We start from the raw sequence: 56,727 nt of genomic DNA, 5'->3' as shown, positions 1-56,727 counted from the left end.
TCCCTCGCTGAAATGGCGAACCGTATTGTTGACGGACTCGCCAAGGCTGTCCTCGAGCAGGGCATCACCGCGCCGTTGTACGTCAGCCAGAACGACGGCACGCTCATGGACATCGAATACACACGCCGTTACCCGGTGGCCACGTTCGCTTCAGGTCCCACCAACTCCATGCGCGGCGCAGCAGCCCTCTCCGGATTCTCCGACTGCCTGATCGTGGACATCGGCGGCACCACCACGGACGTTGGTGTCCTGGTCAACGGCTTCCCCCGAGAGTCCAGCACCCACGTCAGGCTCGCAGGACTCCGGACCAACTTCCGGATGCCGGATGTACTCTCGGCAGGTCTCGGCGGCGGGTCCCGGGTCCGGACCGATCAAGGAACTGTGGGCCCGGACTCGGTGGGCTACCGCTTGACCGACGAGTCGCTCGTCTTCGGCGGGTCCGCCCTGACGGCGACTGACATCGCGGTCCGCAGTGGACGGGCCGACGTCGGAGACGCATCTTTGGTGAGCCACATCAGTGACGCTGTGGTCCGGTCAGCCTTGGAACAGATCGACGGGACCATTGCGGACATTGCCGACCGGATCCGCACGTCGTCGGCACCCTTGCCGGTTGTCGCCGTCGGCGGTGGATCCATCCTGCTGGCAGACAAACTGCAGGGTCTGGGCACAATTCACAGGCCCGGGAACTTCGACGTCGCCAACGCGTACGGCGCCGCCATCGCCCAGATCAGCGGTGAGGTGGACCGGGTGTCCTACATCGCGGACAGTGATCAAAAGCGCGCCATGGAATCCGCGCGGCAGGAAGCCGTGGACCGTGCCGTTGCTGCCGGCGCCAGCCCGGACACGGTGTCGATCGTTGAGCAGGAAGCCATCCCGATCCCCTACCTTCCCGGAAACGCCATGCGCGTTCGGATCAAGGCAGCCGGCAACCTCACGTTAGGAAAGTGAAATGACCCTGGAAGTGACACACGTCCGAAAGCTGACGCGCATCACGGTAGACGACATTGACTCGCTGGCCCGCGGCGCCGCCATCCTCGGCACGGGCGGCGGCGGCGATCCCTACGTTGGCGGGCTCTTGGCCCGCAAAGCGATCGAGGAGTACGGGCCGGTTGAACTCGTCTCCGTCGAAGACTTGGCCGACGACGCGTTCATTGTTCCGATCGCGGCGATCGGTGCGCCCACGGTATCCGTCGAGAAGCTGGATACCGTGGAGAACCTGTCCCTGACCATCAAGAAGCTCGCGGCAACACTGAACAGGGTGGCAACCCACACGGCGTGCCTGGAGATCGGCGGTTCAAACTCCATGCTGCCCATCGTCGCGGCCGCGCAGCTGGGGATTCCGCTGATCGATGGCGACCTGATCGGACGGGCATTCCCGGAAATCCAGATGGGCATGGCGCCGTTGTACGGAATTCAGGCGTCGCCCATGGCCTTGGCCGACGAGAAGGGCAACTCGCTGGTCATCGAAGCCATCGACTCGTTCTGGGGCGAACGCTTTGCCCGGCAGGCTTCCATCGAAATGGGATGCAATGCCTTCAACAGCACGTACGCCATGACCGGCGCGCAGGCCCGCGAGAGCTTCGTGGCCGGTTCGATGTCCTTCGCCATCACCATTGGAGACGCAGTTGCGAACGCGCAGCACAACAACCTCAACCCCTGTGACGTGTTGGCGGAAACGCTCCGTGGCCGCATTGTCCACCTCGGAAAGGTAACCGACCTCCAGCGTCAGACAACGGGCGGTTTCGCCAAGGGACAGGCCACGATCGAAGGCATGGGCGCCGACGCAGGCTCGATACTGTCGCTGCACTTTCAGAACGAACACCTCCTCGCCACCAAGGACGGCACCGTAGTCACCACCACTCCGGACCTCATCATCGTGGTGGACGCGGAGTCCGCCGAGCCAATCACCACGGAGAACCTGCGGTACGGGCAGCGCGTCTGCGTCCTGACTGGGCCCAGCGACCCCCGATGGCACACCACTGAAGGCCTGGAACTGGCCGGTCCCGGGTACTTCGGCTACGGCGTCCCTTCGCACCGATGGGACGGGACGCCGGAAGAGCACACCGAGTCCATCGAGCGCTACCGCGTCTGACCGCCATCGACCATCTGCCCATCCGCCGCGCCTCCGACGAAATGTGGGCGGCGCGGCGGTGGCATCATGGGACAGTAGCCAGACCTTCCTCGCGTAGAGGCGGGCATCGAGGAGAACCGGAGTAGCAGAATGATTCCCCCGATCCCGCTGTTGTCCGTCACGAATCACGTCCCGGCGGGAGTGATCGAGAGCGTCGTGGAGTCCGGTGACAGGACGGTATCTTCGCTGGTGGCCTTGACCGGCTCTCTCGCCGAGGTCAATCGCCAAGTCCGCGAACAGCGGAACCTCGAGGGCGATTCGCTGAACCTTCGGGACTGCGTTCTGCTCCCCTTGGAACCCCTTCCGTCCGGCGTGTCGTGGGACGTTGAGGCGCTGTTGGCGCTGGCGTCTTATGCCGGCGTCGTGGCCCTTGCAGTAAAACTGCCGAACGACGACGGCGCGATGCCGCCCAACGTTAAACGGCTCGCCGAACGCTTGGGGCTCGTCGTGCTGGCAGTCCACAACACCTGGCAATTCGGCACGGCCGCCCAAGAATTGCTGTCCGGCGCCGCCCACCTTCAGGGTCTGCTGATCTCCCGTGTAGCATCCGAATGCCGAATCCCGTACGGATCCCTCACCCACCTGCTGTCCCGTCTGGGTGTCGCGATCGGACACCAGGTCACGCTGGTGGATCCTTCCGGAGAGCTGATTTCCGCTGAGCCGCCGGGCCATGAGCCCGCACCACAGCCGGAGGTCGAGCTGGCTGCGTTGACGGAAATCCTGGCACCAGTCCATAGTGAACAGGAGAACAGCCCGCGGCTCAGGGTGGTCCTCGCTCCGACATGGGACAAGGAACAGGCAGCAATCCGCGCGGCCCTGGAAGTGGCGGCCATCGCGGTTTCAGAGCTGCTTTCCCGGCAGCGGTTGGAGAGGGAACGCGATGCCCGGCACCGGATTGCCTTGTTGGGACAGCTGATCGATAACGCTGGCGACGTCAGTCCTTCGTTCAGGGCCAGGGCGTTGGAGCTGGGCTGGACCTTGGACGGCTATCACATGGCCTTCCGTGTGATCATCCGCCAACCCGTGGATTTGGTGGCCCGGAAACCGGATCTGGACCGCGCTCTGATGCGCGAAAAGATCGAGGCTACCACGGTTGAGCAGTCTGACGGCTGGGCAGGGTGGATCTCCTTCCCGTCCAAGCCGGACCCGGCCGAGGTCAGCCGCGCAAGCAGTGCGCTGCGCAGGGCCCAGCGGGTGCTCGCCGCAACCATCTCCACCCAATTCGGCGTGGGCCGCATGCAAGCGCAGCCGGAAGGGATCGTCAGCTCTCTCGAGGAAGCCAACGACGCCGCCCGCATCGCTGGGGCAAGGGAAAACTCCGGCTACTTCGTCCACGTGGACCGCTTGGATATGGCCCAGTTGCTGCTGATCTGGACCCGCACGGATACGTTCCGGCCTGCCGCCCGAGAACTCCTGGCCCCACTCCTCAAAGCTGGCCCTGAACTCCTGCAGACCCTCACCACTTTCCTGGACTGCGAATCGTCGCTGACTGAGACGGCGGCGATCCTCAACGTCCACCGCAACACTGTCAGCGACCGCATCAGGCGGATCCAGTCGCTCATCGCCATCAATTTAGAGGATCCGGAGGCACGGCTGGCGCTGCAACTGGCGTGCCGGAGTCTGCTGATGGACAAATACGAATAGGACAATGACACCTTCGCAGAGGCTCATAGGGCAAGGGCGGATTCGTGGCTAAGTAGACGACCTCCATTCGCCCGATGATGGTAAGCCGGCTGGTGGACCCCACCCAAGGACGCATGACCGGAGAAACGGCGACCGGACGTCAATGGAGCATTGGCCAGCTCGCTACGGTGTCCGGAGTCACGGCCCTGGAGCGCCACAGGCACAGCACACCAGCGGCGTGCCCCGCCGTCCACGACAGGGCCCGGAATTGGAACGAACTCGGCTCTGTGCTCCACCGCTGGGAACACACCGAACTCAACGCCAACCTCCCCCAAACCACCGCCGGCCGGGGCGCTGGTGGGGCCCGATCAACCCGTACGCGAAGCGCAGGTTGACGTAATATCCGCTACCGGTGCTGCACGGCGGACTCACAGACTGCGGTAGTGACAGACTTCCCGCCTGACGACAGGACCGCCCATTTTCTGCCCCCGCAGCACTTCGCGGCCAGTAGCGTAGCGCTCCGCCGAAACAGCGGTTTGCAACTCTTGTAGGTGCCGGTACGCCGGTCGCCATCTGGGCTGCTGCATTAGGAGATGCGCTCTAGCTCCTTCTCGCGATGCGTGAGGGATAATACTCTCCATGACCAGCAGGGAGCTCGGTAAGGGGGAAGCCGAAAAGCCGGCCACGCGTACAGCGGCACATGCCGACGCAGCCATCACGCTGCCGGAAGCCATGACCGGCAGGGCAAGCCCAGCGAAAGCGGCGGTCGGCGACAAGCCGGTCTTCGCATATATCGCCAGCCTGCCACAGCCGCAGCGGGTCATCGCCGAAACGGTCGACGCGCTGGCGGCAAAAACACTACCCAACCTCCAGCGCTCCGTGAAGTGGGGCATGTCGTACTACGGCGTCGGCGACGGGTGGTGCTTCAGCTGCGGCGGCTTTGCCGGCCACGTCAAGCTCATGTTCATCAATGGTGTGGCGCTCGATCCCGTACCACCAGTGACGCCGGTGGGGATGGGCAAGTCGACGCGGGGTGTGGAGCTCGAATCCATAGAGGACATCGACGAACATCAGATCGCGGCGTGGATGAAACAAGTCGCGTCCGTGCCGGGTGTTGGGGGCAAGAAGCGTTGAACCCGAGGCTTGCTGCAGAGGCAAACGGTCGCCGGGAACGCATGACACGTGAGGCGATGCCAGGCACAGCCCTTTCGCAGCCACTTCCCCCACCCAATATCGAAGGCCGATAACGGATCATACGTCGAGTGGGGACATTGAAGAAAATGCTCCTGGTGCTGCGGGACCAGGAGCTGACCGCTTCCGGTGACGTGATTGTCCGCATGGTCGCGGTGCTTGAAAGGCATGTCCGTTTCCATGTGGTCGGCTCCCCCGAAGTCGTCATTGGAAACTCTGAACTACGGGGCTTGCCGCCTGAGCTTCGTGCGCAAAATATCGGCCACGCGACGACAGTACAAAGGCCTATGCTTTTCTTATGGCACAAAGAGTCGTAACCCTTTTGGAGGATGACTTCGACGGATCCAAGGCAAGTGAGACAATTTCGTTTGCTCTTGACGGCGTCGAATATGCAATCGATCTCAATGATGCTCATGCAAGCGAACTGCGTGAAGTATTCAGCCGTTTTGCCAAAGCAGCCCGGAAGACCGGCGGGCGTGCCCGGCGGGCCCGTCCCGGTTCCTCCAATGCCCGCGACGTCCGGCTGTGGGCGGCCGACCAAGGCCTGCAGGTCAACACCCGCGGCCGTATCCAGGCTGACATCATGGAAAAGTACGAAGCCGCGCATTAGAGGCAGTACCAAACCAGATGGATTCGGAGTTCAACCGGCTGATATCGGCTGGATCAAGCGCATAAATCCATCTGAGCGCCGCTCAAAATACAACAGGGTCAGAACTTGCCCGGGTTCTGGCCCCGATTTGTTTGATCCGGGTCCGGCTACTTCGTCTGCGCAGTCCACTGGTAGATGGTTTCGCGTCTGATGCCGAATTCCCGGGTAACGCCGGTCTTATGTGCCCCCGTGCCGGCCCGGTTCCGAAGCTCGCCCGCTTGGTCGGGCGAGAGCGAATTCGTGCGTCCGCGGTAGGCGCCGCGGGCCTTGGCCAGAATGATCCCTCATGCTGGCATACACCAACCAGGGCCCACTGTCACACATCCCGGCGGCTTCCCGCAACGCGGAGCCGGCGTCAGCCAGTGCGTCCCCGCTGGCGTGAAGCCCGCGGATGGGGATAGGGCCTCGGGCAAGAAGGACGACCGGCCCGCCTGGCCGCCGGACTCAAGGCCCTGCGTGGCGGCGAAGAGTCGCGACGCGAGGTCTCCGGAAACTCATCAGGCTGAGCTCCGGGTCGGTCGAATCCTCGCGGGTTCAGGAATCGTCGTCCTTTTCCGCAGTCGCGTCCCTCCGGTTCCATGCGCCGAAAGGTGCCGGGCGGGAGGGCCCTCCAGGTGGCCGCACCCGACGGACGGCAACCATGGCCCATGCCCCGATCAGCACGCCGATAACCACGACGAAAACACCGACGGTGAACCAGCCGTCCCGACCGAAGATCATCAGCGCAACACCCGCCAGACACAGGCCCTTCGCCACGATGTCCAGATATAAAGGACCTCTCAGGTGCCCCATGGATCTAAGGTAACCCTGGCGACAGTCCGCTGGTGCCCTGACTGATTCCGATCGTGGTGGTTGCCGCCCGGCCAAGACGCGCAAGAAATAGACGTAAGAACCAGGCGGAAAGTCATATCACCCAGACCCCGTGGCTGCATGAACTCGTGTCCGCAGAAATAGGCACGAAGGGACGTCGCCGATGAGCCACGGCATCACCTGGACACCGGTGTGGACACTGTACACACCCCGTTTGGCCGGACAAACAGCCACCAACGGCTCCCCCACGCCCCAGGAAACAGCCAAGAGCGGCCAAAAACCTGGAAGAAGTTTCCCGCAGGTCATGTCATCACCACAACCCCAACGCATGAACAGGTACAAGGCCAACCACGCCCACTCGAATAAGCGAGAAAGGAGACCCGAATGACTCCACATCCGAGCAGGCGGAGGGCCCACCAGCCAGGACCCTGAACCCGCCACCCACACAACCTAACAGGCCACCGCGGCGGCCAGGCACCAGCCGCAACAAGCGTCAGAGGGACCCAACCCGGGTGAATGTACACATGTTAAAGCAAAAACCCCCTCTGACGAAGGGGAATGCTGTGCCCGAGGTGGGACTCGAACTGCATTCCCTCCCCCGCCAATACTGGCCTCCCCCCGGAAACATGCGGAATCCGGCCCGATCCGACCCACATACGACGCAGTCCGAAGCCCAAAGTGTGTACTTTGTACACACTTTCTTTTTGCCACATTCCAGGCAACCCAAAGCGCTGAGTAGGAACCAGCGAAACGGCCAGCCAACAATGCTGAACTAAAGTTCGCGACTTCCATGAACCAACCGGCTGGTGTAGGCGCCGAAGCCGTCCACGAGACGATGGCTGTCCCGCCTCAAATATCGTGAAGCAGGCCGCACCGAAATCTTGGCGTTGCCACAATCTGGACGAGACCGGATGAGGCCTGTTCGCTCTTCCACAAGCCAAAGTCAGGAATCCGGCCACGCCTCTGCGGATCAGGTGCCGGCGACGGATTCTCCCTAGCCCTCGACAGCTGCCACGACCGGTTTCGACGCCTTCGTCGATGAGGACGTTCCCATCCCGCAGGAACGCGACCCGTTCCGCCTCAATTACGAATAGGTCCGGGAAGGATGATTCGTTGCACCGCCCCGCCGCGTTTATAGACTGAACGGGGATTCACCTACTTCGGCTGGCAGGGGATGGGAATGAAAACGGCCACTTTCCGGGAACTCCACCACACTGTGGTGCCACTCCTGCTGCCCAATGCGTGGGACCTCGGATCCGCCTTGGCATTTGCGACAGCAGGATTCCCGGCCGTCGGCACCACCAGCTTTGGAATTGCGGCAAGTGCCGGCCTGCCCGACGGAGGCCGGTCCAGCAAGGCGGTCACCGCCGCACTGGCGGCGCAGCTGTGCCGCCTGCCTGTCCACGTCACGGCTGACATCGAGGACGGCTACTCCGATGACCCCGCCGAGGTTGCGGAACTTGTGGCCCAACTGGCTGCCCTGGGCGTGGCCGGGGTCAACCTGGAGGACAGCACCGCCGGGCACCTGGTCGATCCAGCAGCCTTTGCCGACAAAGTTGCCGCCGTCAACCGACGCAGCCCTACTATGTTCATCAACGCCCGCGTGGACAACATATGGTTCGGCGAACAACCCACTGTCGATGCCGTCCTGCTCCGTGCCTGTGCCTACGCCGACGCCGGAGCGGACGGCATCTTTGTCCCCGGACTTGTGGATCCGGAGGACATCCGGATCGTCACCGCTGGCATGGGGCTGCCGGTCAACGTGCTGGCACATCCCTCCCTGACCGTTGCCGAGCTGGGTGAGCTGGGGGTCCGGCGGGTGAGTTCCGGCTCCCTGCCGTACCGCGCAGCAATTGACGCGGCGGTGAACGTGGCCAACGCCCTACGTGACGGCAAACCAGTGCCGGCCGCCACTCCGTACTGGGAAATGCAATCGCGTCTCGTGTCATTCAGCCAGCCCCACACGGACTAACCGCCGTCAGTGCCACCCCGTCTACTCCCTACGACCGCAGATGCCACGGAGCTCAGTAACCCCACGGTCAGGTCCGGGATCGTGGCAGCAACAGATGAAATCCTGCGCCGCAATTACCCGTTCGTGGCCAGCCACCATACGCTGACCCGGGAGGGCGAATGGTGCCTGCGGGTTCGCGCGCGAGCCCGATGTGAAGGACAAAGACCCGGAAGATGACCTGGTTCACGGTGCGGGCCCGCACATCAGCAGACGTGCTGCGCCCCTGTGCACTTACAGGTCGCCGCGTCCTCCCCGGAGCACCTGCGCTGCCATGTAGCGGGCACGCTGCCGACGCGAATCCGAGCACAGCACAAGCGGTCTCAGCCGGTGCTGGTGCGGGATGGCCACAGAGCCCGCACCGTGGGGATCCGGCGTGACTCAGAAAGGAATAGGCAGCCGCCGCCCCTCCGGCGGGCGCTGCACTCAGGCGGCTAGGCCCCTGAGGCCGTGCCACAGCCCCATCTGCCGTGGACCGGTATTCGGGCCGGATTGTCCCGTCGCCGCCCATCACGCTGCCTTCAGCCAGGTCGCGACCTCTGATGCCCAGTAGGTAAGCACCATGTCCGCCCCAGCACGCTTAGTTCCAAGCAGCGACTCCAGGACCGCTCCGCGGCGGTCGATCCAGCCGTTCGCGGCCGCAGCTTCGATCATCGCGTACTCACCCGAGATCTGATAAGCCGCGACCGGCACGGGGCTGGTCTGGGCTACGTCGGCCAGGATGTCCAGATAACTCATCGCGGGTTTGACGATCACGATGTCGGCGCCTTCTTCGACGTCGAGTTTGACCTCGGTCAGCGCTTCACGGCGGTTCCCCGCGTCCATCTGGTAGGTTCTCCTGTCCCCCGTAAGCCGGGAATCGACAGCCTCCCTGAAGGGACCATAAAACGCTGACGCGTACTTCGCTGCGTACGCCATCACCGCAGTGTTCGTGTGGCCCGCGCTCTCCAGCGCCCGGCGGATGGCTCCGGTGCCGCCGTCCATCATCCCTGACGGCGCCACGATGTGGGCGCCGGCGTCGGCCTGGGCGATGGCCATCTGGCCATAGATTTCCAGGGTCTTGTCATTGTCCACGTATCCGTTGGCGTCGAGGACGCCGCAGTGCCCGTGATCGGTGAACTCGTCCAGACACAGGTCGCTCATCACGACAAGGTCGTCGCCCACTTCTGCCCGGACGTCGCGTATGGCTGCGTTCAGGACACCTTCAGGGTCCAGGGCGGCGGAGCCGGCATGGTCGCGGTGAGCGGGGATTCCGAAGAGCATAATGCCGCCCAGTTCCTGTTCGGCAGCCTGCGCGGCAGCCCGCTTCAGGGAGTCTGCGGTGTGTTGCACGACGCCGGGCATGGATCCGATCGGTGCCGGCTCGGTGAGGGCTTCGCGGATGAAGACCGGAAGGATGAGATCCGAGGTGGCCAGCCGATGCTCCGTTACGAGACGTCTGATGGCCACTGTGGTGCGGAGGCGACGGGGTCGTGTCTGGGGAAAGGTCATGTCTGTCCTTTTTCTCGTGGTGGGGGTCGTCCCCGTGAATCGCGGAAAACACCGGGCATAGACAAGCTGTCCCCACTGCTGTGGGGCGCGGTGAGGACAGCTTGGGGCAAGGCGGTGAAGGCCGACGGTGGCGGCTATGACTGTCCGATTGCTTCGACGAACCCGATAATTTGTGGGATGACAATCTCCGGAGCCTCCAGGATGTTGCTGTGGCCGATCCGGTCGAGCCGCACGAGTTTGGCATTGGGGAGCCCGTCGGCCATTTCGTCGCACCACACCGGGGGGCCGGTGCTGATCTTCCTCGCCCGAGACGATGAGCACAGGGATGCCTAATTCCGGGAGAAGGGGCAGCGAGTTGCGCCTTTCAATCACGCCTTTCATGGCCGGCAACAGGCTCTTGGGGAGCGAGGCAATCCGCTTACGCCACAGGTCAAGCATGTCAGCTTGTGGGGATCTGACTGTGTCGTTTTCCCCGACCATCGAGGAAGAGCGAGCGGAGGCACAGGATCGTCGGCAGGCTGGACTCGCCGGTATCTTCGACGTGCAGAGTCGTACCGTTTACGGCAATGCGTGAAGCTGTCACGTTATGGCCTCTCAAAAGTGATTCCTGTGATCGGCGAGTCCGATGGAGTCACGCGAACGGCGTTGATGCCGTCGGACTTCAGGAAGAGTGCCCGCCCGAAGAACGTGCCCTGGACCAGCCAAAGGGCAGAACCATCCGGCATCACGCCGTCGACGCTTCCGGCGGCTATCAGTTCACCCTTCCGGTACAGGCGCACCGTATTACTGGATTCGAGGTCGGCCCAGTTCTCGATGAATTCATTCATCCGGCGTCCTTTCCAGGCAGATGGACTGCCGAGTCAAGCGGCCGTTTTCACGGGCATGAGTGAGGCCGCTCCCAAGCGCAGCCGGGACGGCTTTTGCGGCTTCCGGCGAATGCAGAAACGTGGGCCTGCGGGCGAGTCTCACCTCGCCCGCAGGCCCGGCGCATGTGCCTATTTGTAGTCGTTCCTGTGCAGGAAGGAGCGAACGGCTTCGTTGTACTCGTAGGGATTCTCGATCATCGGGTAGTGCCCGGTGCCGGCGAGTACCGCGATTTCGCTGCCTTCGATGTGCGATTGTGTCGAGTTGACTTGATCGGGATAGACCAGCCAGTCAGCGTCCCCCGCCAGCAAGAGGACCGGAGCCGTGACCTTGTGCATCTGGTCCCGGACATCGAATCCCGCGTAACCTGTGAGGTCTGCAGCGGCGACTTTGGCGGTGTTGCGCTGGATCTGCCACACGACTTCCTCTGCCCGGTCTTCGGGGGTCCGGTCGCCGGTGAGGGACTGGGACCAGCATTCGAGGATCTGCTGCCCGTCGACCTTGAGCATGTCCAGGAAGAACTCGGACACTGTCGGAGTGTAGTCGGCGCCCTCGGACGAGATGATCGCGGAGTAGGCGTCAGGCCGGCGGGCGCCCAGTTCCAGAACCATATTTCCGGCCATGGAACAGCCGACGATAGCCGGCTTCTCCAGGCCCAAGGCGTCGATCAGCGCCTCGTTGAATTCCGCGTGGCGGGTCAGGCTTTCGAACGGGCCGTCTTCAGGAACGAGGGTTTTGCAGTGGCCGGGTGCGTCCACTGCAATGACGCGGTATTCGTCCGAGAGGCCCTCCAGCACATGGCGGTACATCAGGCTGTCCTGGCTTGCGGCATGGAAGCAGATGAGGGCGGGACCTTCGCCAGCCTCCTCATAGTAGGTGCGGATGCCGTTGACATCGATGTATCGTCCGATAATTTCCTTGCCGGACGGCCGTGGGGCCGGGGACGGTTCCGGGCGGGGGCTTGCTTCCTTGCCCACTCGCTTCATGGCCTCCAGCAGCAGCCACATGACCTTGATGTTCCTCATCGCGAGGACGGCGTCACCACCGAGAGTAATCTCGCCCAGCCCGGGCGATGTCCCGCGGTACCAGTCCGTTTCTCCACTGACTACTCGTCCCCATTCGGCACGTGGAGCGCTGATGATAATGTCGGCACCCCTGGCCGAGGACCCGTCTGTAACGCCGGCAACCTTGCCCCCGCGAATGTCCAACGAGGCAGAGCCCTCCTCGTAATGAAATTGGATCCGAGCCTCGAACCACTTGGCGGCTTCGGACCAGCGCACGTCGGCGTTCAACTCCTCGCCCAGCAGCTCCCACCATTTTCCAGAAAGTGTTTCAGTCATCATTTCTCCTTGATTCGGATAGGACTGGCCCGTTAGGGCCACCATCGGCCCGTCCCGAGTGTCAGTCCTGCTTTGTGTTGAGGCCCCAGGTCTCCGAACCTCGTCGCTGGGGTATCGAAGTGTCCTCAATGGCCCTCAGGCCTAAGCTGAGTGGTTCACATCACAAATTTTAGACTTTGGATACGATTCACGCAAGTCTTGGGGACTGGTTCGCCATTTGACCGGATATCGCCTGCTGAATGTATCCAATCGCTGCTTAAGCCCTTAGTCGGCGGACCTACATAACCCCCGCCTCGATCCAGTGGCCAACGAAGCCTTGGTGCCGGCGTGGAGTCGCGGCATCCGCAATACCTTCCGGTGGCGAGGCTTGACCCGCGGATCGCGATGGCTGCACCCGAATGGGACTCCAGAAATGGGGGTCTCCTCTCTGGAGTAATCGCAATGGCTGCGCACTCTACTCACGGCCAGATGCGAGGATGCCCCCCACTGCCGGGCACGCCGTGGAGGACTCACGTCCACGCCCTGGCCCCCGTGGCGCCCCCGGTCCACCAGCCCGCCGCGGTGAACGTGCACCCCCCAGCCGCCTACAGCAAACCCTACTTTTCCGAAAGTTGGATACATGCAACCCCAAAGAACGCATTTTTTACCACTTTAGCGACAACTATTGCCTTGATCGTATCCAAACGCCTAGGGTTGTGGTGCGGAACACTACATCATTGCTTAGGGCTGCGACTATCCCTCTCATCGAGGAGACGGCGATTGGGCACCCCGGCTCGGCAGAGAGTAGGACTCGCATCGTGCGCGGCCAAAGAAGGCCGCGCACCGCTATTAATGTGCGCGGGTTTCCCGCCCCAAAACGGGCCTCAGTTTCACCTGACGGTTTCGTACTCCCCTAACACCAGCTTGATTTCTTGAAAGAGGCCGACCGATGTCTAGTTCTTCGCCACCTCGCGTTGCTCAGCAGCGGACGTATGGAGGAATTCCCAGCTACTCGCTGTACGCACTCGTATTTCTCTGGCTCATCTATGCACTCAACGCCAGCACCCGCCAGCTTCTATTCTTCGTTCTTCCCTCAATAGTCACGGAGTATCAGCTCACGCCTGAAATGACGGGTATCGTGTCGGCGATCGTGACCGTGTCCGCGTCCCTGTTGGCACTCCCGCTCGGCCCCTGGTTCGACAAAGGCGGACATGGGTGGGCCCGCAAGTACCGAAATGCCGTCATGGCGGTCGGATACTTTATCTTTACGATCTTGGGCGGAATCGCCGCGTTGACGTCTTCGATCTGGTCCTTCGTCACCTTGCAGAGCGTCAAGAATGCCTTCGGAGGAGCGGGAGAGGCCATCGAAGTCTCCACCATGGCAGAATCTGCCCCCGTCGAAAAGCGCGGCCTGTTCCTTGGGCTGCAGCACACCGCATACCCGTGGGGAACGCTCATCACCTCACTCCTCGTAGGTGGCATCCTCACTTTGGCAGGCACCGAGAACTGGCGCGATACGTTCTTGATAGTTCCGCTCTCTATGGTCCCGATCTGGATCAGCTACTGGCTGTTTGCCACGAAGAAGCGATACACCCGGTTCGAGGAACAAACTATAGCGGCCGGTTACACCGCTCCCCTGCGCGATGGCGACGAACCGCACGAGCCCGCGGCACCGGGCGCCTTGGGACGTGCGCTGCGCAATCCAAACATCGTTGTCCCTTCGATTGCGGCCCTTCTCGGCATCGCCGTCTACACCGGCATCAGCTTCTGGCTGCCGCAGTACATTGCGTTCGTCGGCAACTACAGCTTCGCTGAGGCGGCTGCTTATGCCGCAGTGTTCACGATCACCGGGGGTGTGGGACAGATTCTGTGGGGACATGTCTCGGACACTCTGGGGCGCAAGTTCACCTCGATCATAACGTTCGTGTGGCTCGGGATCGGCATCTTCATGCTGCAGCTCTCGTCCCAAGGCCTCATCTGGCTTGTCGGGCTCCAACTGTTCCTCGGAATGGCCACCAACGGGATCTTTCCGGTGCTCTACAGCTTCGTCGCGGATGCCGCTGAGAGGGGTGGCCTGGGTACTGCCAACTCTGTTCTGCTGACGACCATGTACCTTGGAGGAGCTTCTCCACTTGCCTTGGGCTTCCTGATCTCAGCGGGCGGCGGATACACGGCCGCCGCCGGCTACAACTGGAGCCTTTACATCATGGGCGGAGCCTGTATCCTCGCCGCCTTGCTTCTGGTCCTTTTCACACGTGAGACCGTCGGCAAATTCAAGTCCAGAGACCGCGCCCTCGTCTCCCCCCAAAGCTGCGGCCAGGCCCCGGTAGACACTTTCGCCTAATCGCCCACCTTCCGTAGTTGGCGGCAGATTCGCCCTCGCTGCGCCAAGCTCATCCTCCCGTCTCACTCGAAACAACATAGGAGTTGTATAGACATGCCCAGGACCCAAGAAGTTGTGAAGGTGCGCGACACGCACCTCTTCGTTGATGACACCGGCGAAGCGGATTTGCCCGTCATCCTCTGCCTGCACTCGCTGTTCCTCGATTCCCGCATGTTCGACGGTCTGGTCGAGGCTGCCGCAGGGAAATTCCGCGTCATTCGTCCCGAGTTCCGAGGTCAAGGAAGAAGCGACCTTCAGGATGTGGACGTCATCACTATGGATGAGAACGCCGAGGACATTCTGGCCCTGATCGACTCAATGGTTCTGAAAGATATCAATCTCCTCGTCCAGTCAATGGGCGGTGATGTTGGCGTGCGAGTGGCCGCGCGCAGACCCGAGCTGTTCCACAAGATGGTGATGGCCGGCTCCTCTGCCCGCGGTGAAACGCATAAGGAATACGTCGACTGGACCGAGCGCGCCAGTGTCCACGGGTTTGTGGGCGATGTGTTGGAAGAGACGATGGAAATCATGTTCGGGGCGACCTGCCTTGCAGACCCGGAGCGCGCAGACATGGTGTCGCTTTGGCGGGACCGAATCAATGCGGTGCCCCGGCGCCTCCGCCCGGCGATGATGGGCGTGATGACCAGGGAGAGTGCATTGGACCTTCTTCCGAAGATCGACTTCCCGGTTCTGATATTTTCAGGGACCGAGGATAGTGCGCGACCGCCGGCCTGGGCTCAAGAAGTGGCTGACGGACTTCCCAACAGCGAACTAGTCATCTTCGACGGCGTCGGGCACAGCCCAACCCTCGAAATTCCTGAAGTTGTCTACCCGCGGCTTTTGGGCTTCTTCCACTCCTAGATAGCTCATTTCCTCTTGGCTCTGGCTGGGTTCGGTCCTTCTTCTGGCGCCGAACCCAGTGGGAGCCAACGAACGTCACGCCACATGGCTGCCGGTGAACCATGGCGACTCTCCGCCGCTAACAATCCAGACATCATCCCAACGGAAAAGGGGAACCTGTGGAAACCACCCGCATGGCCGGGAGGACAGGCCGGAACATAGCCGAACAGCTACGCGCCGACATTCTCCAAGGCCTCCTCACCCCAGGGGAGCGAATCGGGCAGGAGGTGCTGGCCGAACGCTTCGACGCCAGCAGGATCCCGGTCAGGGAGGGTCTTAAGATCCTCGAAGCCGAAGGGCTGGTTACCATTGTCCCCAACAGCGGCGCGTGGGTTTCCAGTCTGGACGCCTTCGAGTTCGACCAGATTTACAAGCTGCGTGAACAGGTTGAAAGTCTGGTGCTCCGCGAAAGTATTGACAGGCTGACACCATCGCAAACTGACCGGCTCCAAAGGCTCGCCGACAAAATCACCGAAGCGTCCGATGCCGAGACATTCATGCGCCTCGATCAGGAATTCCACCTGTCGACATATGCGGGAGCCTCTTTTCCCCTCCTGCACGACATCGTCCATCGGTGCTGGAATTCCACAGTGCATTATCGCCGCGTTTTCGCGCAGGAACTCCAGCTCGAGCAGCAGTGGGCGACAGATGCAGAACACCACCTCATCGTGGACAGCATTGTCAGAAAAGACCACGAAACGGCGGGAAATCTCATCCGCGCCCACATCCGGAGAACACGTCTGACGCTGGCAGCGCGGCCAGACATCTTTCAAAAAAGCTCAGCGCCCGCAAACTGACCAAACCCCGGGGAAGGCGTTGTTCACTCATCCGGACAACATCCCGTCACGGTTGCCCTCGGCGAACCAGCAGTCCAATACAGAAGGAAGAAACAATGAAGTTACCGGCCACCATTCCTCCAACACGGCCCGGTGCGCCCCAATCCAGCCCACGGCCTGCAGCAGCGGCCGCGATCAAGTCGGCAGGGCATGTCATCGTTGACTCACTTGTGGCCCACGGTGTCCAGCGCGCCCACGTAGTCCCCGGGGAAAGCTTCCTCGACGTCCTGGACGGGCTGCACGACTCCACTATTGAAACCATTGTGTGCCGCCACGAGGGCGGGGCCGCCTACATGGCCGAAGCCGACGGGAAGATGAACCAGCTTCCCGGCGTCGCAATGGTGACGAGAGGCCCAGGGGCAGCCAACGCCCATGTCGGCCTGCATACCGCTTGGCAGGACTCCACGCCGATGGTGCTATTCGTCGGTCTCATCCCCTTCGCTCACCGGGACCGCGAGGCATTCCAGGAATTCGACATCAAAGCCTGGTTCGACACCGGGGCCAAGCGGGTGATGGTTCTGGATCACGCGGAGCGCGCCTCCGAAATTGTGGCCGAAGCTTTTTTTGCGGCAATGAGCGGCCGGCCCGGCCCCGTGGTCGTCGGCCTTCCCGAGGACGTCATTCGCCAGGACATTGACTCAACACTGCACCCGCCCATCCCCGTTGCAACCGGAGGAATGACCACCGCGGATTCCGGTGCCCTCGCCACCGCCTTGGCAGCATCCACTAAACCGCTGTTTGTAACCGGCGGGAACGACTGGACGCAGGAAGGCGCGGACCTGCTGACTCGATGGTTGGAGAAGCACCATATTCCTGCGGCAGCCGAGTGGCGCACTGAGGGCACCGTCCCGTTCCACTCCCCGTCGTATGTCGGACCGATCGGCTATGGGCGCCCGCGGCCCACCTACGACCTGCTGGAGGAGACCGACCTGCTTGTCTTTGTTGGCACGGTCCCCGGTGATGTCATCACCGACGGGTTCCTCTGCAGGCAGGACTGGAACAAGAAGAACTTCCTGGTCACCATCGACCCCTCCCTCCGCGGCCGCTCCGGCCCGGTGTCATATCAGATCGTCGCCAAACCCGACGTGTTCATCCGGGATCTCGTCAAAATCGACCTACCGGTCAAGAGCGAGTGGAAGGCCTGGACCTCGCGGATGCGTACCGAGCAGGAATCTTTCGCCGCCCTCCCTCCGGCCTCGCCGGTCGACGGCCAGGCCCGGATGGACACGCTAATGGCCAACCTCGTTCCGACGCTGCCCGCTGATGCGATGGTCACCCTCGGTGCCGGCGAGCACACGAACTGGGCGCACCGGTATTTCCCCACCCAGCGCTACGCGTCCATGATCAGCGCCCGCAACGGTTCCATGGGCTACTCCGTCCCCTCCGCCATCGCCGCCTCCCTGGCCTACCCCGGCAGGCGTATCGTCACCATCGCCGGCGACGGCGAATTCCTCATGAACGGCCAGGAACTCGCAACCGCCGCTCAGTACGGCGCCACTCCCCTGGTGATCGTGATGGACAACCAGGAATACGGCACCATCCGCACCCATCAGGAACGCCACTACCCTCAGAGGGTTTCAGGCACCCAGCTCAAAAACCCGGAATTCGCGCTCATGGCCCAAGCTTTCGGCGGCTTCGGCATCAAAGTCGAACACGACCGGGACATCCCCAGCGCCGTTGAGGCGGCACTGGCGGCCATCCATGAGGACCGCGTGTTCGCGCTCATCCACTTGGTCGTCGAGCAACGGGTCAAAGCCTACTAAGGCCTCTATGCAAACACGGCGCGACGGCAGCCGCTGCCTGACCCCGACGGCCGGTGTCCCCCCGCACTGCCGCTGAATACTTAACGCCTCATTGAATGGAAGAAAAGAATGTCTGTTCCCGCCATTAAAGAACTCGAACTACTGGACTCGGTCCCGACGGGCCTGCTGATCAACGGTGAGTGGCGTCCGGCCGCGTCCGGGAAGACGTTCGAAGTCGAGGACCCGGCGACGGGCAAGGTGCTGTTGAGCATCGCCGATGCCGGTCCTGAGGACGGCATGGCGGCCCTGGACGCGGCTGCCGCGGCGCAGGAGTCCTGGGCGAAGGTCCCGGCCCGGGAGCGCGGGGAGATCCTGCGCCGCGCCTTCGAGCTGGTCACGGCCCGTGCCGAGGACTTCGCGTTGCTGATGACCCTGGAGATGGGCAAGCCTTTGGCCGAGGCCCGCGGAGAGGTCACCTACGGCGCCGAGTTCCTGCGCTGGTTCTCCGAGGAGGCCGTCCGTGCGTTCGGCCGCTACTCGGTCTCCCCGGACGGGAAGTCCCGGCTGCTGGTGACCAAGAAGCCGGTGGGTGCCTGTCTTTTGATCACGCCGTGGAACTTCCCGCTGGCGATGGCCACCCGGAAGATCGCCCCGGCCGTCGCGGCCGGCTGCACGATGGTGCTCAAGTCCGCGAACCTGACCCCGCTGACCTCCCAGCTGTTCGCGGCCGTGATGGTGGAGGCCGGGCTGCCCGCCGGTGTCCTGAACGTCATCCCGACCTCCACCGCCGGGGCCACGACCGGCCCGCTGGTCAAGGACCAGCGCCTGCGCAAGCTCTCCTTCACCGGCTCCACCGAGGTTGGCCGCCGGCTGCTGGCCGACGCCTCCGAAACGGTGCTGCGGACCTCGATGGAGCTGGGCGGGAACGCCCCGTTCGTGGTGTTCGGGGACGCCGACGTCGACGCCGCCGTCGCCGGGGCGATGCTGGCGAAGCTGCGGAACATGGGCGAGGCCTGCACCGCGGCGAACCGGTTCATCGTGCACGAGTCCGTCGCGGACGAGTTCGCGGCGAAGTTCGCCGCGAAGATGAAGGAGATGACCACGGCCCGGGGCACCGAGGCCGAATCCAAGGTCGGCCCGCTGATCGATGCGAAGAGCCGGGACAAGGTCCACGAGCTCGTCACCGACGCCGTCGCCGCCGGCGCGGTCGCGGTGACCGGCGGCGCGGCCGTGGAGGGCCCGGGCTACTTCTACCAGCCCACCATCCTCACCGGCGTGACCGAGGGCACCCGGATCCTGTCCGAGGAAATCTTTGGCCCCGTCGCCCCGATCATCACCTTCGACACCGAGGACGAGGCCATCCGGCTCGCGAACAACACCGAATACGGCCTCGTCGCGTACGTCTTCACCCGGGACCTGAACCGGGGCATCCGGATGGGCGAACGCCTCGAGACCGGCATGCTGGGCCTGAACGCCGGCGTCGTGTCCAACGCCGCCGCCCCGTTCGGCGGCGTCAAGCAGTCCGGCCTGGGCCGCGAAGGCGGCCTGGAAGGCATCGAGGAATACCTCTACACCCAGTACATCGGCATCGCCGACCCCTACGCCAGCCAGCGGAAGGTGGCTAGCGCCCTCCACAGCCCGTGAAACGTTCGGCGCGCTACAGCACCGGACTTCGCCCCAAAGCAGCCAGGGCCCCACAACTCCTCGCAACGTGGGGCCGTGGCCACACAAGACCTGACGATCCTCCCCGCACTGCGACATCCCAACGTCCATACTGGGTTGACAAGCTACAGATTCAAATGTGGAAGAGGGCGTATGAAGGACGAGAAGACTGCCGGGGCAACCGGCAGGCGGATAGCACAGGAACTCCGCCAGGACGTCCTCGAAGGGAAACTGCGGCCAGGGGAACGAATCGGGCAGGAGGAACTCGCCGAACGTTTTGACGCAAGCCGCATCCCTGTCAGAGAAGGGTTGAAGCTTCTTGAGGCTGAGGGTCTGGTCACGATTGTTCCGAATGCCGGGGCATGGGTAGCCAAATTGGATGCCTTCGAGTTCGACCAGACCTACAAGCTCCGCGAGCAGGTTGAATCCCTGGCCGTCAGGGAAAGCATCGACAACCTAACCGAAAGCCAAATCCAAAGACTGCGTGAGCTGGCAGAGGAGATCGCGGCAGCCACCGACGTCGAGACGTTTCTGCGCGTCGACCGCGAATTCCATCTGCTGACCTACGCCGGCGCCGAGTTCGGCCTCCTGCACGATCTGGTGCAGCGGTTCTGGAACACGACGCAGCACTACCGGCGGGCCTTTGCACAGGGTCTGGACTTGGAGCAGCAGTGGGCCACGGATGCGGAGCACCGGCTCATTGTCGACAGCATCGCCAGGAGGGACCACGATGCAGCAGCCGGCTTGGTCCGCGGGCACATCCGCCGCACCCGGCTCAATCTCGCCTCGCGGCCAGAGATCTTCAATTAGGCTGATTGTATCCAAAAAAGACTTGTCGAACCTAGGCGCGAGCGTTCCGGCGGCGGGGGCGCCAAGGATCGGCGCTAGGTAGTTGTCGGATCGGCCGCCCATAAACCCCCCTATTTCCATGGGATACCAACGCGTTTCCCGCGAGTCCCGCCCCAGCACTCCTTGACGCCGAGCGGTTGTGTCGGTTAACTTTATTTTGGAAATTGTATCCAATCAGGAAAGTGTGACGACGATGTCAAAACGATGGGTTCCCGATCTTGCTCTGCCGACAGAGTTCTTGGCACCAGCCGCCGTTCTCGGAGGACGCGGCTCCACCAAGCAGATCGTAAAGGTGCTCCGCGACCAGTTCGGCCTTGCGGGAGGAACGGTCCTCGTTGCAGCCGACGACGCTGTTGTAAATTTCGGACTGGCGGAAAATCTGCTCCTTGCCCTTGAGGACGGGGGCTTCCGCGTAGTGCTTCGGACAGGCTTCGGAAGCGAGCCCACGGCGGAGATTGTCGACGCGGCCGCCGAAGAGGCGCGTGCGGCCAGGGCTGGTGCCATCATCGGAATCGGCGGAGGTTCCGTTCTGGACTCTTCAAAGATCATCTCTTTGTTGATGCTCAACGACGGCACTTCAGCTGACTGGCTGGGGGTTGTGGATCCGCCGCACGGCGTAGCGCCGCTGGTGCTGATCCCGACAACCTGCGGGACCGGCGCGGAGGCCACACGCATTGCCATGGTCACCGTTGATGGTGCAAAGCGCGTCTCCTCCTGTACGCGATACGTTCCACAGGCGGCCATCATTGACCCCGACCTGGTTGCCTCCCTGCCCCGGGGTGTCGTGGCGTCCACGGGAATGGATGCACTGGCACATGCCATTGAATCGCTCATGGCCACCAGCGCGTCGCCCCTGTCCGCCCACCATGCAATCGGCGCCATAGAGATGCTGATGCCTAGCCTGGACAAGGCCGCCGAGGGGGACCAGGACGCCCTCGCGCGCTGCCTCTGGGGTTCGCACCTGGCCGGCCAGGCCCTGAACGCAGGCGTAGTGATGGGCCATTCGCTGGCGTACTGCCTGTCCTATGAAAACCCCATGCCGCACGGCACTTCCTGCGCCCTCGCGCTGCCCTACTGCATCGCCTACAACCAGAACCTTGATCCCATGCTGGCGTCAGCGCTGGCGCGCGCCATCACCGGAGGAACGAGCGAAGACCTGCACACCGCCGCCCAGGAAATCCTTGATCTGTCCAGGCGGCTGGGACTGCCGACCACTCTGGACGAAGCGAACATCCCGGAGCACGCCGAAGCATCCATAGCCCAGCGCTGCGTCCGGGAATACCCCAGGCCGACCAACCCCGAACCACTGGAAGAAGAATCCCTGGAGCGCCTCGTATCCGCAATGCGCACAGGCGACCTGGCCGCCGCCTTCGAAGCTACGGCCCAAGCAGCCACGGTGAACCGATGACCACGGCCACACACTACAACAGCACAAAGCGCACAGGAGCAGACAAGATGACGATCGGACTAGTTAAGAACCTGGTCAACGGCGAATTCGTCCACGCCAGCCTGGGAACAACCCTGGATGTCACGGACCCGGCCACGAACGGCGACATCATCGGCCAGGTCCCAGCCATGGGCCCGAACGATCTGGACGAGGTCTTCAACGCCGCTGCCGAGGGCGCGAAGACATGGAAGAAGACCGGCCACCTGGAGCGAGGGCGGATTCTCCTGAACACAGCCTCCCTGATCCGGGAGCACTCGGAGGACCTGGTTGCCACCATCGTCACCGAGATGGGCAAGACCCGGGCAGAAGCCACGGGCGAAGTCGGGAAGTCGGCCGAATTCTTTGAATACTACGGCGGCCTCGCCCGGCTTCCGTTCGGAGAGTACCTGCCCGACGCCCGCCCGGGCACATTCGCCAGCCAGATCCGCGAACCAATCGGCGTCGTCCTCCTCATCACACCGTGGAACGACCCCCTGCTGACACCGGCGAGGAAGCTCGCCCCCGCGCTGCTAGCCGGCAACGCCGTAGTACTCAAGCCGGCCAGCGAAACACCGATCATCGCGCTCAAGCTCGCCGAACTTCTTCACAAGGCGGGCCTTCCTGCCGGCGTGCTCGGCACCGTCACAGGCCGCGGAGCGGACATTGGGCAGAAGCTCACATCACATCAAGGGCTGCGTGCAGTCTCGTTTACAGGATCGACTGAGATCGGAGTACAGCTGCAGAAGGAACTCGCCGGGACAGGCATTCGGGTGCAAACCGAAATGGGCGGAAAAAACGCGGCAGTCGTCCTCGAAGACGCCGACCTGGACGCAGCCGTCCCCACAATAATCGCCGGCGCCTTCGCCCAGGCCGGGCAGCGGTGCACCGCCACCAGCCGCCTCATCGTGCAGCGGAGCATCGAAACCCAGATCCGCAGCAAACTGGTGGCCGCCGTAGCGGAACTCAAAGTTGCCAGCGGGAACACCCCGGACGCAAGCCTCGGTCCCGTCGTCAGCAAAAAAGCGCAGCAGCAGATCCAAGCCCACATCTCAACGGCGATCCGCCAGGGCGCCGAAGTCATTGCCACCGCTCCCCTCGGAGAGGAACAACGCCAGACCGGCGCCTTTGTGGAACCAACACTTTTAGGTATCTCAACCGACCTGGATATCTGGAGGGACGAGGTCTTCGGGCCGGTGCTGGCTATGACCGTCGTGGACACTGTAGAAGAAGCCATCGACGCGGTGAACGACTCGGCCTACGGACTCTCCAGCGCCGTCTTCACCAAAGACCTTGGCCACGCATTTGCCTTCATCAACAGCGTCGACACCGGACAGGTCTCGGTAAACCAGCCCACCACCGGCTGGGACATCCACCACCCCTTTGGCGGTTTCAAGGACTCCGGTTCCCCCTTCAAGGAGCAGGGCCTTGAAGCGCTGAGCTTCTACACCCGCATCAAAACTGCCGCGATCCGGACGCAGTAATGAGCGAAGGAAACCAATTCTCCCTTGAAGGGAAGCGCGCACTTGTCACAGGCGCCGGCCGCGGCCTGGGATATGCCATCGCCAACGGACTCGCACAAGCCGGCGCTCAAGTGGCGCTGGTGTCCCGCAGCGAAGACGAACTCCACAGCGCGGCAAGAGCAATCGGACCAGCAGCCACTGCGTTCCCTACAGACGTATCGGTCCGGGGTGCCGCAGCGCCGCTACTCGACCAAGTCGAAAATGGGCTGGGCGGCGGAATCGACGTCGTCGTCCATGCCGCCGGGGTGCAGCACCGCGAACCGGCAGAGTCTTTTGACCCTGATGAGTGGGACCGCGTCATCAGCATCAACCTGACCGCCCCGTTCCTGCTCAGCCAGGAACTCGGAAGACGCCAACTTGAAAAAGGCCGCCGCGGGAGCCACATCTTCATAGGGTCGCTCTCAAGCCAGCTCTCCCTGCCCTCCGTTGTCGCCTACACGGCCAGTAAGTCCGGGATATACGGAGTTCTCCGAAACCTCAGCCTCGAGTGGGCCGGACGGGGCATCCGGGTCAACGGTCTGGGGCCCGGCTACATCCGGACCAAGCTCACAGAAGCCGTGTTCAACGACACTGAGCGGAAAGAGCGAATGCTCCAGCGGATACCGATGAACAGATTCGGCGAACCGGAAGAACTCGCCGGCGCCGCGGTGTTCCTGGCTTCCGACGCATCCAGCTACATTACCGGCCAGCTACTGATGGTCGACGGCGGCTGGACGGCCAGCTGACCTGTGCATTAACACACAAATTTAAACGCATCCCCGCAGGGGAGCCAGACAAGAAACAGAGACAACGATGACCGAACAGATTGGCATCATCGGCGGAGGCATCGTGGGCATCGCAATCGCCCGCGCCCTCACCCAGCGAGGAATGGGCGAGGTAACGGTAGTGGAAAAAGAGCACCGCGTCGCCATGCACCAGACAGGACACAACTCCGGCGTGGTCCATGCCGGGCTATACTACGCCCCGGGGTCGCTCAAAGCGACCCTGTGCGCCCGCGGCAGGCACCTCACCCGCGACTACTGCCTGGAAAAGAACCTCCCCTACCGGGAAGTCGGCAAACTCGTCGTAGCTTTGACAGCAGAAGAGCTGCCCGCACTGGAGAATATCGAAAAACGGTCGGTCGCCAACAACGTGCCCGGCCTGCGCCGCCTCAACGCCGAACAAATCAAGGAAATTGAGCCACACGCTGCCGGCGTCGCCGCCCTGCACTCCCCGCACACCGCCGTCGTCGACTACGCCGCAATTACTGAAGCCATGGCCGAGGACATCCGCCAAGCCGGCGGCCGGATACTCCTCGGACACGAAGTCACCCGGATCGCGCATGCCAACGGCAAGGTCCAGGTAACCACCAGCGCAGCAGAACTAGTTTTCGACCGCCTCATTGTCTGCGCCGGACTGCAATCCGATCTGGTTGCCCAGTTCGTAGGCGCCTCCCCCTCACCCAAAATCCTGCCCTTCCGTGGTGAATACTGGGCTCTGTCAGCGGCGAAGCAGCACCTCGTCAAAGGCATGATCTACCCCGTACCTGATCCCAGCTTCCCCTTCCTCGGCGTTCACTTCACCCGGGGCGTCTATGACGACATCCACGTTGGTCCCAACGCTGTCCCAGCCTTGGCCCGCGAAGGCTACGGTTGGCGGACCATCTCACTCAAGGACACCTGGGCGTCGGCGACCTGGCCAGGGGCGCCCACCTTGGCGAAGCAGCACTGGCGGATGGGAGCCAAGGAAATCGCCGCGTCCCTCATCAAACCGCTTTACTTCAAGGAAGCGAGCCGGTTTATTCCTGAGCTCGAGATGGCCGACCTGACCGCTAAAACCGCCGCTGGTGTCCGGGCCCAGGCATGGGCCAGTGATGGCTCGCTCCTGGATGATTTCGCCATCGACCAGGTCGGACCCGTCACGCTACTGCGCAATGCTCCGTCACCGGCGGCAACCTCGGCCATGTCGATCGCCGACCATCTCATTGACCACCATGTACTCGCCCGCCCCTGAAGCTGAGGCGGGCCGGGCTTCAGCGTCCCGAGGGATGCTGGCCGAAGACCAGAGCATTTGCGCCGGCGTGGGGACGCTGACTGCTTTTACTGCTCCGGACCCGAGACGGACCGATGGGAGTGCGGCCCGCGGCCACGGACTATCTTCGACCGTCGGTTCCTGGGCGAACGGTCGTCCCGCCGCGTTCAGGACCGGACGCGGAGCCGGGCCGCGTGCCGCGCTCAACGAGGAAGCCCCTCACCACAATGCAGGCTTTTGCGTACCGCGTGGCATCAACCGCGTGCAAGGGCTTCCTCTCATTGCAGAACCAGTGAGGACTGCTCTCGGCTTCCGGTGAGAGCCCTAGGGACGAGAACCGCGTCTTGGCTGTAACCCGGCACATGCAGGTATGTATTGGTGACTCTGCCAACCGATCACATGCGCACTCGGTGGTCTTGATGCCAGTGGGCGGTAAGGAAATGCTGACGGCACCGACTCTTTTGGCGTTGTCGCCGTCAGGCCTATGCGGATTCGGTCAGCGGTCCCCGGGCAGGCCTGCTTCGGCAACCCTTGCGGTGTCGACGAATTGTTCGAAGCGTACGATAAGTCCGCCGCGGACGATGAAGTGGTGGGCCACCCGGACGGTCAAGGGTTTCCCGGTTGCCCGGTGCCTGGCGGTGTACCGGGCGAGGACCACTACGTTTTCACCTTCGACGATGTAGGTGTCGTCGTGGGCCGCCCGCCCCTCCCAGTCTCTACCGAGAATTTCCATGACGTTGGAGGTCACTTCGTTGGGCGTGCGGTAGGTCCCTGCAAGGGGAAGCCGGCCATCTCCGTCCATTCGACATCAGGGACCATCGTGGCGCGGAGCGCTTCGAGGTCACCTGCTGCTGAGGCCAGATACTGACGGCGGATGACGTCCCGAGGCGAGCTTGAGCGGGCAGGTTCAGCGGCGTCATTCAGCCCCATGTCATTTCCCCCTTGGCGACCTTGGTTCCGATTTGCGGTGCGATGAGCATTCCGGAGTTTGGGTAGCTTTCGATCAGGGCGGCCGTGCCGGCGGCGGCATCGGCTGAGCGGGCAAGTATCCCTTCGAATTCCCGGAGGTAGGACCGCGTGTAATCGATGGCCGTGGCATCGTTGGCGGTTCCGGGCAGCCGGTGGCCCGCTATGACGAGTTGTGGGTTCAGGGCCTGCATCTGGTCAAGGAGTTCGATCCATGCCGAGCGCTGTTCGGGGGTGGGGGTGTCTGCGGTCCAGACGTGTTCTTCCTGGAAGACCAGGACCCCGCCGACCACTGCTTTCTGATCAGCGTTGAAGAGGTAGTGCCTGTCAGGAGCAGGTCAGAGCCGCCGCGAAGGTCAAAGCGGTACCCGTCGAGTTCAATTGCGCCTGCATTCAGGGGCGCGATCACGGCCAGGCGGGTCGGGAGGTTGGCGCCCAGTGCTGCCCAGGCCTTGAGTTTGCCCTCGAATGTCGCCTGGATGTGCTCGATGACTATCGGGGTCGCCAGGATTGTGGCATCCGGGAACGCATCGGCGAAGACTTCCAGGCCGAAGTAGAAGTCCGGGTCGGCGTGGCTGATGAAGACGGTTTCCAGCTCTTTGCCGGAGTCCAAGATGGCCGCAACGAGACGGTGGCCGTCGGCCCGGGTGAAGCCTGCGTCCACAAGCATTGCCTTGGACGGGCCGATAACCAACGTTGCCGACTTGTTTGGTGAACCTGCGGGGAAGTCGAGATCGAAGACCTCAAAATTCAGTGACATTACTGGTTAACCTCTCTCGGATGCCCTCGAGAACGCCCCGAAGCGAGTCACGCAATGCACGCTCACTCAGATCCAACAATAGCTGACTAGTCAGCTATTGTTGGGAGTTATGCCCAATCGTTCACGGCATGATCGGCAATTCCTGCGCAGCATTCTTGCTGATCCTTTTGACGGCCTCCGAGAACACCTCGGCCTCTGCGGGTGAGAGTAGGTCGAGCAGGTACCGTTCGATATTCTGCACGTGGCGGCTACCGGCTCTGAGGAGCAAGTCTTCGCCGTGCGCCGAGAGGCGGATCAACTGGACACGGGCGTCGGAAACGGAGCTCTCCCGTTCAATAAGGCCCAGCGCTGAGGCGCGCTGCACCAACCGCGTGGCTCCGCCTGACGTCAACACCCTCGCTTGGGCGATGTCACGCACCGGGATTCCCTGGTCGCCCGCCCGTCCTGCGAGGAGAAGCAGTTCAAAAAGGGAATGGCTGATGCCGAACTCCTGCTCCAGGTCGCGGCCAAGAAGAAACTCCAGCCGGTTCGCCGCACCCAGAAGGCGCCCGAAGACCAGGACGCGATGATCGTTGGCAGCCTCTTGGCCGGAGCCGAATTCCTTCATACTGTTCACCGTCCAACATTATGCTTATCTCCCCGCAACAATCTCCTTCCCTGCCCGGGACCCGGGTTGCCCGCCGGCCCCTTACACCCAGCGGTGATTCCTCCACCAGAGCGACCCGCAACAGCAGACGGCCATACAAAACAATCGCCGCCGCAACTCCACAGGAAATCAGTCGCAAGCCATGGCGGGCGTCCTCCGACGCTGATCCGGACTCCACCCTCCGGAACGCAACAGAAGACCCTACGAAAGGCCGAGTTCTACGAAGCCTGGACCGTCGAGGACCGCACGGGTTTCGACTAAATGGTGCCACCCGGAGAAGGTTCGACGACGGCTAGGCCCTGGTCGGTTCCACGTTCATGTGCGAGTTCGTTCAGGTGGCGGCGCAAGCTCTTTGCAACCTTTCCAACGGCTTCGAGGTCTTCAGGCGTGAGGGCTTCGATGAAGAACCGGCGGACGAGCCGAAGATGCGGCGCTGAGGAAGCGCGGAAAGTCCGTGCTCCGTCGTCGGTAAGTTCCACCTCTGCGCCACGGCTGTCGTTACCCGACTTACGCCGTCGAATGAGCCCCCGGGATTCCATGCGACCCAGGTGGTGCGAAAGTCGGCTGCGCTCCCATCCGACACCCGCGGCGAGCGTGGAGGATCGCAAACGGTGTCCTTCGGACTCGCTCAGGGCCAGGAGCACCGCGTAGTCGCCCGGGGAAACGCCGGAGGTGGCCTGCAGTCCCGTCGCCAAAGCCTGTCTTATCGCCTCTGCCGTCTCGACATACTCGCGCCATACGGCCAGTTCATCCGGAGTAAGACTCCGCCGGGCACTCTTACCGCTTTGTTCCATAACCACCTCGTCTTCGTTTGACATGTCAACCATACGGGGTGATGATTGACGCGTCAATTAAGTAATTGACATATCAACTAGAGGAGACCCATGAGCGAAGTGATCTTTGGCCTGGACACCTTCGGCGACGTCCCTGTTGACGACCAGGGCGCACCAGTCAGCCATGCCCGTGCGATCCGGCAGTTGGTCGACGAGGCCGTGCTGGCCGACCAGTTGGGTGTGGATGCCTTTACTGTCGGTGAGCACCACCGCCCGGAATATTCAGTCTCGGCCCCCGAGACTGTCCTGGCCGGCATGGCCACGCGCACCTCACGCATCCGCCTTGGATCCGGCGTGACGGTGCTCAGCTCCGATGACCCCGTGCGCGTCTTCCAGCGATTTGCGACAGTGGATGCGCTGTCCAACGGCCGCGCCGAGGTCATTCTGGGGCGGGGTTCCTTCACCGAGTCGTTCCCCCTCTTCGGCTACGACCTCAAAGACTACGACGTGCTCTTTGAGGAGAAGATTGAACTGTTCGCACGACTCCTTGACGAGAAACCCGTGACCTGGAAAGGCACCATGCGTGCACCGCTGGTTGATGCCGATGTCTACCCCAAGACTGAGGGCGGTCTGCGGACGTGGGTAGGCGTCGGCGGCACGCCCCAGTCAGTGGTCCGCACGGCGAAATACGGGTTCCCCATGATGCTCGCCATTATCGGCGGACAGCCCGAACGGTTCACGCCCTTCATCGACCTCTACAAACGGGCTGCCGCGGACTTCAACACGACGGCGTGGCCGGTAGGAATGCACTCCCCCGGGTTCATTGCGGATTCCGACGACGAAGCCAAAGAGATCTTCTGGCCCCACTACAAGGTGGTCAGGGACCGCATCGGAGCCCTCCGCGGCTGGCCGCCCGTCCGCCGCGAAGATTTCGAGGCCGAAACCCGGAACGGCTCGATGTACATCGGCTCACCGGAGACCGTCGCCAGGAGAATCGCCCGTGCCGTGGCCTCACTGGACGTTGGCCGCTTCGACCTCATCTTCACTTCCGGAGCCCAGCCAATCAGCGCACGCCTCAAAGCCGTCGAACTCTACGGGAGCAAAGTCGTGCCGATGGTCCGCGAAATACTCGCCGACCACCGGAACGCGATGGAAGTCGCATGACGGCCCCAGCCACGAACAACCCTGTGACTCACGAAAGAAGAACATCATGAACGTCGCCCTCTGGATCATCACCGCCGTACTCGCCCTTCTCTTCCTTGCCGCAGGAACCATGAAAATTGCCCAACCCAAGGCGAAGCTCGCGGCCGCCGGCCAAGGCTGGGTGGAAGACTTCTCCGACGGCGCCGTCAAGCGCATCGGCGCACTCGAAATCCTCGCCGCCCTCGGCCTCATCCTGCCGGCACTACTGGGAATAGCCACGGTGCTGGTGCCCACAGCCGCGGCCGGGCTCTTCTTCCTCATGGCAGGCGCTGCCATCACTCACGGCCGCCGCCACGAAACGCCCAACGTCATCATCAACCTCGTCTTGGGCATCCTTGCCGCTGGTGTCGCAGTTGCCCGTTTTGGCCCGTACGGCCTCTGAGCGGAGGGAGTGATTCCTCAATAAGGTTTGCGGCAGCCGACACCGGAGTGCTGGTGAAAGTCACCGACCAGCCGAGCACGATGACCTTCAGCAACACCGAGGCGGCAGCACCCCAGGTCATCTCCGGACCGCTCGCCGCTATCACCCAACCCGGTGGGCCCCCGGCCGCGGCGGCAACGGCGGCGTCACCGGAACAGAACGGCGCAGTCATCGGCCAGGCACCGGAAGCAACCAACTGGATCTGAATCCGGCAGTGGCCAACCTGAGCGTCAGACCACCCCGAAAAGACCCCGGCGACTTATCAATGCCGGGACAACTTAGAAGATCAAGCGATGATCACACAGACCCCTCAGCTTCCGAAAAAAGGGACGTCCCCGCTGAGCCTGCTAGCCCCTTATTGCTCCCGAGCCGCCAGCGTGTTCGGCGTCCGCGCCAGGAACCAAGTGACGCCTCCATGCCCCGCCGGGTCGGATCCTCTCCCCCGAACTTAACGTTGCTTACCACCGGTCCCCGCTCTACGCTCCTAGCAGACGGACATGCCAGCGAGCGAGGTCATCGTCCGGGTGCCCACATCGACGTGGCTCCAAGACCCCTACCTACGGCACGGCATACCGCCAAGCAAGCGGCTGCTGCTGCCGAAAACGCCCTGACGGCCTTGCCCATTCATTGCGGCAATCAAAAGTCAGGAACCGGGTCATGCCCGGCTATACAAAGGAGTTCGAATGCCCACTGAAATTACCAAAGTTGCTGTCGTCGGCGGCGGATACATGGGTGGAGGGATTGCGCAGACCCTGGCCCTGGCAGGCCTGCCATGCGCCCTGGCGGATGTCACGGCCGAGGCCGCCCAAAACTCAGTGCGCCGCCTGGTTGAAGAGGGCAAGGACTATGAGTCGAGGGGACTGTTCCCTGAGGGCGCCCATGACCTGCTGGTGGCCAATCTGCGAGCCGCCGAGAGCATCGAAAGCGCCGTCGAAGGAGCCGACTACGTCAGCGAGGCAGTTCCGGAGATCCTTGACCTCAAGCAAGCCACCTTGGCACGCATCAGCAACGCAGCCGGCCCGCACACCGTTATTGGCAGCAACACTTCGGCCATTCCCATTGGCACCCTGGCAGAGTCCGTCACCCGGCCCCAAAACTTCCTCGGCGTGCACTGGATGAACCCGTCATTCTTCGTTCCTTCCGTGGAAATCATCCCCACGGAAAACACGTCACCGGAAGCAATCGGCGCCGTGGAGGAGCTGCTGAAGAAGGCTGGCAAAGTCGCCACGCGCGTCGCCGACTCGGCCGGATTCGTCGCCAACCGGCTCCAGTACGCTCTGTTCAAGGAAGCCTCATCCATGGTCGAAGAGGGCCTGGCCACGCCGGAGGTAGTCGACGAGGTCGTCAGCAATGCCTTCGGCTTCCGTCTGGCCTTCTTCGGACCCTTTGCAATTGCTGACATCGCCGGCCTGGACGTCTATGAAAACTCCTTCCGCAGCATTGAAAGTGCTTACGGCAGCCGCCTCGCAGCGCCCGAAGTCCTCAAGGGCAAAGTCGCCGAAGGGCATCTTGGCCTCAAGACCGGGCAGGGGTTCCTCACCATGGATCCGGCCGCAGCGCAAGAGATCGCCAATTACAGGGACCGGGCCTACTCTGAACTCAAGGCCCTCAAGGAACGGCTCGGCCCGCCGCCGTTCCTCTCCAAAAACGCATAGATCTCTTGTCCAGGTCCATACCCTGACCAAGAATTCATCCAGGCCCCGGCACGACAAATGCGCCTTTGTGCGCTTGCCAGACGGCGGTAGCGGTCGCTGCAACAGCGCCGGCGAACCCCGTCCCATCGTTCAGGCTGCCACCGGGCCACGGAGACGCCTTAGACATTCCTTAACGTTTCGGAGGTTCAGGGCCAATGGCTCCCATCTACCCCTTCGCCGGCACCAAGCCGGATATCCACCAATCCGCCTTCGTGGCACCGACTGCCGCCATCATCGGCAGGGCCACACTCGGTAAGGAAGCGAGTGCCTTTTACGGGGTCTCCGTCCGGGCGGACACTGCAGCGATCGCCGTGGGCGTGGGCACAAACCTGCAGGACAACGTGGTGCTCCACGCCGACCCCGGCTATCCCTGCACGCTGGGCGACCGCATCAGCGTCGGGCACTCCGCAGTCCTCCACGGTTGCACCGTAGAGGACGACTGCCTCATCGGAATGAACGCCACAATCCTCAACGGAGCCGTCATCGGCACAGGTTCACTGGTAGCCGCAGGCGCCGTGGTACTGGAAGGCGCCGTAGTTCCGCCGCGTTCACTCGTCGCCGGGATCCCGGCCAAAGTACGACGTGAACTGACCGACGAGGAATACGCGGGGTCCAAGCCAACGCCACCCGCTACGTGGAACTGGCCCAGGCCCACCGGCAGCTCCACGAACCAACTCCGACCTAAGCCACAACGAGGCCACGGCCGCCTCAGGTCCGCTCCCCCGTTACACGCCCATGAAGCGCGCCCTAAGACAACGCCGTCGGGCAACACATCTCCGGCCCGACCGCATGACAGTGCGAAACCCTTCGGCCCGCTGGATAAGCGCCGCCGGAGCCCCGTCTGCCGTCACCGCGAGTCCAGCGCGCCACCTCCTCAGACCGGTTTCATGCCGTAGAACTAACGAAGCTTCATTACATTTTACTTAACGTTGCTTAACACCATCTCGCCCGGCTGTAATGGACATCACAAAGACTTCCAGCTGGGAATCCCCTTACGACGTTGAAAGGAAACACGATGGTCGGTGCTACAGCAGCCGTGACGCCCGTGCAGAATTCACAGCGTCCCGCGAAGATCTCTGCTGCTGCTGTTGCCCGTGCAGCAGGCGTTTCACCGGCCACGGTCAGCTATGTGATGAATGGCCGCCAAGGCGTATCGGCTGATACACGCCGGCAGATTCTGAAGATCGCCAACGAACTCGGCTACCGGCCATCCGGCCACGGCCGCCTGCCCGACCCGTTGCTCACGCGCGTCGTCGGTTTCATCCTTCCCAACATCACCAACCCGATGCACACAGGATGGGCGCAGCACATCATCACCGCTTCGGCGGCCGAGGGGTTCGACGTCTTCGTCGCCACAACATTCGATGACCCTGAATCCCTCGCCCAGATCGCCTCAACGCTGGCGGCACGAAACGTCGACGGGGTCATCATCGCCGGCGCTCTCCGGGAAGACTCCCGTGCACTACGCACGCTGAGGCAACGGCGCATTCCCTATGTCTACCTCTCCCGGCGTGCGGACCACGTCCCTGGCGACTTCGTGGGAATCGACGATGACACGGCGGCGTCCCAGCTCATGCAGCACATCCTGGACCATGGCTACACCGAGATCGCGACCGTGATCGGTCCGCGATTCTCAACAGCCTCCATGGCCCGTGAAATCGCCTTCGTCCGTACAGCGGCGGCGGCCGGCGCCGACATCAGTGGCCCGCGCAAAATCAGCACGCGCCTGAGCGCCGACGGAGGGCTGGTCGCCGCGCAGCAGCTGCTGGACTCATCTGCCCCACCTCGGGCGATTGTCTGCGGATCGGATGAAATCGCCATGGGGGTCATGGAACACGCCTTGGCCCGTGGGCTTCGAATCCCGGAAGACGTAGCTGTCGTTGGCAGCGACGGACTGACGCACAGCCGCTCACGACTGATCGGCATGACCACCATCGTCCAACCCGTCAAGCAGATGGCGGACCGGGCATTCGAGCTGCTGCTGGACCAGATCGCGTCCCCCCGAACCACGTACACCCAGACGATATGCGCGCACCGGCTGCATATCGGCACGTCCTGCGGATGCCCAGCAGGAGCAGCTCCAGCATCCCCTTGAAGCCTCCGGCATCCGCGTAACAGCAGCACACTCCCCGGCCATTTCCGGGCAACCCATTAACAAGAGAAGGCACACCTATGTCCACTGACACCGTCGGGACGGCAATGAGGCCGCCCAAAACCATTAACAAGGTCATATACCGGCGCCTGATGCCCCTGCTGATCGCCGCCTACGTCATGGCTTTCCTCGACCGTACCAACATCGGTATGGCCAAGGACCGCCTGGAAATTGACCTCGGCATTTCCGCAACCGCCTATGGCATCGGCGCCGGCATATTCTTCCTGACCTACGCGCTGTCCGAGATCCCCTCCAACCTCATCATGCACAAGGTCGGAGCCCGCTTCTGGATCACGCGCATCATGATCACCTGGGGCCTGCTCTCAGCGGGCATGATGTTTGTTCAGGGCGAAACGTCCTTCTACATCATGCGCATGCTGCTAGGCATTGCCGAGGCCGGCCTGTTCCCCGGAGTCCTGTACCTGATCACCCAGTGGTTCACGCTCGAGCACCGGGCCAAGGCCAACGGCATGTTCCTGCTCGGCGGATCCATTGCCAACATCATCGGCGCCCCGCTCGGCGGTTTGCTGCTGACCCTGGACGGCCTCGTAGGGTTGCATGGATGGCAGTGGATGTTCCTCCTCGAAGGCCTTCCCGCGTGTGCCCTGGCTGTCATCATCTGGAAGACGCTGCCGAACAAGCCCACCGACGCCAAGTTCCTCACCCGGGATGAGGCCGAAGACCTTGAGGCGCGGATCGCCGCCGAAGAGCAGGCCGGCGCGAAGGCCGCCGGTAACTCAAAACTGCGCCACATCGTGAAGGACAAGCAGATCCTGCTCGTGGTTGCGATCTACTTCACTCACCAGATTGCCTTCTACACCCTTGCCTTCTTCCTGCCCTCCGTCATCGGCACCTACGGAAAGCTCAGTCCCATCCAGATTGGCCTGCTGACCGCCATCCCGTGGGTCTTCTCCGCTGTAGGCGCCTTGACGATACCAAAGCTGGCCACCACCGGTTCGCGCTCCAAGCTGATAACCACCACGACGATGATCGGGATTGCGGCCGGCTTCACGCTCGGTGCCATCGGCGGCCCCGTCCTGGGACTGATCGGTTTCAGCCTCGCGGCCTTTAACTTCTACGCACTGCTGCCGGTCCTCTACACCTACCCCACGACCCGGCTCTCCGGGTCCTCCCTGGCTGCCGGCCTGGCGTTCGTCAACACCGTGGGCCTGTTCGGCGGCTTTACCGGACCATACGTCATGGGATTCGTAGAGGACGCCACCGGGTCGAAGATGGCCGGCCTCTGGTTCGTTGCCGGCATGTGCATCATCGGCGCGCTCCTCACACTTGGACTCAAACGCGGTTCCAAAAAGGCAGATCCGAAGGCTGTAGCCGTTCACTAGCGGACCCACGGACAGCGGACTCCCCGCACCCCCGCACCGCGTCCATCAGAACGTCACGAAGACACCGCCGACATGGCACGCCTCTTCTTCCTCACCAACACGACTGCAGGCACCGAGACGTTCGACTCGGTGCCTGCAGGAAAACATTCTCCCCGAAAGAAGCATCATCATGTCCCGCAAACGCAAGGTCATCATCACCTCCGCCGTCACAGGCGCCATCCACACCCCATCGATGTCCCCTCACCTGCCCGTCAGCGCCGAGGAGATCGCCGACGCCGCCATCGGCGCAGCCGAAGCCGGCGCGGCAATCGTCCACATGCACGCCAGGGACCCCAAAGACGGCCGCCCGTCCCAGGACCCCGCCCACTTCGAACCAATCCTCGCCAAGCTCAAAGCCAACACCAACGCCGTCATCAACATCACCACCGGCGGATCCCCGCACATGACGGTCGAGGAGCGCATGCTTCCGGCCTCCGTCTTCAAGCCGGAACTGGCAAGCCTGAACATGGGCTCAATGAACTTCGGGCTGTACCCAATGCTGGACCGCTTCAAAGACTTCGAGCATGAATGGGAACGCGAAGGACTCGAGCGAAGCCGCGACCTGGTCTTCAAGAACACCTTCGCCGACATCGAAACCATCCTTAACATCGGAAACTCCAACGGAACCCGCTTCGAGTTCGAGTGCTACGACATCTCCCACCTGAACAACCTCGCGCATTTCCACGACCGCGGCCTCGCGCGCGGACCACTGTTCGTACAGTCCGTCTTCGGGCTCCTGGGGGGCATCGGAGCCCACCCGGAAGACCTCATGCACATGCGCCGCACAGCAGACCGCCTCCTGGGCGATAACTACGAATGGTCCATCCTGGGCGCCGGCAAGAACCAGATGCCACTGGCCACCATCGGCGCCGCCATGGGATCCCACGTCCGCGTGGGCCTGGAAGACTCCCTGTGGATCGGACCCGGCGAATTGGCCAAAACCAACGCCGAACAAGTCCGGCGCATCAGAACCATCCTCGAAGCGCTGAACTTCGAAGTGGCCACCCCGGACGAAGCCCGCGAAATGCTCCAACTCAAGGGCCGCGACAACGTCGGCTTCTAGGACAAAGAACATGCACATCCTCATCGCCCCCGACAGCTTCAAAGGCACCTTCACCGCCTCCCGCGTCGCCAACCTGATCGCCGCCGGCGCCCGGGCCTACGGCGCCGACGCCACCGAACTCCCCGTAGCCGACGGCGGTGAGGGCACCTACGAAATTCTGAGCAGCTCCCTCGGAGCCGAGGAGGTCCGCGTGGACACCGTCGGCCCCTGGCGCGATCCGCTACGGGCCTCCTACGGGCTGGCCCCGAACGGCACGGCAGTGATCGGCCTGGCCGCAGCCAGCGGCATCACCGCACCCTGCCCGGGAGAGCGGAACGCCCTCACGGCCGACACCTACGGAACAGGCGTCCTGATGGCCCACGCAGCCGCAAGCGGTGCCCGCCGGATCCTCGTCGCCGCCGGCGGCAGCGCGACAACCGACGGAGGCAGCGGCGCGATCACAGCGATCGAGGAGCGCGGCGGGTTACGCGGCGCCTCCGTGACAGTGCTCAGCGACGTAACCACTGCCTTCGAGGACGCCGCCCGCGTCTTCGGACCGCAGAAGGGCGCAGGACCGACGGAGGTAGATCAGCTCACCGCCCGGCTAAACGCCCAAGCCTCGGACTACCCGCGCGATCCGCGCGGGGTCCCACGAACCGGCGCGGCAGGTGGCTTCAGCGGAGGCATGTGGTCGATGTACGGGGCGGCGTTAGTACCCGGAGCAAAATTCGTGCTGGACCTCCTGGACTTTGACCGATCGGCAGCGGAGGCCGACGCCATCGTGGTCGGCGAAGGCCGCCTCGACTCACAGACGGGACAAGGCAAGATCATTTCGGAGATCCTTGCCCGCCGCACCGGAAAACCCGTCTACGCCATAGTCGGCTCAATCCACCCCGACCTCGGAGACTATGCTTCGCCGACGTCATCATTGCATCCCATGCCACTGAACTGAAGGACGCCGGATACCGCGTCGCCAGCCAGGTCGCAGCCGCGGAGTGAGCTACCAGGTTTTATCGGCGACGCCCACCTGCCCCAGCCAGGCACCGACATGATGCCCAGCCTCGGTTTCGTACCTGGGCCCGTATCCCAAGGAAACAACAGCATGCCCCGCAAACTCATCACAAGAACGGATAAGACCTTGTAAAGGATCATCGCTGACCTGTTCGTCCAACACTCTGCCGACAAGGAGACTCAGCTGATCTTGGCGCTCGAAACTGCCGTTCAGGCAGCCAAAGCTCAAGAGCTTGTGGCGTGCTCCTCACCCCGTCGCCTTATCTCCCATGGTGCCGTACGGATAGACATATGAATTAGATCTGTCCCCCTTATAGCGTCTGCGAGACGACTTCCCGATGCGGTCCAGCCCTACCTGGGATCACTTTAGGCACCGCGGTCTGGTCGGTTCAAACAAGGGCCAACGTCGTGGTCCGATGTTGGGAACAAACGCACGTGCATTGCTGACCGCAGCTGCGAAGTACGGTCCTGGTAGTCAGCATGGGGTACACCCTAATCTGACGTCGTCAGGCTTCCTTTACTCCCCAGCGATCCTTCAAGACCCCAATCGCCCGCGGCCGGAAACATCCCCCTGCGGCGACGTTCCGCGTGAAAGGCTCTTAGCTGCCGTTACGGAAGGAGCACGGAAGGCATTCTTCCTGCCGCAGTTGATCCCGTCCCCGCGATGTCAGCTTCGAGTTGTCGGCCTCGGGCAACATGCAAAGACCCTAACCGCCAAGGGGGCCCTGCGTCCTAGGTGTACTGAGAGCGGAATTGATCGCGAACGTGGCGACTGGCCAGCTATCCACTAACACGACCACTAACGTGCGGGCATGAACTCCTGTTTCGGTGCGACCGCTCCGGCCCCCCACAGCCTGCGCCTGCAGCTCCCCCCGAGAACCTTGCGTCTCACGGGAATCAGGTCGTTGAAGACTCGCGGCCGCATGAACTTATGTAGGCCGAGAAGTAAAGACGGAGACAGCCTGAGGGTCAACGAAAAAAGCAGACCTAAGTGTGGACAGTGTCCACACCCGCATTCGCCGGACAAACCCGCCGTAGCCGGATTGCTTTGGACCGCAAGAAACTGAACGGTGGGAAACCAGGACAAATCATTCTTGGTCATGTCGTCAACACACCCCTTGGACATGAAGGTGTATGGCCGATAAGGGCCACCAGAACACGCCAGAGAAGAGGACAAATTACCCTACATCCCAGCAGGCGGAGGGCCCGCCAGCCAGGGCCCTGAACCGCCACCCCACACACCTGAATAGGCCCACCGCGGCGGCCGGGCCACAGCCCGCGAACCTAGCGTCAGAGGAACGCCACCACAAGCTATGTCAACACGTTAAAGCAAAAACCCCTCTGACGAGGGGTTATGCTGTGCCCAAGGTGGGACTCGAACTGCATTCCAACCCCTGCAAACTCTGGGAACTCCCGGAAACATAACGAATCCGGGCCAGTCCGGCAGCAGTACGATCCGATCCACCGCCCAAAATGTGCACAATGTACACACGCCAAATTGGCCAACTCAGAGCATCGCAGCCACGAGCCGCACCCACGCCGAGGTGCGGCTGTTCTATATTCTGGGCCAGGAGCCTTTCGGAACGTAATTCCTGTCAGCCGAAGCTCAGGCGCCCTCTGCCTCAGCTAACGGACGGTCCATTATCGGCGCCTCCCGGTTCTTCCCGGGGCGCCCATTCGCCAATGAGCTTCAGTGGTAGTGACCAGCCTCTATGCGGCCGACGATGGCGGTCTCCCGGTCGCGCACTTCGGCGGTTACCGCGCGGAATGCCTTTGTGTGGGCCGTGACGGGCCGCGCCATGCCAAAGCAAGCACCGAGCCGGGCACGTCCACAATGGGTCGGTAGACGATTGAGGGCCGAGGCGCGAGCCGAGCCATGCTGATCATGGTTACGCTGAGCGCCATGCCAGTTGACACAATTTCCATTTCCTCCTCCACTGACGAGGTGACCGGCCCGATCCGCGGCGGTAACTCCTCCTCCAGGCCGCTGTCGCGCAATGTCCAAAACGCCCGCCAGCTCGATCAGCGCGGCGAGGCGCACTGATGGTCTGATCCGCCAGGTCTTTCAGACGTACGGACTCCGAAGCCGACAGGGAACGTCCACGTGGTAAGCCGGCCGCTCGGGACTCAACGAAGATGTGCTCGATGTGCAGATCCGGGACGTCGATGGAGAGTCGTACGAAGGCGGCATCAGACTCTCCGGATAGCAGGCCGCATGAAGGATCGTTCAGGTTGAAACTCTCCAGTTCGATGGTCAAGTCCGGATAGCGGGACCGGAACGTATCGACGATCGGTGGCATGAGTTCGAGCGCAGAGGAAACAGTGAAACCCATCTTTAGCACGCCCAGCTGTCTCCTTTGCACACGCCGGGCGGCCTCCACGCCGGCGTCGAGCTCAACGAGAGCACGTCGGGTTGCAGGCAGGAACTCTTCACCTGCCTCCGTGAGTGCCACGTTGCGCGTCGTCCGTTCCAGCAGGGCGGCTCCAACGTCCCGCTCCAGCTCAGCAATGCTCTGGCTGATGCCCTGCTGCGAAATGTACAGACTCTCCTGCGTGGCACGGGTGAAGTTCAAAGTTTGGCCAACGTAAGCGCGGACTGTGAGCACGCAACACCGGGTAACTGTCGCCCACGTAACGTCAACGGGCGCGTGGAGATGGGCTAGCCCAGCCGTGCCTTCAGGTGCTCGTCCAGTGCAGCGAGGAATTCCTCGGTGCTCAGCCATTCCTGGTCCGGGCCCACCAGAAGCGCCAGGTCTTTGGTCATCTGACCGGCTTCGACTGTCTTGATGACGACTTCCTCGAGAGTGATGGCAAAGTCAATGACAGCAGGGGTGTTGTCCAGTTTGCCGCGGTGCATGATGCCGCGGGTCCAGGCGAAGATCGAGGCGATCGGATTGGTGGAGGTCGGCTTGCCCTGTTGGTGCTGGCGGTAGTGGCGCGTCACGGTGCCGTGTGCGGCTTCGGCCTCGACGGTCTTGCCGTCCGGGGTCATCAGCACGGAGGTCATCAGACCAAGCGAGCCGTAGCCCTGGGCGATCGTGTCCGACTGAACGTCGCCGTCGTAGTTCTTGCAGGCCCAGACGTAGCCGCCTTCCCACTTCATCGCCGACGCGACCATGTCATCGATCAGGCGGTGCTCGTAGCTGAGGCCGGCGGCTTCGAACAGATCCTTGAACTCGGCGTCGAACACTTCCTGGAACAGATCCTTGAACTGGCCGTCGTAGGCCTTCAGGATCGTGTTCTTGGTGGAGAGGTACACCGGGTAGTTCCGCTGCAGCCCGTAGGCGAAGGAAGCTCGGGCGAAGTCGCGGATGGAGTCATTGAAGTTGTACATGCCCATCGCCACCCCTCCCCCGTCGGGGTAGGTGACCACCGTCTGCTTGATCTCTTCGCCGCCGTCGGAGGGCGTGAACGTCAGGGTTAGCGTTCCGGCCCCCGGGACCTTGAAGTTGGTGGCGCGGTACTGGTCGCCGAAGGCGTGGCGTCCGATGATGATTGGCTTGTTCCAGCCTGGGACCAGGCGCGGGATGTTGGAGATGATGATCGGCTCGCGGAAGACGACCCCGCCCAGGATGTTGCGGACGGTTCCGTTCGGGGAGACCCACATCTTCTTCAGGCCGAATTCTTTGACCCGGGCCTCATCCGGGGTGATCGTGGCGCACTTGACGCCCACGTTGTACTTCTTGATCGCGTTCGCTGCATCTATGGTGACCTGGTCATCGGTCGCGTCACGATTCTGGATGGACAGGTCGAAGTATTTCAGGTCCACATCCAGATACGGAAGGATCAGGCGGCTTTTGATGAACTGCCAGATGATGCGGGTCATTTCGTCGCCGTCAAGCTCCACAATAGAGCCAACGACCTTGATCTTTTCGTTCATGCGGTCTCCTTGATTTCATGGGCACAATGCCCCACACCGATGGTGGTCTCTGACATCTGCGAACCCGGGGTGGCGCTCGGTGCACGACGGTTCCGGGCACCGGGTGCCACCCCTGGCTCCTATCGGGAGCTGATGCGCGGCGTCCCCCGGCGGGCAGCGAATCGGTTTTTGACGCGTTGCAGCTCGGCCGGCAGTTCGGGGGGCAGCGAGTCACCGAACCGGGCGTACCACTGATCGATGCTGTCGATTTCCTGGGCCCATTCCTGTGAATCGACCGCCAGGGCGGCACTGAGGTGTCCGCGGGTGACATCGAGGCCTTCGACGTCGAGGGACTCCGGTGCGGGAACGAAGCCGATGGGAGTTTCAATGGCAGCGGCTGTCCCCTCGAGCCGTTCGATGGCCCATTTCAGGACGCGGGAGTTGTCTCCGAATCCGGGCCACAGGAAGCCACCAACGCTGTCGCGGCGGAACCAATTGACCAGGAAGATCCGGGGCAATGTGGCGGGATTGGCTGCCCGGCCGATCTCCAGCCAGTGGTTGAGGTAGTTTCCGGCGTCGTAGCCGATGAAGGGGAGCATGGCCATCGGATCGCGGCGGACGACCCCGACTTGGCCGGCGGCAGCCGCTGTGGTCTCAGAGGACAGCGTCGACCCCATGAAAACACCGCCCACCCAGTCCCTGGACTCGGTGACCAGGGGGATGGTTGTCTTCCGGCGCCCACCGAAGAAGATGGCCGAGAGCGGCACGCCCTGCGGTTTGTAGTATTCCTCGGCCAGGATATCGACCTGGCTGATGGGGGTGCAGAACCGCGAGTTGGGATGGGCCGCGGGCCTGCCGGAGCCCGGCGTCCAGTCCTGGCCCGTCCAGTCGGTCAGGTGTTCCGGGGTGTCCCGGGTCATGCCTTCCCACCAGACGCCGCCGTCATCGGTGAGAGCCACGTTGGTGAAAATGGTGTTGCCCTTGGCGATGGCGTCCATCGCGTTGGGGTTGGTGTGCCATCCGGTGCCGGGTGCAACGCCGAAGAGGCCCGCCTCCGGGTTGGTGGCCCGCAGTTCCCCGTCCTTTCCGACACGAATCCAAGCGATGTCGTCTCCCAGGGTTTCCACTTTCCAGCCGTCCACTGTGGGGTTCAGCAGCGCGAGGTTGGTCTTGCCGCAGGCCGAGGGAAACGCGGCGGAGATGTAGTAGGCCTTCTGCTCCGGGCTGGTGAGTTTGAGGATGAGCATGTGCTCCGCGAGCCAGCCCTCCTGCCGGGACATCGCGGACGCGATGCGCAGTGAGTAGCATTTCTTGCCCAGCAGCGCGTTGCCTCCGTACCCGGACCCGTAGGACCAGATGGCATTTTCCTCAGGGAAGTGGACGATCCATTTGTCGTCATTGCAGGGCCAGCTGACATCCTGCTGCCCCGGCTCCAGCGGTGCACCGACGGAGTGCAGTGCGGGGACGAAGTCCGCGTCCAGTTCGACCATTTTGGCCAGGACTTCGGAACCGGTGTGGGCCATTATGCGCATGGAGGCGACGACGTAGGCGCTGTCGGTGATCTCAACGCCGAACTTGGGGTCCTCGGCGTCGAGGTGGCCCATCACGAACGGAATCACGTACATGGTGCGTCCCCGCATGGCGCCGCGGAAGAGCCCGTTCAGCTTCTCCTTCATCTGTGCCGGCGCCATCCAGTTGTTGGTAAAGCCGGCGTCGCGTTCGTGTTCGGAGCAGATGTAGGTCTGCTCTTCGACCCGGGCAACGTCCTTGGGGTCGGAGAAGGCGGCAAACGAGTTGTGAAACCTGTCCGCGTCCAGGCGGACCAGGGTTCCGGCCGCAACGAGCCCGTCGGTGATCTGGCGGTATTCGGCTTCGGAGCCGTTGACCCAGTGGATGCGGTCCGGCTGGGTCAGGCCAGCAACTTCGCCGACCCAGTCCGAAAGCCGGGCCAGGGCGGCCGGGGCGGTATCCATGACGGTGGACTGTGTGGTGTTTGGCAAGGTTCTCTTCCTTCCCCCGCGCTTTGTGGCGTTGGCGGGGATGATCCTAGACGGTGATGGGTGGTTCATCGGAGCATCGCGGCCGGAGGCCAATAGGAGTTCAGGAGCGGCTGCGAGTCCCTCGAAGGGGGCCAGGGGCCTCAGGTTATTTACTATTTGATGAATACATCAATTTATATAATAGTCCCTATGGCACCGCCGTCGCGGACGGAGGACGGCAGGAACGTCTGAACACGGCTCAGCACCCCGTGGAGAGAAGCGAGGCAGATCACCCGATGGAACCGGGAACTACCGCGGCAGACGTGCAGCGCTGTCCCCGGTGCCCCTGCCGGGGCGGGCATGCCTTCACCGGCAACGGCAGGCAGGCGGCCTGAATTTAAATTTAGGGTCTCGGCGTCAGACGTTCGGCGCATGGCAGGACGGTCCTGAGGTCCGGGACGCCGGTTTCCAGGCCCGACCGGGCGAGCGCGCTGATGTCTAGGTCGGTGTTTTCGGCCAGGTGGACGACGGGGTAGCCGTTGTGCAGCAGGCGCCACCGGGGCGAGGTCCCGGACCAGGACGGTGCCGATGAAAAGACCGGCTTCGACCCTGAGGCGCCCTGGCGCCGGCCGGTTCCTGTCCGGCCTGGCACGGAGTCCTCCGAATGCTTCGGTCCCCGGCGCGGCGTCGGCGAGCCTTGCGCCGCGGTGCATTGACGCAGGACGCGCAGGCGCGGGGATGCACGGCGGATGACAGTCCCGACATCGTAAGTGGACAGGCCGGTGACGCGCCCGTCCCGAAGGCTGACCGTGAGGTGCCGGATCGAGGTGCGGCCCCCGTCGCCGGCAAGGAGCCCCACCAGGTAGCTCCCCTTGCCTGCCGGTCTGGTCAGTTCGAAGTCCACGCGCACGTCCGGGCCGGAGGTGTCCACCGACACCCCGGCGATAGGCGGAGCCGGAGCCGGAGCCGGAGGCGCGGAGGCACGAACGGGCGCGGACCGCCCTTGTCCGGGTGCCGGCAGTGGCCGCATCACGCCGCCCGCTGTCCTGGCCGCTGCCCGGACCTGGGGGGCAGGGTCCGGGCAGCGGGTCCGAAGGCCGCGGTATGACGCGGCCGGCCCGGCACCTGGGAACCGGTTCCCAGGTGCCGGGCCTCTGTCCTCCGGCTGGCCGTGGCGGCCGGAGGGGTCTTTGTCGGGAAGGGCATTATGGTGCTCCCTTTCCCGGCCGGGCAAGGGTACCTGCGGATGCCCTGGTCCGGCGTGAGTATCCGTCCGGTCCGCGCAAGCCGGGGCCCCGGCAGGGGCAGACTGGCCCATCCCCTGTTATATTGGATGATAGAAGTATGAAATAGTCAAGCAGAGGTTCGTAGTGAGAGGCCGGGAGGCAGGCATGGACGAGTTTTCGGATTTCCGGGCACCGTTATATGAAGTGAAGGCCAATCTTTTCAAGGGTCTTGCGCATCCCGTGCGGATCAGGGTGCTGGAGATGCTCTCCGCGGCGCCCGAGGTATCGGTAACTGACATGCTCGCCGCAACAGGTCTGGAGGCCTCGCATCTGTCCCAGCATCTGTCCGTGCTGCGCCGTTACCACCTGGTGAAGGGCGAACGCAGGGCCCTGCAGATGTTCTATTCCCTGGCGTACCCGCAGGTCGCTGACCTGCTGTCCGTGGCACGTCTACTGCTCAACGACATGCTGCACACCACCCGCGAGCAGCTCGAACATTCCGAGGCCACGTCTCCGGCCGCTGCGTCCCCGCTGGCTGCGGCCGACGGCAGCTCACGATGAAGGCCCTGACCGCGGCCCGGGCGCTTCTGCCCGGCCCGAGGGACTATACGGATCTGCCCCGCACCTGGAAAGGGGACCTCATCGCCGGGGTCACCGTGGGTATCGTCGCCCTCCCGCTGGCGCTGGCCTTCGGGGTCAGCTCCGGCGCCGGAGCGGCCAGCGGACTGATTACCGCCGTGATCGCCGGCATCGTCGCCGCCGTTTTCGGTGGTTCCAACATCCAGGTTTCCGGCCCGACCGGAGCGATGGTCGTCGTCCTGGGTCCCGTCATCGCCACGCAGGGCATCGGTGCCCTGGCCGCGGTTGCCGTCCTGGCAGGGGTCATCGTGGTCGCCGCCGGTGTGCTCAAGCTCGGCCGGGTCGTGACCCTGCTGCCCTGGCCGGTGATCGAGGGGTTCACCCTCGGGATTGCCATGATCATCTTCCTCCAGCAGGTCCCCGCCGCCTTCGGCGTCAAAGCCGGACCGAGCAGCAACGCCGCCGTCTCTGCCGTCCAGGGACTCACGACGGCGTCCCCCGCCACCCTCCTTGCCCCGCTGGCACTGGTGGCACTTGTCGCCGTCATCATGATCGCCGCACCCCGGATCCACGCGCAGATCCCCGGTTCTCTCATCGCCATCATCATCGCCAGCATCGCCGCCCAGGTGCTGGACCTGCCGGTGGCCCGGATCGGCACCCTGCCCGACACCCTGCCGGCCCCGGTTATCCCCGCCCTGGACTGGGGCACCGTGGCTGCCCTTGCCGGGCCGGCCGCGACCATCGCGGCCCTCGCGGCGATCGAGTCGCTGCTCTCTGCCCGGGTTGCCGCGTCGATCTCCGACACCGGCCCCTACGACGCCGACCGTGAACTCCTGGGCCAAGGCCTGGCCTCCGTCGCATCCGGGTTCTTCGGCGGCATGCCCGCCACCGGGGCCATCGCCCGCACCGCGGTGAACATCCGCTCCGGCGGCAGGACCCGGCTCGCGGCCATCACCCATGCCGTTGTCCTGCTGGCCGTGGTCTACCTCGCCACCGGCCCGGTCTCACGTATCCCGCTCGCCGCCCTCGCCGGGGTACTGATGGTCACCGCCACCCGCATGGTCTCCCCCACCACGCTGCGCAGCGTGATCGGATCGACCCGTGCCGACGCCGTCGTGTTCTTCGTCACCGCGCTGATCACCGTGTCCTTCGACCTCATCGAGGCAGTGGCGATCGGCGTCGCCGTCGCGTCCTTCTTCGCCCTGCGCACCCTGGTCAAGTCCAGCGGCGTCCACCGGGAAGAGATCCCCGGCCCGGTCCAGGACGGGGACGAACACATCGCCGTGTTCCGCCTCGACGGGGCCCTGTTCTTCGCCGCCGCCGAACGCGTCCTGGACCGGGTCAGCGCTATCCGCAGCGTCGACGTCGTCATCATCCGCATGTCACAGCTCCAGGTCCTGGACGCAACAGGGGCCAGGGTCATCACCGACATCGTCAACGCCCTCGAACGCCGCGGCATCACCGTACTGATCAAAGGAATCCAGGACCGCCACCTGGCCCTGGTCACCAAGGTCGGCGTCCTGGAATCCCTGCGCCACCACAAACACCTCTTCGCGGAATTGCCCCCGGCCGTGGAACACGCCCGCAGCCACGTCGCCCGCGCCAGGGCCGCCCGCATCGCAGAACTTCCCGCACTCGACAAAGCACCCGACGCCGGCCAGGACCCCGACCGTGGCCCGGTCGCGGCAGCCACTCCCGGCCGCACCACGGTCCGCTGAATGATCAGGAGCATCCTTTGCCGCCAACAGCACCCCTGGAATCCCGGACCGAACCGGACCGCCTGCCGCGATACCTCCTGGGTTTCGGACTGGGGGCCCTTCTGCTGTTCGACCTCCCGGCACTCTTCGCGGGGCCTACGAACCCGGTCTGGCTGGCCGCGGCGGTACTGACCGCCCCGACCGTCGGCATCCGCGCCGGGATCGACGGGTTCCGACGGCGCAACAACTCACCGGGCCGGCCCACAGGGGCAACAGCGCTGCACCCGGGCAGGAGCTCGCCATGAGCGTGGGCGACATGGCACTTCCGGCGTGGAAGTACTCCAGGCCCGGAGGGACCGGGTACCCCGCGGACGCGGAAGCCTGGAACCGCTGGTACACCGAGAACGACCTCAGCTGGGCGCCGGCAAGCTCCTCGGTCCGCGCCATCCTGAACGGGCTTGCCCCCGGACGGGCCCTGGATCTGGGGGCCGGCGACGGCCGCAACGCCGTGTGGCTCGCCGGACGCGGCTGGCACGTGACAGCGATGGACTTTTCCGCCGCAGCCCTGGATATCGGGCGCGGACGCGCCTTCGCCGAAGGCGTCACGGACCTGATCACCCGGTCCGTCGCCGACGTCACCACCTGCGCCCCGGTACGCGGAAGCCTGGACCTTGTTCTGGCCGCCTTCCTCCATCTGCCCGGCCCCGATCTCGATCGCGTCATCGCCCGCAACGCCCCGGGCCTAACCCCCGGCGGGCTGTTCCTGTACATCGGCCACGACCCGGCCGACCCGCGGGAAGGCACCGCCGGAACACGTGACCCGTCCGTGCTGCACCACAGCGCGCGGGTTGCCGCCTGGGCCAGAGCGTCCGGGCTGGAGGTCGAATCAGCAGAAATCCGGTCACGGCCCGTCCCCGGGGCCCGCCGGCCCGCGTTGGACTGCGTGGTCCTGGCCCGCAGCCCGGCCGCGCCGGCACAGTCCCCGCCTACGGCATCGTAAACGCCCAACCCGCACCCACCACCAGGAGAGCAAGAAAACACTGGGGACAAGGAAGCAATGGACTACCACCTGAAAAGTATCGAGGCCGCCGCGGCCCGGGGCGGCTACCTACCAGCGCACGGTCATGCCGTCCCCGCACCCGACTGCACCAAACCGGCTTTGTCCGAACACCACGGTTCCGGAACGGAGGCATCCGGCCTGGTTTTGGCCTTGTGCCGGGCCATGGCCGCCCAAGTGCCGCCCGCCGATGCGGCGGCGGCGGCGGGCATGAGCCTTTCTGAACTTTTCAACACACTGCGGGAACACCCCTGACGGACAGCCCGCTCCCGGAACCTGCACCACCCATCCCCGTACTGCCCGCACTCTGCATTGCCCCGCCTCATAAGTCCCGCCCGACCGGTCCCGATATTCAGGAGCAAAACATGACAGCACCGACCGTGCCCGCACCAAAACCCTCAACAGGCCGGGGCTCCCGGATCGCAGGGGTCGGCTCGTACCAGCCCGCCAGGATCCTGGATAACGAGGAACTGAGCCAGATCGTGGATACCACCGATGAATGGATCCGCAGCAGGGTCGGGATCCAGGAACGCCGCATCGCCGATACCGAATCCGTCGCGGACATGGCCACCCAGGCCGGGCGGGACGCCCTTCAACATGCCGGGATCGAAGCCGCGGATCTGGACCTGGTCGTCGTTGCTACCGTGACCGCACTGGACCGCTCCCCGAGCACCGCCGGGCGGGTCTCGGCCGCGCTGGGTGCCCGGAACCCTGCCGTGTTCGACCTTAACGCCGCCTGCTCGGGGTTCACGCACGCCCTTGCCGTCGCTGACCAGGCCATCCGTTCCGGGGCCGCCAACACCGCCCTGGTCATCGGGGCCGAGAAGCTCAGTGACTTCACGGACTGGGCCGACAGGACCACCTGCGTACTCGTCGGTGACGGTGCCGGCGCCCTCGTGCTCACCGCCTCACCAACTCCGGGGATCGGACCAGTCCACTGGGGATCAGTCCCCGAACTGTCCCACGCGGTCAGGATCGAAGAACCCAAACTCCGTTTCCAGCAGGAAGGCATGTCCGTGTTCCGGTGGGCCATCAGCGAGGCCGCCACGCTGGCCCGGAAAACCTGCGAGATCGCCGGCATCCGGCCGGACGAGCTCGCAGGGTTCGTCCCGCACCAGGCCAACCTGCGCATCATCGAGCCCCTTGCCGATCAACTCGGAATCTCCCGCGAGATCACCGCACGTGACGTCGTCACCTCGGGGAACACGTCCTCGGCCAGTATCCCGATCGCCCTTGCCAAGCTGGTGCGTAGCGGACAGCTTCCGCCCGACAGCCCCGTTCTGCTGTTCGGTTTCGGCGGCGGATTCTCCTACGCCGGGCAGGTAGTCCGCACCCCGGCCACCGGCACCGTGTCCGGAGCCTGAAGCACCTGGCGCCTCGGGCACGGCCGATCGGCCGTTCCCGAACAGGCCGACAACCACGACCTCACACCGCGTCAAAGACAAGGGAAACACCCATGCCACTGCTGGATGAACTTCAGGACACCACGCAAGGCGCTTACGGGTCTGGGCGCCCCAACGACCTGATCGACGGTGACCACGGCGTGACCGGAAGGAACAGGAACGGCCGGGACTGAACGAAGCCGGGCGGTTGTCCGGGCCGGCACAATCTGGTCGTCACCAACCTCGCGGTTTGCCCGGTCCCTGCCCGATGCTCGATGCTCGGTGCCCGGGAGATCATTAGGGTCATGGCGACAGTTTCCGACGAGTTCCGGCGCCCGACAGGGATGACCATGAAGATTTGATCCCCAAGCCGCAGCAGGTCATGCAGTTCCAAGCGCTCCCGGCCATGAAGGAGTAAGCAGCAACACCGCTGTCCACGTCAAGAGAAGGAGCCGCCAAACCAGCCGCCACCAACAAAAATGGGCCCCGCAGGGGCCCATAAAGGAGATTTGTACACATTCAGCGGCCCACAAGCCTCCGAACAGGGAAAACACGTGCCCGAGGTGGGACTCGAACTGCATTCCAGCCCTTGCAAACGGACTCCCCCGGAAACATAAGGAATCCCGCCCGGTCCGGCCCACATACGACCCAGTCCGAAGCCCAAAGTGTGTACTTTGTACACACTTCCTTTTTGCCACATTCCAGGCTGCCCAAGCGCTGCGTCGGAGCCAGCGAAACGGCCAGTCAACGATGCTGAACTAAGTTCGCGCCTCCATAAACCAACCGGCTGGTGTAGGCGCCGAAGCCTCCCACGCGAAGATGACTGCCCCCTCAAATATCCTGAAATCTTGGCGTTGCCACAGCCTGGATGAGACGGAATGAGGCCCTATTGTCCCTTCCACGAGGCTGTGAATCACAGCGGTATTCGGCGGTGCTTTGTTAGCGGTAAGTGGCGGGTGTCCATTCGAGGAAGCCTTACCGGGCATCTCGCCGCCCGTGATCTCCAGAGGCTTCGAGGTCGCTGTCTACACGACGCGCCTGGATGTGTGACACGAACCGCGGCTCTTGGCACGCGGGGTGCGAAGGAGCACGAGGGCACCGAAGTTGAAACCAGGGTGGTTCAGCTGGGAAGTGAGCGCACCACCCGGGCAGGCGAGCCCACAACAACGGAGTTTCCCGATACGTCCTTTGTCACTACGGACGCAGCCGCCACGACGGCATTATCACCAATCGTCACCCCCGGCAGAATGGTGGCGTTGGATCCGATCCACGCATTGCGGCCAACGACGATAGGGGCCGGGTGCATGTCCGTCCGGCGGCTCGGCATCAGGTCGTGGTTGAGTGTGGCCATCACCGTGTTGTGCCCGATCAGACAGTCGCCCCCGATGACGACACCGCCCTGGTCCTGAAACTTGCACCCGGAATTGATGAAGATCCGTTTCCCGAGGGTGATGTTCTTCCCGAAGTCGGAGTAGAAAGGCGGGAAAACCGTTACGGATTCGTCAACTGGCTTGTCGGTCAGCAGGGCCAACAGCTCCCGCACCCGCCCCGGTGCCTGATCCCGTAGCTGCCCAGCTGGCGAGTAGCCGCAGTCGCTCAGCGCTGGGCGAGCCGGGCTCGGCGGTGTAGATCATAAGGACGCAGCCTGGGTCGGCAGTGATAATGAGTTCTTCGTAGGCGAGAGTGAGTTCGCCGACGACGGGGTGGTTGAATCGTTTTGTGCCGGACCCGTGGGTCCTAACGTCATGCGCGCCCCACAGGCGCCGGAATACGTCGCTGCGCGTGGAGAGCTCACCAACGAGGTCCTGGAGCCCTTTGTCGTTGGGGTCACGGCCGGCTTCGGCCCGCATAATCGCCACGCACATCTCAGCGAAGAGCTCCCAGTCAGGATAAAAGTCCCGGGATGCAGGGTCGAGGAACTGGAACCGGGCCAGGTTCGGGGTGCGACCACCGGCGCCGATGAGGGGCGCATAGAAGGCCCTGCCGAGCTCATTAGTAGCAAGGAGGTCCTGGTGCTGGTCGCGAACGAAGGCAACGCCGTCGGTAATTGTGTTGAGTACCCAGTGCAGACTGGGTCGACTGACGGCGTTTTTCGTGGATCGTCGGCGGGGACGCCCGGATAGCGGAACACCGTCGGCTGCGCGGGCGAGGTCGAAGAGGTGGGTTCGTTCCGTGTCATCGAGGAGAAGGGCGCGGGCGATGGCGTCAAGCACGGACGAGGAGGCTCCGCCGATAGCACCACGTTCGAGCTTGGCGTAGTACTCGACGCTGACGTCGGCGAGTGTCGCAACTTCTGTGCGGCGAAGCCCGGCAACTCGTCTGTTCGGCCCTGCGGGAAGTCCGGCCTGTTCGGGGGTGATCTTTGCGCGGCGCGACATCAGGAACTCGCGTACCTCGGCTTTATAGTCCATGCCACGAGAATACGTCCCTGCGAACTTCGTTGGGGTCCCCTTCTGGTACACCCCTTGACAGAGACTCCCGCGCTGGACGGTTCGCGTATTGACTGGATAAAGACTTACCAGCGGTACGACCCGGGCAAGGTTTTCAACCTCATCCTCCCCCGCTGATCACCGCCTCACTCCCTAAGGACGTTATGACCACTATTGCCATCGTCGGCGCCGGCACAGGGCTCGGCGCAGCCATCGCCCGCCGCTTCGGAGCCGAAGGCTTCGCCATCGCCCTGATCTCCCGCAACCAGAACAAGCTCGACCTGCTCGCAGAAGAACTGGCCGCGGAAGGCTTCACCGCCCGCGGCTACGCCGCCAGTGTCCGGGACCCGGAAGCCCTCACCGCGGCGCTGGAGCAGGCCGCGCAAGAGCTCGGCACGATCGAGGTCCTGGAATACAGTCCGCTGCCGCAGAAGGAATTCCTGCGCCCCGTGTTGGAAACGACGGTGAAGGATCTGGCCGCAGCGGTGGAGTTCTCCATTTACGGACCCGTCACGGCCGTGCACCACGTCCTCAGCGGCATGCGCACGTTGGGACGCGGAACCGTCCTGTTCGTCAACGGCGGTTCAGCCGGCCGGCCGAACCCGTCGGTTGCCGGGACGTCCATCGCCTTCGCCGGTGAAACCGCGCTGGCGACGATGCTCCACGACACCCTCGGCGCCGAGAACATTCACGTCGGACAGCTGATCATCCCCCGCGCCATCGAACCCGGACACCCGCAGAACGATCCCGGCGCCCTCGCGCAGCGGCTGTGGGAGCACCACACCCGCCGCGACACGTTCAGCGATTACACCGAACCGTTCCCGACCAGCAAGTAACCGCGCAACCCCGTCGCGGGCAAGGAGAAAAATGACCATCATTACCACCGCTCCGGCGCCGGCCCTGGAATCGACTGAGAAGCCGAAACGGCTGCCGCTCGCCGCTCTGTCGGCGCTTGCCGTCATCGGCTTCGTCCTCGTCGCGATGGAGACCATGCCGGCCGGCCTGCTGCCCGTTATCGCCACCGGCATGGGGACCAGCGAAGGCACCGTCGGACTGTTCGTCAGCGCCTACGCCCTCGGCACAGTGCTCATCACCATCCCCGCCATCACCCTTACCCGGGGCATGCGCCGCAAGCCATTACTCCTCGGCGCGATCCTCGGCCTCATCCTGGCCAACAGCACCACCGCCCTCTCCAGCGACGTGACCCTGTCACTGGCATCACGTTTCGTCGCCGGCGCGTTCTCGGGAATCATCTGGGGGATGCTGGCCGCCTACGGCCGGAAGATCAGCCCACCCTCCCGTGCAGGCCTGTCGCTGGCGATCGTCTCCGTCGGGGCACCCGTCGGATTCGCCCTCGGCACACCACTGGGGGCCTGGCTCGGAACGACCTTCGACTGGCGCTGGGCCTTCGCCGGACTCACCGCGGTCGCCGTGATTACCGGTGTCTTCATCGCTGCGATCGCGCCCGACGCCGAGGGGCAGCCCGGAACCTCCCGGCTTCCCCTGGCCAGGGTCTTCCGCATGCGCGGCATCGCCGTGATCCTGGCCGTCATCTTCACGTGGATGCTGGCCCACAACACCATCTACACCTACATCGCCCCGTACCTGCGCACCACCGGCACCAGCCTCACCGCCGACGTCGAACTCTTCATCTTCGGAGTCGCCTCGATCGCCGGAATCATCATCACCGGCGTCCTCCTGGACAACCACCCCCGCCCGCTCCTGCACGGAAGCGTGGCCCTGTTCATCGCGGCTGCGGTGGTGCTGCTAGTCGGCCACGCATCGGCCCCGGCGATCATCACCGCCACCGTCCTGTGGGGGATCACCTTCGGAGGGGCCGCCGCCCAGCTCCAAGCCGCCCTCACCACCACCGGAGGCGCGGACTCCGACGTGGCGAACTCGTTCCTGCCGGTAGCGTTCAACCTCGCAATCTTCACCGCCGGCATCCTCGGCGCCGCCCTGCTGACGAATTTCAGCGGTCTTGTACTTACGGTCGTGATGATCGTCGCCGGCCTGGCCGCACTCATGCTGACCATCTACGGACGCCGCACCGCATTCCCCGCCCGCCTCTAACAACACCGGCAAACCCCGCGGCAGACCTTGTCCTCCCTGCATCCCCGGAAAGGATCCTCCATGAACACTCGTAACCGTTTTTCACCGGGAAAAGCCTTGCGGCCAGGCGTCGTGGTGCCTGCGCTGGTTCTGATCGCTACCGCTATCGCTATGGCTGGCTGCAACTACAACCCCGGCGGCAGCGCTTATACACGGTCGCCCTCCCCGGGCTCACCGGCGAGCGATCCGACCGCCGCCCCGACCGCAACGTCAACCACCACGCCGATTTTCATCGAGCTCCAGGGCCAGAGAATTGCAGGAGAACTCGACGGCAGCGCCACGTCAGCCTCGCTCCTGGCCCAGCTTCCCCTGACCCTGGCGTTCCGGGACCACGGCGGCCAGGAAAAGCTATCGCAACTACCGGCCCCGCTGGACCTCGAGGGCGCACCAGAGGGAAGCGAGGCCGCGCCGCTCACGATCGGGTACTACGCCCCCGCTCAAAGCCTCGTCCTTTACTACCGGCACGTCGGCTACTTCAACGGGATCGTGCCCATCGGCACCTACGAAAACACCGACGCCATCGAAAACCAGATGCACGGATTCGCAGCCACCATCGGTAAAGCCGACTGACCGGCACAGCCGACCTGACGCTTCCAACCGCCCAACCACCACTGCTCAGGAGATAACAATGAAAGCAACCTACATAGGCACCCGCTGGCCGGTCCATGGTGCGCACTGAAATCAAGGCGTATCTCCCGGTTGACAGGCGCAGCCCGACATCTTAAATTTTCTATGGGCCCGGCGATGTCCGGGACGGTTTTGCTTCACCCCTTGATAGCTGTTCCAGTTGAGCGGCTACGCCGCCGGACGCAGGAGGCCAAGATGTTGAAGTCACCGCTGCACGAGTTCGTCAATGACTGCATCGTCCGGAACCAGGACGCCGACGGGCTCACCCAGGAAGAGCTGTACGGTCTATACCTCAGCTGGTGCTCCCTCCGGGGATCCACCCCCGCTCCAGCCAGAACTTTCAGAGCGGGACTGCGCGCGGTGAACATCCAGCCCGTCCACCCCGGCGGCCTGTGCACCGGGGTGGCGATGACGGGCCCCGCTGCCTGCGACTACATCGTCCACCGGGAACTCCCCCTCGCCTCGCTCCCCCAAGAGATCCAAAGGAACGGCGCCGACGACGGGACCACCCCCATCGGCCGGAAACCCGCTGAAGGAAGCAGCCCGGTATCGGCCCCCGCCGCCTAGAGCCCGGGCCGATTCCTCGATCCATCGGGGAACGACGGCGATTCCGTGAGGTTGCAATATTGTGCCACTTTTGCCCGGGAAGATCGTGTGCGACGATGCGGTCATGAGCGAACACACCAAACCCGGCCCGGACGCCGTCGGGCCCGGGCCCGCGCAACGCGCCGGACACCAGAGGCGCCGCGAAGACCTGACCACACACCAGATGCGCACCGTCGGGCAACGGCGCGCGGACGCTGAAGAAAAGCTCGCACGCCATCTCAAGGAGGCACACCACCCGGCCGGAGAACAGCCCCCGACCGCGGAAAAATCTCCAAACGCGTAGCCGGCCGCATCAGCCAGACGGGACCCGGGCCGGCGCTGAGCGCAAGCGGCGGAAGCCAGGGGCAACGGACACCCATGAGCGTCCCGCGTCGGTACCTTCCCCCGGAGCGGCGCGGGGGTTTTCTCCGTTGTTGGGTGCCACATCCACGCGAAGGCTCCCTCCGAGATCGGCTCCGCGCTTGGACGCGGAGCCGATCCGTCAGGAGGTCGGCAAGAGGCGTGTGCCGGAGGCCCGCGTTCGCTGGGCGGGCCACATCCCGGCACCACACTAAGCAATATTTAAGCTTTGCAGTAACAGCCGCGCCCGTGCGCATGCGCTGTGCCGATGCCATCGTTGACGGTCGACGGAGAATCCGAAGAGTACCTGCGCCAGCCCCCGGAGGCGCTAAGCGTTCTACGGCCATGAAACGACGAGTGCCCTGCCAGGTTCCCGCCGGGCCGGGCCGGCCCGACCATCCGGTTACCGGGGACCCACCGGCGCCGCCGGCTCCGGGCACAGCGCCCGCACGGGCGACGCCGGAGTGAAGGGACAGACAGTCATGACCATGGTGGACAACGCCGTCTGCGTCGCCGGCCGCCGGACCGACAACCCGAAGAACCTGGACGAGAGGCGTATGAGGTAATGCGGCTGTCAGAAGGTTGAACAGGCAATTGTTGCTGGCCTGGAAGATGGGGAGAAGAATGGTGTGGCGGTACCGCTGCCCCAAAGGCGTCGGAACGGCCGAGAATCACGCCCCCGCATCCCTCTCCTCAACCCGATGTGGGGGCGCTTTGGCGGCCCACAGACCTGAGTAATGCCCTACAGACTTATCCAGGATCTGCACCGGCTACGACTACACGCAGCCGAGCCACTCAGCCCGGGGCGCTCCACGTGACGAAGCGACAGTGTCTCAGAAGCCGGTCGATCACCGTGCCGCGGAAGCCCGCCACCACGTTCCGAGCGGTTGCTGGCCTAGGCCATGTACGTAAGACCCGCACGATCAAATGCACGGTGACCGGGGGATTACTGCAACCATGTTCCTTATGACTGGAATGAAGATCGGTTATGCCCGGGTCTCGACGAACGACCAGGACCTTACCGCACAACGCAATGCCCTCCTTGCTCTGGGTGTAGAGGAGGCCCAGGTCTTCGTCGATCACGGACTTACGGGAGCGAATCGGGTGCGCCCTGGGCTCCGTGAAGCGATGGCCGCGTGCCGGGCCGGCGATACGCTCGTGGTGACCAAGCTCGACCGGCTGGCGCGCTCCCTTTCTGATGCCAGGGACATACCCGACGAGCTGACGGCCAAGGGGGTAGTGCTTGTTGCTCCGGCCTGCGACGGATCCGGGCTGGCGCGGTGATCGTGGGGTGGCGAAGAGGTAGGCGAAGCAGCGACCTGCAAAGTCTCGTCAACGACCGATAGCAAGAATCACGGCAGCGACCGCATT

The 56,727-nt window shown here is 63.6% G+C and carries 52 protein-coding genes and 2 pseudogenes (1 of these 54 only partly in view); 38 read left to right on the top strand and 16 right to left on the bottom strand.

Annotated elements, in window-relative coordinates:
• From MRBLAR12_RS06800 to MRBLAR12_RS06775, 6 genes are all read left to right on the top strand, one after another.
• Positions 1–948, top strand: partial view of a hydantoinase/oxoprolinase family protein gene (locus tag MRBLAR12_RS06800; RefSeq protein WP_356815821.1) — the 3' portion only. Its footprint begins 600 nt before the window's first position; 948 of the gene's 1,548 nt are visible here — the last part of the coding sequence; its start codon lies off the left edge, out of view; it ends in the stop codon at positions 946–948.
• Between the two features lies 1 nt (position 949).
• Positions 950–2,092 carry a DUF917 domain-containing protein gene (locus MRBLAR12_RS06795; RefSeq protein WP_229995369.1) on the top strand — a complete coding sequence of 381 codons (1,143 nt, stop codon included), beginning with the start codon at positions 950–952 and terminating at the stop codon, positions 2,090–2,092.
• A gap of 129 nt (positions 2,093–2,221) precedes the next feature.
• A complete protein-coding gene (locus MRBLAR12_RS06790; protein WP_364744596.1) occupies positions 2,222–3,775 on the top strand; it encodes a PucR family transcriptional regulator in 1,554 nt (517 codons plus the stop codon).
• A 618-nt stretch (positions 3,776–4,393) separates the two neighbouring features.
• Complete coding sequence (locus MRBLAR12_RS06785) at positions 4,394–4,888, top strand: DUF1801 domain-containing protein (protein WP_229995371.1); 495 nt, start codon at positions 4,394–4,396, stop codon at positions 4,886–4,888.
• A gap of 137 nt (positions 4,889–5,025) precedes the next feature.
• Complete coding sequence (locus MRBLAR12_RS06780) at positions 5,026–5,262, top strand: hypothetical protein (RefSeq protein ID WP_229995372.1); 237 nt, start codon at positions 5,026–5,028, stop codon at positions 5,260–5,262.
• 5 nt (positions 5,263–5,267) lie between these two features.
• Complete coding sequence (locus MRBLAR12_RS06775) at positions 5,268–5,555, top strand: histone-like nucleoid-structuring protein Lsr2 (protein ID WP_414645474.1); 288 nt, start codon at positions 5,268–5,270, stop codon at positions 5,553–5,555.
• Between the two features lie 573 nt (positions 5,556–6,128).
• Here the strand turns inward: MRBLAR12_RS06775 and MRBLAR12_RS06765 are convergent.
• The gene (locus tag MRBLAR12_RS06765; RefSeq protein WP_229995374.1) at positions 6,129–6,386 is read right to left on the bottom strand and encodes a hypothetical protein; all 258 of its coding nucleotides are present in this window, start codon (positions 6,384–6,386) and stop codon (positions 6,129–6,131) included.
• Positions 6,387–7,584: 1,198 nt separating this feature from the next.
• Between MRBLAR12_RS06765 and MRBLAR12_RS06760 the strand changes: the two genes are divergently transcribed.
• On the top strand, positions 7,585–8,376 hold the full coding sequence (locus tag MRBLAR12_RS06760) for an isocitrate lyase/PEP mutase family protein (RefSeq protein WP_229996104.1): 792 nt from the start codon (positions 7,585–7,587) through the stop codon (positions 8,374–8,376).
• 546 nt (positions 8,377–8,922) lie between these two features.
• Here MRBLAR12_RS06760 and hemB read toward each other — a convergent pair.
• The 4 genes from hemB to MRBLAR12_RS06740 all read right to left on the bottom strand — a co-directional run bounded on the left by hemB (position 8,923) and on the right by MRBLAR12_RS06740 (position 12,107).
• Positions 8,923–9,903, bottom strand: a complete 981-nt coding sequence (hemB, locus tag MRBLAR12_RS06755) for a porphobilinogen synthase (RefSeq protein ID WP_229996105.1) — start codon at positions 9,901–9,903, stop codon at positions 8,923–8,925.
• A gap of 134 nt (positions 9,904–10,037) precedes the next feature.
• On the bottom strand, positions 10,038–10,166 hold the full coding sequence (locus tag MRBLAR12_RS06750) for an alpha/beta fold hydrolase (RefSeq protein WP_290369415.1): 129 nt from the start codon (positions 10,164–10,166) through the stop codon (positions 10,038–10,040).
• A gap of 321 nt (positions 10,167–10,487) precedes the next feature.
• Positions 10,488–10,730 carry a hypothetical protein gene (locus MRBLAR12_RS06745; RefSeq protein WP_364744589.1) on the bottom strand — a complete coding sequence of 81 codons (243 nt, stop codon included), beginning with the start codon at positions 10,728–10,730 and terminating at the stop codon, positions 10,488–10,490.
• Between the two features lie 168 nt (positions 10,731–10,898).
• Complete coding sequence (locus tag MRBLAR12_RS06740; RefSeq protein ID WP_364744586.1) at positions 10,899–12,107, bottom strand: alpha/beta fold hydrolase; 1,209 nt, start codon at positions 12,105–12,107, stop codon at positions 10,899–10,901.
• A gap of 928 nt (positions 12,108–13,035) precedes the next feature.
• On the opposite strand from MRBLAR12_RS06740, the gene MRBLAR12_RS06735 reads away from it, so the two are divergent.
• The 10 genes from MRBLAR12_RS06735 to lhgO all read left to right on the top strand — a co-directional run bounded on the left by MRBLAR12_RS06735 (position 13,036) and on the right by lhgO (position 25,396).
• On the top strand, positions 13,036–14,430 hold the full coding sequence (locus MRBLAR12_RS06735) for an MFS transporter (protein WP_229995252.1): 1,395 nt from the start codon (positions 13,036–13,038) through the stop codon (positions 14,428–14,430).
• Between the two features lie 93 nt (positions 14,431–14,523).
• The gene (locus MRBLAR12_RS06730) at positions 14,524–15,330 is read left to right on the top strand and encodes an alpha/beta fold hydrolase (protein WP_229995253.1); all 807 of its coding nucleotides are present in this window, start codon (positions 14,524–14,526) and stop codon (positions 15,328–15,330) included.
• A gap of 158 nt (positions 15,331–15,488) precedes the next feature.
• Positions 15,489–16,166 (top strand): GntR family transcriptional regulator, encoded by a 678-nt coding sequence (locus MRBLAR12_RS06725; RefSeq protein ID WP_229995254.1) that lies wholly within the window; start codon positions 15,489–15,491, stop codon positions 16,164–16,166.
• A 95-nt stretch (positions 16,167–16,261) separates the two neighbouring features.
• Positions 16,262–17,968 (top strand): thiamine pyrophosphate-dependent enzyme, encoded by a 1,707-nt coding sequence (locus tag MRBLAR12_RS06720; RefSeq protein WP_364744581.1) that lies wholly within the window; start codon positions 16,262–16,264, stop codon positions 17,966–17,968.
• 108 nt (positions 17,969–18,076) lie between these two features.
• A complete protein-coding gene (locus tag MRBLAR12_RS06715) occupies positions 18,077–19,591 on the top strand; it encodes an NAD-dependent succinate-semialdehyde dehydrogenase (protein ID WP_364744579.1) in 1,515 nt (504 codons plus the stop codon).
• 171 nt (positions 19,592–19,762) lie between these two features.
• On the top strand, positions 19,763–20,419 hold the full coding sequence (locus MRBLAR12_RS06710; protein ID WP_229995257.1) for a GntR family transcriptional regulator: 657 nt from the start codon (positions 19,763–19,765) through the stop codon (positions 20,417–20,419).
• Between the two features lie 232 nt (positions 20,420–20,651).
• Complete coding sequence (locus tag MRBLAR12_RS06705; RefSeq protein ID WP_229995258.1) at positions 20,652–21,866, top strand: iron-containing alcohol dehydrogenase; 1,215 nt, start codon at positions 20,652–20,654, stop codon at positions 21,864–21,866.
• 47 nt (positions 21,867–21,913) lie between these two features.
• Positions 21,914–23,365 (top strand): aldehyde dehydrogenase family protein, encoded by a 1,452-nt coding sequence (locus tag MRBLAR12_RS06700; RefSeq protein WP_229995259.1) that lies wholly within the window; start codon positions 21,914–21,916, stop codon positions 23,363–23,365.
• Positions 23,365–24,129: an SDR family NAD(P)-dependent oxidoreductase gene (locus MRBLAR12_RS06695; RefSeq protein ID WP_229995260.1), complete on the top strand. Its 765-nt coding sequence runs from the start codon at positions 23,365–23,367 to the stop codon at positions 24,127–24,129. The genes MRBLAR12_RS06700 and MRBLAR12_RS06695 overlap by 1 nt, the downstream gene beginning before the upstream one ends.
• A gap of 67 nt (positions 24,130–24,196) precedes the next feature.
• Entirely contained in the window at positions 24,197–25,396 is a 1,200-nt protein-coding gene (gene lhgO / locus MRBLAR12_RS06690; RefSeq protein WP_229995261.1) for an L-2-hydroxyglutarate oxidase, read from the top strand.
• Positions 25,397–25,910: 514 nt separating this feature from the next.
• On the opposite strand, the gene MRBLAR12_RS06685 is transcribed toward lhgO, so the two are convergent.
• The 5 genes from MRBLAR12_RS06685 to MRBLAR12_RS06665 form a co-directional block, all read right to left on the bottom strand.
• Positions 25,911–26,216: a nuclear transport factor 2 family protein gene (locus MRBLAR12_RS06685; RefSeq protein ID WP_229995262.1), complete on the bottom strand. Its 306-nt coding sequence runs from the start codon at positions 26,214–26,216 to the stop codon at positions 25,911–25,913.
• 118 nt (positions 26,217–26,334) lie between these two features.
• Positions 26,335–26,574 (bottom strand): hypothetical protein, encoded by a 240-nt coding sequence (locus MRBLAR12_RS06680; RefSeq protein ID WP_364744573.1) that lies wholly within the window; start codon positions 26,572–26,574, stop codon positions 26,335–26,337.
• The gene (locus tag MRBLAR12_RS06675) at positions 26,562–27,140 is read right to left on the bottom strand and encodes an MBL fold metallo-hydrolase (protein WP_364744571.1); all 579 of its coding nucleotides are present in this window, start codon (positions 27,138–27,140) and stop codon (positions 26,562–26,564) included. The genes MRBLAR12_RS06680 and MRBLAR12_RS06675 overlap by 13 nt, the downstream gene beginning before the upstream one ends.
• 121 nt (positions 27,141–27,261) lie before the next feature.
• Positions 27,262–27,747 (bottom strand): MarR family winged helix-turn-helix transcriptional regulator, encoded by a 486-nt coding sequence (locus MRBLAR12_RS06670; RefSeq protein ID WP_364744621.1) that lies wholly within the window; start codon positions 27,745–27,747, stop codon positions 27,262–27,264.
• Between the two features lie 296 nt (positions 27,748–28,043).
• A complete protein-coding gene (locus MRBLAR12_RS06665; protein WP_229995265.1) occupies positions 28,044–28,604 on the bottom strand; it encodes a MarR family winged helix-turn-helix transcriptional regulator in 561 nt (186 codons plus the stop codon).
• 66 nt (positions 28,605–28,670) lie between these two features.
• Here MRBLAR12_RS06665 and MRBLAR12_RS06660 point away from each other — a divergent pair, with 66 nt between their 5' ends.
• The 9 genes and pseudogenes from MRBLAR12_RS06660 (at position 28,671) to MRBLAR12_RS06620 (ending at position 37,405) form a co-directional block, all read left to right on the top strand.
• Complete coding sequence (locus MRBLAR12_RS06660) at positions 28,671–29,723, top strand: LLM class flavin-dependent oxidoreductase (protein WP_229995266.1); 1,053 nt, start codon at positions 28,671–28,673, stop codon at positions 29,721–29,723.
• 46 nt (positions 29,724–29,769) lie between these two features.
• Positions 29,770–30,144, top strand: coding sequence for a DoxX family protein (locus tag MRBLAR12_RS06655; RefSeq protein WP_229995267.1), 375 nt, complete (start codon positions 29,770–29,772; stop codon positions 30,142–30,144).
• 53 nt (positions 30,145–30,197) lie between these two features.
• Positions 30,198–30,389 carry a hypothetical protein gene (locus MRBLAR12_RS06650; protein WP_229995268.1) on the top strand — a complete coding sequence of 64 codons (192 nt, stop codon included), beginning with the start codon at positions 30,198–30,200 and terminating at the stop codon, positions 30,387–30,389.
• A 477-nt stretch (positions 30,390–30,866) separates the two neighbouring features.
• Positions 30,867–31,838: a 3-hydroxyacyl-CoA dehydrogenase family protein gene (locus tag MRBLAR12_RS06645; RefSeq protein ID WP_364744566.1), complete on the top strand. Its 972-nt coding sequence runs from the start codon at positions 30,867–30,869 to the stop codon at positions 31,836–31,838.
• A gap of 194 nt (positions 31,839–32,032) precedes the next feature.
• Positions 32,033–32,562, top strand: a pseudogene (locus MRBLAR12_RS06640) (gamma carbonic anhydrase family protein).
• Positions 32,563–32,892: 330 nt separating this feature from the next.
• Entirely contained in the window at positions 32,893–33,972 is a 1,080-nt protein-coding gene (locus MRBLAR12_RS06635; RefSeq protein WP_229995270.1) for a LacI family DNA-binding transcriptional regulator, read from the top strand.
• A gap of 77 nt (positions 33,973–34,049) precedes the next feature.
• Positions 34,050–35,372 (top strand): MFS transporter, encoded by a 1,323-nt coding sequence (locus MRBLAR12_RS06630; protein ID WP_364744563.1) that lies wholly within the window; start codon positions 34,050–34,052, stop codon positions 35,370–35,372.
• Between the two features lie 169 nt (positions 35,373–35,541).
• A complete protein-coding gene (locus tag MRBLAR12_RS06625) occupies positions 35,542–36,474 on the top strand; it encodes a 3-keto-5-aminohexanoate cleavage protein (protein WP_364744560.1) in 933 nt (310 codons plus the stop codon).
• 10 nt (positions 36,475–36,484) lie between these two features.
• Positions 36,485–37,405 carry a glycerate kinase gene (locus MRBLAR12_RS06620; protein ID WP_364744555.1) on the top strand — a complete coding sequence of 307 codons (921 nt, stop codon included), beginning with the start codon at positions 36,485–36,487 and terminating at the stop codon, positions 37,403–37,405.
• A 1,948-nt stretch (positions 37,406–39,353) separates the two neighbouring features.
• On the opposite strand, the gene MRBLAR12_RS06615 is transcribed toward MRBLAR12_RS06620, so the two are convergent.
• The 4 genes from MRBLAR12_RS06615 to MRBLAR12_RS06600 form a co-directional block, all read right to left on the bottom strand.
• Positions 39,354–40,037, bottom strand: a complete 684-nt coding sequence (locus MRBLAR12_RS06615) for a LysR family transcriptional regulator (protein ID WP_364744552.1) — start codon at positions 40,035–40,037, stop codon at positions 39,354–39,356.
• An 86-nt stretch (positions 40,038–40,123) separates the two neighbouring features.
• On the bottom strand, positions 40,124–41,344 hold the full coding sequence (locus tag MRBLAR12_RS06610; RefSeq protein WP_364744549.1) for an NADP-dependent isocitrate dehydrogenase: 1,221 nt from the start codon (positions 41,342–41,344) through the stop codon (positions 40,124–40,126).
• Positions 41,345–41,463: 119 nt separating this feature from the next.
• Positions 41,464–43,392, bottom strand: a complete 1,929-nt coding sequence (locus tag MRBLAR12_RS06605) for a phosphoenolpyruvate carboxykinase (GTP) (RefSeq protein WP_414645473.1) — start codon at positions 43,390–43,392, stop codon at positions 41,464–41,466.
• Positions 43,393–43,705: 313 nt separating this feature from the next.
• Entirely contained in the window at positions 43,706–44,233 is a 528-nt protein-coding gene (locus MRBLAR12_RS06600; RefSeq protein WP_364744544.1) for a hypothetical protein, read from the bottom strand.
• A 460-nt stretch (positions 44,234–44,693) separates the two neighbouring features.
• Between MRBLAR12_RS06600 and MRBLAR12_RS06595 the strand changes: the two genes are divergently transcribed.
• The 6 genes from MRBLAR12_RS06595 (at position 44,694) to MRBLAR12_RS06570 (ending at position 49,225) form a co-directional block, all read left to right on the top strand.
• On the top strand, positions 44,694–45,089 hold the full coding sequence (locus tag MRBLAR12_RS06595; protein WP_364744541.1) for an ArsR/SmtB family transcription factor: 396 nt from the start codon (positions 44,694–44,696) through the stop codon (positions 45,087–45,089).
• A complete protein-coding gene (locus MRBLAR12_RS06590; RefSeq protein WP_364744538.1) occupies positions 45,086–46,825 on the top strand; it encodes a SulP family inorganic anion transporter in 1,740 nt (579 codons plus the stop codon). Before MRBLAR12_RS06595 ends, MRBLAR12_RS06590 begins: the two co-directional genes overlap by 4 nt.
• A 17-nt stretch (positions 46,826–46,842) precedes the next feature.
• On the top strand, positions 46,843–47,109 hold the full coding sequence (locus MRBLAR12_RS06585) for a hypothetical protein (protein ID WP_364744536.1): 267 nt from the start codon (positions 46,843–46,845) through the stop codon (positions 47,107–47,109).
• Positions 47,106–47,804, top strand: coding sequence for an SAM-dependent methyltransferase (locus tag MRBLAR12_RS06580; RefSeq protein WP_364744533.1), 699 nt, complete (start codon positions 47,106–47,108; stop codon positions 47,802–47,804). Before MRBLAR12_RS06585 ends, MRBLAR12_RS06580 begins: the two co-directional genes overlap by 4 nt.
• Positions 47,805–47,861: 57 nt before the next feature.
• Positions 47,862–48,116 carry a hypothetical protein gene (locus MRBLAR12_RS06575; RefSeq protein WP_364744530.1) on the top strand — a complete coding sequence of 85 codons (255 nt, stop codon included), beginning with the start codon at positions 47,862–47,864 and terminating at the stop codon, positions 48,114–48,116.
• Between the two features lie 110 nt (positions 48,117–48,226).
• Positions 48,227–49,225, top strand: coding sequence for a beta-ketoacyl-ACP synthase III (locus MRBLAR12_RS06570; RefSeq protein ID WP_364744527.1), 999 nt, complete (start codon positions 48,227–48,229; stop codon positions 49,223–49,225).
• Between the two features lie 1,138 nt (positions 49,226–50,363).
• On the opposite strand, the gene MRBLAR12_RS06565 is transcribed toward MRBLAR12_RS06570, so the two are convergent.
• Together MRBLAR12_RS06565 and MRBLAR12_RS06560 are read right to left on the bottom strand one after the other, a co-directional pair.
• Positions 50,364–50,774: a DapH/DapD/GlmU-related protein gene (locus MRBLAR12_RS06565; RefSeq protein WP_364744524.1), complete on the bottom strand. Its 411-nt coding sequence runs from the start codon at positions 50,772–50,774 to the stop codon at positions 50,364–50,366.
• Positions 50,746–51,654 (bottom strand): helix-turn-helix transcriptional regulator, encoded by a 909-nt coding sequence (locus tag MRBLAR12_RS06560; RefSeq protein ID WP_364744522.1) that lies wholly within the window; start codon positions 51,652–51,654, stop codon positions 50,746–50,748. The genes MRBLAR12_RS06565 and MRBLAR12_RS06560 overlap by 29 nt, the downstream gene beginning before the upstream one ends.
• 182 nt (positions 51,655–51,836) lie before the next feature.
• Between MRBLAR12_RS06560 and MRBLAR12_RS06555 the strand changes: the two genes are divergently transcribed.
• The 6 genes and pseudogenes from MRBLAR12_RS06555 to MRBLAR12_RS06530 form a co-directional block, all read left to right on the top strand.
• The gene (locus tag MRBLAR12_RS06555) at positions 51,837–52,508 is read left to right on the top strand and encodes an SDR family NAD(P)-dependent oxidoreductase (protein ID WP_364744519.1); all 672 of its coding nucleotides are present in this window, start codon (positions 51,837–51,839) and stop codon (positions 52,506–52,508) included.
• Positions 52,509–52,539: 31 nt separating this feature from the next.
• Positions 52,540–53,745, top strand: coding sequence for an MFS transporter (locus MRBLAR12_RS06550; protein ID WP_364744516.1), 1,206 nt, complete (start codon positions 52,540–52,542; stop codon positions 53,743–53,745).
• Between the two features lie 60 nt (positions 53,746–53,805).
• Complete coding sequence (locus MRBLAR12_RS06545; protein WP_364744513.1) at positions 53,806–54,354, top strand: cyclophilin-like fold protein; 549 nt, start codon at positions 53,806–53,808, stop codon at positions 54,352–54,354.
• A 252-nt stretch (positions 54,355–54,606) separates the two neighbouring features.
• Positions 54,607–54,978, top strand: a complete 372-nt coding sequence (locus MRBLAR12_RS06540; protein WP_364744510.1) for a primase-like DNA-binding domain-containing protein — start codon at positions 54,607–54,609, stop codon at positions 54,976–54,978.
• 103 nt (positions 54,979–55,081) lie between these two features.
• A complete protein-coding gene (locus MRBLAR12_RS06535; RefSeq protein ID WP_364744507.1) occupies positions 55,082–55,300 on the top strand; it encodes a hypothetical protein in 219 nt (72 codons plus the stop codon).
• A 1,022-nt stretch (positions 55,301–56,322) separates the two neighbouring features.
• Positions 56,323–56,601, top strand: a pseudogene (locus MRBLAR12_RS06530) (recombinase family protein); the annotation flags it as partial.
• Between the last annotated feature and the right edge of the window lie 126 nt (positions 56,602–56,727).

The organism is Arthrobacter sp. LAR12-1-1.1, from assembly GCF_040676555.1.
Taxonomy (GTDB): domain Bacteria; phylum Actinomycetota; class Actinomycetes; order Actinomycetales; family Micrococcaceae; genus Arthrobacter.
This window is presented reverse-complemented; position numbering and strand designations above follow the sequence as displayed.

What these genes read in the sequence shown, in the direction of transcription:
- MRBLAR12_RS06550 (WP_364744516.1), top strand. Translation starts at nt 52,540, where the DNA reads ATGACCATCATTACCACCGCTCCGGCGCCGGCCCTGGAATCGACTGAG.
- MRBLAR12_RS06750 (WP_290369415.1), bottom strand. Translation starts at nt 10,166, where the DNA reads ATGGCCGACGGGCTCCCCAATGCCAAACTCGTGCGGCTCGACCGGATC.
- MRBLAR12_RS06575 (WP_364744530.1), top strand. Translation starts at nt 47,862, where the DNA reads ATGGACTACCACCTGAAAAGTATCGAGGCCGCCGCGGCCCGGGGCGGC.
- hemB (WP_229996105.1), bottom strand. Translation starts at nt 9,903, where the DNA reads ATGACCTTTCCCCAGACACGACCCCGTCGCCTCCGCACCACAGTGGCC.
- MRBLAR12_RS06785 (WP_229995371.1), top strand. Translation starts at nt 4,394, where the DNA reads ATGACCAGCAGGGAGCTCGGTAAGGGGGAAGCCGAAAAGCCGGCCACG.
- MRBLAR12_RS06675 (WP_364744571.1), bottom strand. Translation starts at nt 27,140, where the DNA reads ATGTCACTGAATTTTGAGGTCTTCGATCTCGACTTCCCCGCAGGTTCA.
- MRBLAR12_RS06655 (WP_229995267.1), top strand. Translation starts at nt 29,770, where the DNA reads ATGAACGTCGCCCTCTGGATCATCACCGCCGTACTCGCCCTTCTCTTC.
- MRBLAR12_RS06760 (WP_229996104.1), top strand. Translation starts at nt 7,585, where the DNA reads ATGAAAACGGCCACTTTCCGGGAACTCCACCACACTGTGGTGCCACTC.
- MRBLAR12_RS06705 (WP_229995258.1), top strand. Translation starts at nt 20,652, where the DNA reads ATGTCAAAACGATGGGTTCCCGATCTTGCTCTGCCGACAGAGTTCTTG.
- MRBLAR12_RS06590 (WP_364744538.1), top strand. Translation starts at nt 45,086, where the DNA reads ATGAAGGCCCTGACCGCGGCCCGGGCGCTTCTGCCCGGCCCGAGGGAC.
- MRBLAR12_RS06580 (WP_364744533.1), top strand. Translation starts at nt 47,106, where the DNA reads ATGAGCGTGGGCGACATGGCACTTCCGGCGTGGAAGTACTCCAGGCCC.
- MRBLAR12_RS06790 (WP_364744596.1), top strand. Translation starts at nt 2,222, where the DNA reads ATGATTCCCCCGATCCCGCTGTTGTCCGTCACGAATCACGTCCCGGCG.
- MRBLAR12_RS06660 (WP_229995266.1), top strand. Translation starts at nt 28,671, where the DNA reads ATGAGCGAAGTGATCTTTGGCCTGGACACCTTCGGCGACGTCCCTGTT.
- MRBLAR12_RS06645 (WP_364744566.1), top strand. Translation starts at nt 30,867, where the DNA reads ATGCCCACTGAAATTACCAAAGTTGCTGTCGTCGGCGGCGGATACATG.
- MRBLAR12_RS06570 (WP_364744527.1), top strand. Translation starts at nt 48,227, where the DNA reads ATGACAGCACCGACCGTGCCCGCACCAAAACCCTCAACAGGCCGGGGC.
- MRBLAR12_RS06635 (WP_229995270.1), top strand. Translation starts at nt 32,893, where the DNA reads ATGGTCGGTGCTACAGCAGCCGTGACGCCCGTGCAGAATTCACAGCGT.
- MRBLAR12_RS06745 (WP_364744589.1), bottom strand. Translation starts at nt 10,730, where the DNA reads ATGAATGAATTCATCGAGAACTGGGCCGACCTCGAATCCAGTAATACG.
- MRBLAR12_RS06720 (WP_364744581.1), top strand. Translation starts at nt 16,262, where the DNA reads ATGAAGTTACCGGCCACCATTCCTCCAACACGGCCCGGTGCGCCCCAA.
- MRBLAR12_RS06625 (WP_364744560.1), top strand. Translation starts at nt 35,542, where the DNA reads ATGTCCCGCAAACGCAAGGTCATCATCACCTCCGCCGTCACAGGCGCC.
- MRBLAR12_RS06560 (WP_364744522.1), bottom strand. Translation starts at nt 51,654, where the DNA reads ATGGACTATAAAGCCGAGGTACGCGAGTTCCTGATGTCGCGCCGCGCA.
- MRBLAR12_RS06740 (WP_364744586.1), bottom strand. Translation starts at nt 12,107, where the DNA reads ATGACTGAAACACTTTCTGGAAAATGGTGGGAGCTGCTGGGCGAGGAG.
- MRBLAR12_RS06795 (WP_229995369.1), top strand. Translation starts at nt 950, where the DNA reads ATGACCCTGGAAGTGACACACGTCCGAAAGCTGACGCGCATCACGGTA.
- MRBLAR12_RS06535 (WP_364744507.1), top strand. Translation starts at nt 55,082, where the DNA reads ATGAGCGAACACACCAAACCCGGCCCGGACGCCGTCGGGCCCGGGCCC.
- MRBLAR12_RS06630 (WP_364744563.1), top strand. Translation starts at nt 34,050, where the DNA reads ATGTCCACTGACACCGTCGGGACGGCAATGAGGCCGCCCAAAACCATT.
- MRBLAR12_RS06665 (WP_229995265.1), bottom strand. Translation starts at nt 28,604, where the DNA reads ATGTCAAACGAAGACGAGGTGGTTATGGAACAAAGCGGTAAGAGTGCC.
- MRBLAR12_RS06685 (WP_229995262.1), bottom strand. Translation starts at nt 26,216, where the DNA reads ATGGACGGAGATGGCCGGCTTCCCCTTGCAGGGACCTACCGCACGCCC.
- MRBLAR12_RS06620 (WP_364744555.1), top strand. Translation starts at nt 36,485, where the DNA reads ATGCACATCCTCATCGCCCCCGACAGCTTCAAAGGCACCTTCACCGCC.
- MRBLAR12_RS06700 (WP_229995259.1), top strand. Translation starts at nt 21,914, where the DNA reads ATGACGATCGGACTAGTTAAGAACCTGGTCAACGGCGAATTCGTCCAC.
- lhgO (WP_229995261.1), top strand. Translation starts at nt 24,197, where the DNA reads ATGACCGAACAGATTGGCATCATCGGCGGAGGCATCGTGGGCATCGCA.
- MRBLAR12_RS06680 (WP_364744573.1), bottom strand. Translation starts at nt 26,574, where the DNA reads ATGCAGGCCCTGAACCCACAACTCGTCATAGCGGGCCACCGGCTGCCC.
- MRBLAR12_RS06605 (WP_414645473.1), bottom strand. Translation starts at nt 43,392, where the DNA reads ATGAACCACCCATCACCGTCTAGGATCATCCCCGCCAACGCCACAAAG.
- MRBLAR12_RS06670 (WP_364744621.1), bottom strand. Translation starts at nt 27,747, where the DNA reads ATGAAGGAATTCGGCTCCGGCCAAGAGGCTGCCAACGATCATCGCGTC.
- MRBLAR12_RS06595 (WP_364744541.1), top strand. Translation starts at nt 44,694, where the DNA reads ATGGACGAGTTTTCGGATTTCCGGGCACCGTTATATGAAGTGAAGGCC.
- MRBLAR12_RS06715 (WP_364744579.1), top strand. Translation starts at nt 18,077, where the DNA reads ATGTCTGTTCCCGCCATTAAAGAACTCGAACTACTGGACTCGGTCCCG.
- MRBLAR12_RS06735 (WP_229995252.1), top strand. Translation starts at nt 13,036, where the DNA reads ATGTCTAGTTCTTCGCCACCTCGCGTTGCTCAGCAGCGGACGTATGGA.
- MRBLAR12_RS06730 (WP_229995253.1), top strand. Translation starts at nt 14,524, where the DNA reads ATGCCCAGGACCCAAGAAGTTGTGAAGGTGCGCGACACGCACCTCTTC.
- MRBLAR12_RS06610 (WP_364744549.1), bottom strand. Translation starts at nt 41,344, where the DNA reads ATGAACGAAAAGATCAAGGTCGTTGGCTCTATTGTGGAGCTTGACGGC.
- MRBLAR12_RS06765 (WP_229995374.1), bottom strand. Translation starts at nt 6,386, where the DNA reads ATGGGGCACCTGAGAGGTCCTTTATATCTGGACATCGTGGCGAAGGGC.
- MRBLAR12_RS06545 (WP_364744513.1), top strand. Translation starts at nt 53,806, where the DNA reads ATGAACACTCGTAACCGTTTTTCACCGGGAAAAGCCTTGCGGCCAGGC.
- MRBLAR12_RS06540 (WP_364744510.1), top strand. Translation starts at nt 54,607, where the DNA reads ATGTTGAAGTCACCGCTGCACGAGTTCGTCAATGACTGCATCGTCCGG.
- MRBLAR12_RS06555 (WP_364744519.1), top strand. Translation starts at nt 51,837, where the DNA reads ATGACCACTATTGCCATCGTCGGCGCCGGCACAGGGCTCGGCGCAGCC.
- MRBLAR12_RS06710 (WP_229995257.1), top strand. Translation starts at nt 19,763, where the DNA reads ATGAAGGACGAGAAGACTGCCGGGGCAACCGGCAGGCGGATAGCACAG.
- MRBLAR12_RS06695 (WP_229995260.1), top strand. Translation starts at nt 23,365, where the DNA reads ATGAGCGAAGGAAACCAATTCTCCCTTGAAGGGAAGCGCGCACTTGTC.